Origin of the sequence: Vibrio kasasachensis, assembly GCF_050337565.1 — a bacterium.
GTDB classification, from domain to species: domain Bacteria; phylum Pseudomonadota; class Gammaproteobacteria; order Enterobacterales; family Vibrionaceae; genus Vibrio; species Vibrio kasasachensis.
Genome location: NZ_JAKJTB010000008.1, coordinates 1 through 57,671, shown reverse-complemented (window position 1 = coordinate 57,671; position 57,671 = coordinate 1). Strand labels below are relative to the sequence as shown.

General features: G+C 43.5%; 60 protein-coding genes, 2 tRNA genes and 1 rRNA gene (1 of these 63 running past the window's edge). 17 read left to right on the top strand and 46 right to left on the bottom strand.

The window, feature by feature from the left end:
• The 3 genes from pyrH to rpsB form a co-directional block, all read right to left on the bottom strand.
• A protein-coding gene (gene pyrH, locus L4C38_RS00580; RefSeq protein ID WP_428795590.1) for a UMP kinase crosses the window boundary here: on the bottom strand, window positions 1–554 show its 5' portion. 178 nt of this gene lie to the left of the window's left edge; 554 of the gene's 732 nt are visible here — the first part of the coding sequence; the start codon lies at window positions 552–554; its stop codon lies beyond the left edge, outside the window.
• Window positions 555–739: 185 nt separating this feature from the next.
• Complete coding sequence (gene tsf, locus L4C38_RS00575; protein ID WP_428795589.1) at window positions 740–1,585, bottom strand: translation elongation factor Ts; 846 nt, start codon at window positions 1,583–1,585, stop codon at window positions 740–742.
• 131 nt (window positions 1,586–1,716) lie between these two features.
• Entirely contained in the window at window positions 1,717–2,445 is a 729-nt protein-coding gene (rpsB, locus tag L4C38_RS00570; protein WP_428795588.1) for a 30S ribosomal protein S2, read from the bottom strand.
• A gap of 356 nt (window positions 2,446–2,801) precedes the next feature.
• Here rpsB and map point away from each other — a divergent pair, with 356 nt between their 5' ends.
• From map to L4C38_RS00555, 3 genes are all read left to right on the top strand, one after another.
• Complete coding sequence (gene map / locus L4C38_RS00565) at window positions 2,802–3,680, top strand: type I methionyl aminopeptidase (protein WP_428795587.1); 879 nt, start codon at window positions 2,802–2,804, stop codon at window positions 3,678–3,680.
• Between the two features lie 136 nt (window positions 3,681–3,816).
• Window positions 3,817–6,441, top strand: a complete 2,625-nt coding sequence (gene glnD / locus L4C38_RS00560; RefSeq protein WP_428795586.1) for a bifunctional uridylyltransferase/uridylyl-removing protein GlnD — start codon at window positions 3,817–3,819, stop codon at window positions 6,439–6,441.
• 127 nt (window positions 6,442–6,568) lie between these two features.
• Entirely contained in the window at window positions 6,569–6,952 is a 384-nt protein-coding gene (locus L4C38_RS00555; RefSeq protein WP_428795585.1) for a DUF3461 family protein, read from the top strand.
• A gap of 43 nt (window positions 6,953–6,995) precedes the next feature.
• Here L4C38_RS00555 and pgpA read toward each other — a convergent pair whose 3' ends face one another.
• The 15 genes from pgpA to vcdP form a co-directional block, all read right to left on the bottom strand.
• The gene (pgpA, locus tag L4C38_RS00550) at window positions 6,996–7,502 is read right to left on the bottom strand and encodes a phosphatidylglycerophosphatase A (RefSeq protein WP_428795584.1); all 507 of its coding nucleotides are present in this window, start codon (window positions 7,500–7,502) and stop codon (window positions 6,996–6,998) included.
• Window positions 7,503–7,511: 9 nt separating this feature from the next.
• On the bottom strand, window positions 7,512–8,483 hold the full coding sequence (gene thiL / locus L4C38_RS00545) for a thiamine-phosphate kinase (RefSeq protein WP_428796007.1): 972 nt from the start codon (window positions 8,481–8,483) through the stop codon (window positions 7,512–7,514).
• Between the two features lie 75 nt (window positions 8,484–8,558).
• Window positions 8,559–9,029, bottom strand: a complete 471-nt coding sequence (nusB, locus tag L4C38_RS00540) for a transcription antitermination factor NusB (RefSeq protein WP_428795583.1) — start codon at window positions 9,027–9,029, stop codon at window positions 8,559–8,561.
• Window positions 9,029–9,499 carry a 6,7-dimethyl-8-ribityllumazine synthase gene (ribH, locus tag L4C38_RS00535; protein WP_428795582.1) on the bottom strand — a complete coding sequence of 157 codons (471 nt, stop codon included), beginning with the start codon at window positions 9,497–9,499 and terminating at the stop codon, window positions 9,029–9,031. Before ribH ends, nusB begins: the two co-directional genes overlap by 1 nt.
• A gap of 150 nt (window positions 9,500–9,649) precedes the next feature.
• Window positions 9,650–10,759: a bifunctional 3,4-dihydroxy-2-butanone-4-phosphate synthase/GTP cyclohydrolase II gene (ribBA, locus tag L4C38_RS00530; RefSeq protein ID WP_428795581.1), complete on the bottom strand. Its 1,110-nt coding sequence runs from the start codon at window positions 10,757–10,759 to the stop codon at window positions 9,650–9,652.
• 36 nt (window positions 10,760–10,795) lie between these two features.
• The gene (locus L4C38_RS00525) at window positions 10,796–11,452 is read right to left on the bottom strand and encodes a riboflavin synthase (RefSeq protein ID WP_428795580.1); all 657 of its coding nucleotides are present in this window, start codon (window positions 11,450–11,452) and stop codon (window positions 10,796–10,798) included.
• Window positions 11,437–12,561 carry a bifunctional diaminohydroxyphosphoribosylaminopyrimidine deaminase/5-amino-6-(5-phosphoribosylamino)uracil reductase RibD gene (gene ribD, locus L4C38_RS00520; protein WP_428795579.1) on the bottom strand — a complete coding sequence of 375 codons (1,125 nt, stop codon included), beginning with the start codon at window positions 12,559–12,561 and terminating at the stop codon, window positions 11,437–11,439. The genes L4C38_RS00525 and ribD overlap by 16 nt, the downstream gene beginning before the upstream one ends.
• A gap of 12 nt (window positions 12,562–12,573) precedes the next feature.
• Window positions 12,574–13,023, bottom strand: coding sequence for a transcriptional regulator NrdR (nrdR, locus tag L4C38_RS00515; RefSeq protein ID WP_428795578.1), 450 nt, complete (start codon window positions 13,021–13,023; stop codon window positions 12,574–12,576).
• A 93-nt stretch (window positions 13,024–13,116) separates the two neighbouring features.
• Window positions 13,117–14,367 carry a glutamate-5-semialdehyde dehydrogenase gene (locus tag L4C38_RS00510; protein WP_428795577.1) on the bottom strand — a complete coding sequence of 417 codons (1,251 nt, stop codon included), beginning with the start codon at window positions 14,365–14,367 and terminating at the stop codon, window positions 13,117–13,119.
• Between the two features lie 23 nt (window positions 14,368–14,390).
• Window positions 14,391–15,530 (bottom strand): glutamate 5-kinase, encoded by a 1,140-nt coding sequence (proB, locus tag L4C38_RS00505; RefSeq protein WP_428795576.1) that lies wholly within the window; start codon window positions 15,528–15,530, stop codon window positions 14,391–14,393.
• A 119-nt stretch (window positions 15,531–15,649) separates the two neighbouring features.
• Window positions 15,650–16,039 (bottom strand): sigma factor-binding protein Crl, encoded by a 390-nt coding sequence (gene crl / locus L4C38_RS00500; RefSeq protein ID WP_428795575.1) that lies wholly within the window; start codon window positions 16,037–16,039, stop codon window positions 15,650–15,652.
• Window positions 16,040–16,122: 83 nt separating this feature from the next.
• Window positions 16,123–17,370, bottom strand: coding sequence for an esterase FrsA (gene frsA, locus L4C38_RS00495; RefSeq protein ID WP_428795574.1), 1,248 nt, complete (start codon window positions 17,368–17,370; stop codon window positions 16,123–16,125).
• Between the two features lie 157 nt (window positions 17,371–17,527).
• Window positions 17,528–17,992 carry a xanthine phosphoribosyltransferase Tet(34) gene (gene gpt, locus L4C38_RS00490; RefSeq protein WP_428795573.1) on the bottom strand — a complete coding sequence of 155 codons (465 nt, stop codon included), beginning with the start codon at window positions 17,990–17,992 and terminating at the stop codon, window positions 17,528–17,530.
• A gap of 252 nt (window positions 17,993–18,244) precedes the next feature.
• Window positions 18,245–19,534: an NCS2 family permease gene (locus L4C38_RS00485; RefSeq protein WP_428795572.1), complete on the bottom strand. Its 1,290-nt coding sequence runs from the start codon at window positions 19,532–19,534 to the stop codon at window positions 18,245–18,247.
• A 466-nt stretch (window positions 19,535–20,000) separates the two neighbouring features.
• The gene (gene vcdP, locus L4C38_RS21295) at window positions 20,001–20,087 is read right to left on the bottom strand and encodes a small protein VcdP (RefSeq protein WP_483409760.1); all 87 of its coding nucleotides are present in this window, start codon (window positions 20,085–20,087) and stop codon (window positions 20,001–20,003) included.
• 459 nt (window positions 20,088–20,546) lie between these two features.
• Here vcdP and L4C38_RS00480 point away from each other — a divergent pair, with 459 nt between their 5' ends.
• The 4 genes from L4C38_RS00480 to L4C38_RS00465 all read left to right on the top strand — a co-directional run bounded on the left by L4C38_RS00480 (window position 20,547) and on the right by L4C38_RS00465 (window position 24,823).
• Window positions 20,547–22,019, top strand: coding sequence for an aminoacyl-histidine dipeptidase (locus L4C38_RS00480; protein ID WP_428795571.1), 1,473 nt, complete (start codon window positions 20,547–20,549; stop codon window positions 22,017–22,019).
• Window positions 22,020–22,423: 404 nt separating this feature from the next.
• Window positions 22,424–22,867, top strand: coding sequence for an ATP-dependent zinc protease family protein (locus tag L4C38_RS00475; RefSeq protein ID WP_428795570.1), 444 nt, complete (start codon window positions 22,424–22,426; stop codon window positions 22,865–22,867).
• Window positions 22,867–23,772, top strand: a complete 906-nt coding sequence (gene rimK, locus L4C38_RS00470) for a 30S ribosomal protein S6--L-glutamate ligase (RefSeq protein WP_428795569.1) — start codon at window positions 22,867–22,869, stop codon at window positions 23,770–23,772. The genes L4C38_RS00475 and rimK overlap by 1 nt, the downstream gene beginning before the upstream one ends.
• Window positions 23,732–24,823 carry a succinylglutamate desuccinylase/aspartoacylase family protein gene (locus tag L4C38_RS00465; RefSeq protein WP_428795568.1) on the top strand — a complete coding sequence of 364 codons (1,092 nt, stop codon included), beginning with the start codon at window positions 23,732–23,734 and terminating at the stop codon, window positions 24,821–24,823. Before rimK ends, L4C38_RS00465 begins: the two co-directional genes overlap by 41 nt.
• A 62-nt stretch (window positions 24,824–24,885) precedes the next feature.
• Here L4C38_RS00465 and L4C38_RS00460 read toward each other — a convergent pair whose 3' ends face one another.
• From L4C38_RS00460 to dinB, 4 genes are all read right to left on the bottom strand, one after another.
• Window positions 24,886–26,247, bottom strand: coding sequence for a sodium-dependent transporter (locus L4C38_RS00460; RefSeq protein ID WP_428795567.1), 1,362 nt, complete (start codon window positions 26,245–26,247; stop codon window positions 24,886–24,888).
• Between the two features lie 193 nt (window positions 26,248–26,440).
• Entirely contained in the window at window positions 26,441–27,184 is a 744-nt protein-coding gene (locus tag L4C38_RS00455; RefSeq protein ID WP_428795566.1) for a YggN family protein, read from the bottom strand.
• Between the two features lie 62 nt (window positions 27,185–27,246).
• A complete protein-coding gene (locus L4C38_RS00450; protein ID WP_428795565.1) occupies window positions 27,247–27,726 on the bottom strand; it encodes a GreA/GreB family elongation factor in 480 nt (159 codons plus the stop codon).
• Window positions 27,727–27,772: 46 nt separating this feature from the next.
• Window positions 27,773–28,837 carry a DNA polymerase IV gene (dinB, locus tag L4C38_RS00445; RefSeq protein WP_428795564.1) on the bottom strand — a complete coding sequence of 355 codons (1,065 nt, stop codon included), beginning with the start codon at window positions 28,835–28,837 and terminating at the stop codon, window positions 27,773–27,775.
• A gap of 165 nt (window positions 28,838–29,002) precedes the next feature.
• On the opposite strand from dinB, the gene L4C38_RS00440 reads away from it, so the two are divergent.
• Window positions 29,003–30,217, top strand: coding sequence for a GGDEF domain-containing response regulator (locus L4C38_RS00440; RefSeq protein ID WP_428795563.1), 1,215 nt, complete (start codon window positions 29,003–29,005; stop codon window positions 30,215–30,217).
• Between the two features lie 61 nt (window positions 30,218–30,278).
• On the opposite strand, the gene nqrM is transcribed toward L4C38_RS00440, so the two are convergent.
• From nqrM to L4C38_RS00395, 9 genes are all read right to left on the bottom strand, one after another.
• Window positions 30,279–30,512: a (Na+)-NQR maturation NqrM gene (gene nqrM / locus L4C38_RS00435; RefSeq protein ID WP_428795562.1), complete on the bottom strand. Its 234-nt coding sequence runs from the start codon at window positions 30,510–30,512 to the stop codon at window positions 30,279–30,281.
• A gap of 22 nt (window positions 30,513–30,534) precedes the next feature.
• Window positions 30,535–31,539 (bottom strand): FAD:protein FMN transferase, encoded by a 1,005-nt coding sequence (locus tag L4C38_RS00430; RefSeq protein ID WP_428795561.1) that lies wholly within the window; start codon window positions 31,537–31,539, stop codon window positions 30,535–30,537.
• 272 nt (window positions 31,540–31,811) lie between these two features.
• Window positions 31,812–33,038: an NADH:ubiquinone reductase (Na(+)-transporting) subunit F gene (gene nqrF, locus L4C38_RS00425; protein WP_428795560.1), complete on the bottom strand. Its 1,227-nt coding sequence runs from the start codon at window positions 33,036–33,038 to the stop codon at window positions 31,812–31,814.
• Window positions 33,039–33,071: 33 nt separating this feature from the next.
• Window positions 33,072–33,668 (bottom strand): NADH:ubiquinone reductase (Na(+)-transporting) subunit E, encoded by a 597-nt coding sequence (nqrE, locus tag L4C38_RS00420; protein WP_428795559.1) that lies wholly within the window; start codon window positions 33,666–33,668, stop codon window positions 33,072–33,074.
• 7 nt (window positions 33,669–33,675) lie between these two features.
• Window positions 33,676–34,308, bottom strand: a complete 633-nt coding sequence (locus L4C38_RS00415; RefSeq protein WP_428795558.1) for an NADH:ubiquinone reductase (Na(+)-transporting) subunit D — start codon at window positions 34,306–34,308, stop codon at window positions 33,676–33,678.
• Window positions 34,308–35,093, bottom strand: a complete 786-nt coding sequence (locus tag L4C38_RS00410; protein ID WP_428795557.1) for a Na(+)-translocating NADH-quinone reductase subunit C — start codon at window positions 35,091–35,093, stop codon at window positions 34,308–34,310. Before L4C38_RS00410 ends, L4C38_RS00415 begins: the two co-directional genes overlap by 1 nt.
• Window positions 35,083–36,324, bottom strand: a complete 1,242-nt coding sequence (locus tag L4C38_RS00405) for an NADH:ubiquinone reductase (Na(+)-transporting) subunit B (protein ID WP_428795556.1) — start codon at window positions 36,322–36,324, stop codon at window positions 35,083–35,085. Before L4C38_RS00405 ends, L4C38_RS00410 begins: the two co-directional genes overlap by 11 nt.
• 3 nt (window positions 36,325–36,327) lie before the next feature.
• Entirely contained in the window at window positions 36,328–37,668 is a 1,341-nt protein-coding gene (locus tag L4C38_RS00400; RefSeq protein WP_428796006.1) for a Na(+)-translocating NADH-quinone reductase subunit A, read from the bottom strand.
• 427 nt (window positions 37,669–38,095) lie between these two features.
• Window positions 38,096–38,401: a BolA family protein gene (locus L4C38_RS00395; protein WP_428795555.1), complete on the bottom strand. Its 306-nt coding sequence runs from the start codon at window positions 38,399–38,401 to the stop codon at window positions 38,096–38,098.
• A 193-nt stretch (window positions 38,402–38,594) separates the two neighbouring features.
• Between L4C38_RS00395 and L4C38_RS00390 the strand changes: the two genes are divergently transcribed.
• From L4C38_RS00390 to csdA, 8 genes are all read left to right on the top strand, one after another.
• A complete protein-coding gene (locus tag L4C38_RS00390; RefSeq protein ID WP_428795554.1) occupies window positions 38,595–39,725 on the top strand; it encodes a methyltransferase in 1,131 nt (376 codons plus the stop codon).
• 56 nt (window positions 39,726–39,781) lie between these two features.
• Window positions 39,782–40,351 (top strand): YajG family lipoprotein, encoded by a 570-nt coding sequence (locus L4C38_RS00385; RefSeq protein WP_428795553.1) that lies wholly within the window; start codon window positions 39,782–39,784, stop codon window positions 40,349–40,351.
• Window positions 40,351–40,896 (top strand): peptidylprolyl isomerase, encoded by a 546-nt coding sequence (locus L4C38_RS00380; protein WP_428795552.1) that lies wholly within the window; start codon window positions 40,351–40,353, stop codon window positions 40,894–40,896. The genes L4C38_RS00385 and L4C38_RS00380 overlap by 1 nt, the downstream gene beginning before the upstream one ends.
• 80 nt (window positions 40,897–40,976) lie before the next feature.
• A complete protein-coding gene (locus tag L4C38_RS00375; protein WP_428795551.1) occupies window positions 40,977–42,329 on the top strand; it encodes an AmpG family muropeptide MFS transporter in 1,353 nt (450 codons plus the stop codon).
• Between the two features lie 527 nt (window positions 42,330–42,856).
• Window positions 42,857–43,642, top strand: coding sequence for an outer membrane protein OmpK (locus tag L4C38_RS00370; RefSeq protein WP_428795550.1), 786 nt, complete (start codon window positions 42,857–42,859; stop codon window positions 43,640–43,642).
• A 124-nt stretch (window positions 43,643–43,766) separates the two neighbouring features.
• Window positions 43,767–44,648 (top strand): 2-dehydropantoate 2-reductase, encoded by an 882-nt coding sequence (gene panE, locus L4C38_RS00365; RefSeq protein ID WP_428795549.1) that lies wholly within the window; start codon window positions 43,767–43,769, stop codon window positions 44,646–44,648.
• A gap of 3 nt (window positions 44,649–44,651) precedes the next feature.
• Window positions 44,652–45,251, top strand: coding sequence for a DJ-1 family glyoxalase III (locus tag L4C38_RS00360; protein ID WP_428795548.1), 600 nt, complete (start codon window positions 44,652–44,654; stop codon window positions 45,249–45,251).
• Window positions 45,251–46,462, top strand: coding sequence for a cysteine desulfurase CsdA (gene csdA, locus L4C38_RS00355; protein WP_428795547.1), 1,212 nt, complete (start codon window positions 45,251–45,253; stop codon window positions 46,460–46,462). Before L4C38_RS00360 ends, csdA begins: the two co-directional genes overlap by 1 nt.
• Window positions 46,463–46,525: 63 nt before the next feature.
• Here csdA and ndk read toward each other — a convergent pair whose 3' ends face one another.
• From ndk to trmJ, 11 genes are all read right to left on the bottom strand, one after another.
• Window positions 46,526–46,951 carry a nucleoside-diphosphate kinase gene (gene ndk, locus L4C38_RS00350; RefSeq protein WP_428795546.1) on the bottom strand — a complete coding sequence of 142 codons (426 nt, stop codon included), beginning with the start codon at window positions 46,949–46,951 and terminating at the stop codon, window positions 46,526–46,528.
• Between the two features lie 69 nt (window positions 46,952–47,020).
• Window positions 47,021–48,307: an aminopeptidase PepB gene (gene pepB, locus L4C38_RS00345; protein WP_428795545.1), complete on the bottom strand. Its 1,287-nt coding sequence runs from the start codon at window positions 48,305–48,307 to the stop codon at window positions 47,021–47,023.
• 153 nt (window positions 48,308–48,460) lie between these two features.
• Complete coding sequence (gene iscX, locus L4C38_RS00340; RefSeq protein WP_428795544.1) at window positions 48,461–48,655, bottom strand: Fe-S cluster assembly protein IscX; 195 nt, start codon at window positions 48,653–48,655, stop codon at window positions 48,461–48,463.
• Between the two features lie 147 nt (window positions 48,656–48,802).
• The gene (fdx, locus tag L4C38_RS00335; protein WP_182109322.1) at window positions 48,803–49,141 is read right to left on the bottom strand and encodes an ISC system 2Fe-2S type ferredoxin; all 339 of its coding nucleotides are present in this window, start codon (window positions 49,139–49,141) and stop codon (window positions 48,803–48,805) included.
• Window positions 49,142–49,152: 11 nt separating this feature from the next.
• Window positions 49,153–51,006 carry a Fe-S protein assembly chaperone HscA gene (gene hscA / locus L4C38_RS00330; RefSeq protein WP_428795543.1) on the bottom strand — a complete coding sequence of 618 codons (1,854 nt, stop codon included), beginning with the start codon at window positions 51,004–51,006 and terminating at the stop codon, window positions 49,153–49,155.
• A 20-nt stretch (window positions 51,007–51,026) separates the two neighbouring features.
• Window positions 51,027–51,542 carry a co-chaperone HscB gene (gene hscB / locus L4C38_RS00325; RefSeq protein WP_428795542.1) on the bottom strand — a complete coding sequence of 172 codons (516 nt, stop codon included), beginning with the start codon at window positions 51,540–51,542 and terminating at the stop codon, window positions 51,027–51,029.
• Window positions 51,543–51,601: 59 nt separating this feature from the next.
• Window positions 51,602–51,925: an iron-sulfur cluster assembly protein IscA gene (gene iscA / locus L4C38_RS00320; RefSeq protein ID WP_428795541.1), complete on the bottom strand. Its 324-nt coding sequence runs from the start codon at window positions 51,923–51,925 to the stop codon at window positions 51,602–51,604.
• A 66-nt stretch (window positions 51,926–51,991) separates the two neighbouring features.
• The gene (gene iscU / locus L4C38_RS00315) at window positions 51,992–52,372 is read right to left on the bottom strand and encodes a Fe-S cluster assembly scaffold IscU (protein ID WP_428795540.1); all 381 of its coding nucleotides are present in this window, start codon (window positions 52,370–52,372) and stop codon (window positions 51,992–51,994) included.
• A 48-nt stretch (window positions 52,373–52,420) separates the two neighbouring features.
• Window positions 52,421–53,635, bottom strand: coding sequence for an IscS subfamily cysteine desulfurase (locus L4C38_RS00310; RefSeq protein ID WP_428795539.1), 1,215 nt, complete (start codon window positions 53,633–53,635; stop codon window positions 52,421–52,423).
• 30 nt (window positions 53,636–53,665) lie between these two features.
• Complete coding sequence (gene iscR / locus L4C38_RS00305; RefSeq protein ID WP_428795538.1) at window positions 53,666–54,172, bottom strand: Fe-S cluster assembly transcriptional regulator IscR; 507 nt, start codon at window positions 54,170–54,172, stop codon at window positions 53,666–53,668.
• A 115-nt stretch (window positions 54,173–54,287) separates the two neighbouring features.
• Window positions 54,288–55,016, bottom strand: a complete 729-nt coding sequence (gene trmJ, locus L4C38_RS00300; protein ID WP_428795537.1) for a tRNA (cytosine(32)/uridine(32)-2'-O)-methyltransferase TrmJ — start codon at window positions 55,014–55,016, stop codon at window positions 54,288–54,290.
• Between the two features lie 177 nt (window positions 55,017–55,193).
• Here trmJ and suhB point away from each other — a divergent pair, with 177 nt between their 5' ends.
• A complete protein-coding gene (gene suhB / locus L4C38_RS00295) occupies window positions 55,194–55,997 on the top strand; it encodes an inositol-1-monophosphatase (RefSeq protein WP_428795536.1) in 804 nt (267 codons plus the stop codon).
• Window positions 55,998–56,054: 57 nt separating this feature from the next.
• Here the strand turns inward: suhB and L4C38_RS00290 are convergent, their stop codons facing one another.
• The 4 genes from L4C38_RS00290 to rrf all read right to left on the bottom strand — a co-directional run bounded on the left by L4C38_RS00290 (window position 56,055) and on the right by rrf (window position 57,475).
• Window positions 56,055–56,813, bottom strand: a complete 759-nt coding sequence (locus tag L4C38_RS00290; protein WP_428795535.1) for a YMGG-like glycine zipper-containing protein — start codon at window positions 56,811–56,813, stop codon at window positions 56,055–56,057.
• Between the two features lie 263 nt (window positions 56,814–57,076).
• A tRNA-Trp gene (locus L4C38_RS00285) sits at window positions 57,077–57,153 on the bottom strand.
• Window positions 57,154–57,188: 35 nt separating this feature from the next.
• A tRNA-Asp gene (locus L4C38_RS00280) sits at window positions 57,189–57,265 on the bottom strand.
• Window positions 57,266–57,359: 94 nt separating this feature from the next.
• Window positions 57,360–57,475, bottom strand: a 5S ribosomal RNA gene (rrf, locus tag L4C38_RS00275).
• Window positions 57,476–57,671 lie beyond the last annotated feature (196 nt).

Genomic DNA, 57,671 nt, shown 5'->3' with positions numbered 1-57,671 from the left:
TCATACAGCTCTGCGTCTGGGTTTGCTACAGGGTCTGCAGTAAATACACCATCAACTTTTGTCGCTTTTAGAACTACATCAGCTTCAATCTCAATACCGCGTAGACATGCTGCTGAATCAGTGGTAAAGAATGGGTTGCCAGTACCGGCTGAGAAGATCACTACACGACCTTGACGAAGTTCACGAATCGCATCAGCCCAGTTGTAATCATCACACACGCCTTTAAGTGGAATCGCAGACATTACGCGAGCATTTACGTAAGCACGATGCAGTGCGTCACGCATTGCTAGACCATTCATAACAGTCGCTAGCATGCCCATATGATCGCCCACTACTCGGTTCATGCCTGCTTCAGCAAGACCAGCACCGCGAAATAGGTTACCACCACCAATTACAACACCAACTTGAACACCTAGCTCTACCAGCTCTTTTACCTCTTGAGCCATACGCTCAAGAATCGCAGGATCAATACCAAAACCTTCTGAGCCTTGAAGAGCTTCGCCGCTCAATTTTAACAGGATACGTTGATACGCTGGTTTAGGGTTCGTAGTCATGGATTTTACCTTCCAAAAAGAGAGTTATGGATTAACAGTCATGAATCGATACTAAACTGATACAACGCTAATCTAATAGGTTGTTCCTCTGTCTAATATCTATTCATCACCATTAACACGTAGATTCTAGTCATAAAAAGACCGCAGCCATGGCTACGGTCTAATAATTCGCAGGTATCTAAGGATTAAGCCTTTTGTACCGCAGCTACTTCATCAGCAAAGCTCATTTCTGCAGCTTTCTCGATGCCTTCACCAACTTCTAGACGTACGAAGTTAACAACAGAAGCACCTTTCTCTTTTAGCATTTCGCCTACAGTTTTCTTAGGCTCCATGATGAAAGCTTGACCAGTTAGAGAGATTTCGCCCGTGAATTTCTTCATACGGCCAACAACCATTTTCTCTGCGATCTCTTGAGGTTTGCCTTCGTTCATAGCGATTTCAACTTGAACTTCTTTCTCTTTAGCAACAACTTCAGCAGGTACGTCTTCTGGGTTAACAAACTCAGGACGAGATGCAGCAACGTGCATTGCAACGTGCTTAAGAGTTTCAGCTTCGCCTTCACCAGCAACTACAACACCGATTTTCTCACCGTGACGGTAAGAAGCAATTGCAGTACCTTCAACGTATTGAACGCGACGGATGTTGATGTTTTCGCCGATTTTAGCAACTAGTGCAACGCGAGCATCTTCAAACTTAGCTTGTAGCTCTTCAACAGATGCTTTAGAAGCTAGTGCTTCTACTGCTACTTCTGCTGCAAATGCAGCGAAGCTAGCATCTTTTGCTACAAAGTCAGTTTGACAGTTAACTTCAAGAAGAGCAGCTACGCCGTTTTCTTCTTTAATGATGATTGCGCCTTCAGCTGCAACGTTACCAGCTTTTTTAGCTGCTTTCGCTGCACCAGATTTACGCATATTTTCAATTGCTAGTTCGATGTCAGCGTTTGCTTCTACAAGCGCTTTCTTACATTCCATCATGCCAGCGCTAGTGCGCTCGCGAAGTTCTTTAACTAGAGCAGCAGTTACGGTTGCCATTCTGTCTTCCTCGGTTGATTCGAAATAAGGTAAAAAACAGGGGCCTACATTGTCGGCCCCTGTTGATAACTATCACTTAATCCATACGACAATTTGGTTGCATATAGACCAAGTATGACTCGGAGCCGGAATTATTCAGCTTCTACGAAACCGTCTTTTTCAGCAGCTACTACAACGTCTTTGTTGCGACCTTCAGTTACAGCAGAAGCTGCAGCGTTTAGGTATAGCTGAACTGCGCGGATCGCGTCGTCGTTACCTGGGATGATGTAGTCTACGCCATCTGGGTTAGAGTTAGTATCTACCACAGCGTATACTGGAATACCTAGGTTGTTTGCTTCTTTAATCGCAATGTGTTCGTGATCAGCATCGATAACGAATAGAGCGTCAGGTAGACCACTCATGTTTTTGATACCACCAAGAGATTTCTCTAGCTTCTCCATTTCACGAGTACGCATTAGAGCTTCTTTCTTAGTTAGTTTATCAAAAGTACCGTCTTGAGCTTGCGCTTCAAGTTCTTTTAGACGCTTGATAGACTGACGAACAGTTTTGTAGTTTGTTAGCATGCCGCCTAACCAGCGGTTGTTAACATAGTACTGGTTGCTTGCGATTGCAGCTTCTTTAACAGCTTCAGATGCAGCGCGCTTAGTACCTACGAATAGAACTTTACCTTTCTTCTCGCCAACTTTAGCTAGTTCAGCTAGAGCGTCGTTGAACATTGGTACAGTTTGTTCTAGGTTGATGATATGAACGCGGTTACGAGCACCAAAGATGAATGGCTTCATTTTTGGGTTCCAGTAACGAGTTTGGTGACCGAAGTGAACACCAGCTTTAAGCATATCGCGCATTGATACAGTTGCCATTTTAAAATCCTCTATGGGGTTAGGCCTCCACACTTCCCATAACTCCGACCAAGCTTCTGCCCAGCACCCCGGAATATGTGACGAAATGTGTGTGATTTAAGAAAAAAGTTATTTGGAAGTCGTCAGCTTCGCCAACCAGCAATGCCAATTGAAGAGAACAGACGATGTTCCGGCGCGCTTTATATCATATTTTACCCTTAATTGGCTAGTTAAAATTCCTTCAGCGATATTAATTACAACTAATTATCCCCTCTTTCTCAATCGCTAAATAACACAAATACACATTCTCAGTTCTTCCTGTTAAAATACGTGTATTCGCACATTGTATGTGCCGTTGAATTAATAGAGAAAAGCCAATGTCAATCAAGATTAAAACGGCTGATGAAGTCGAACGTATGCGTATCGCAGGTAGCTTAGCTGCCGATATTCTGGAGATGATCGAACCTTATATTAAAGAAGGGGTAACAACAGACGAGCTAAACCAAGTCTGTCATGATTATGCTTTGGAGAAAGGCGCGTACTCTGCCCCACTCGATTACCATGGCTTTCCTAAATCAATCTGTACCTCTATCAACCACATCGTTTGTCATGGCATTCCGGCTCTTCAAGATGAACTTGGTAGCAATGGACAAATGAAACCAGCGGTATTGAAAGACGGTGACATCATCAACGTCGACATCACTGTCATTATTCCAGACGATGAAAATGCCGATCTCTCTACTCGCCCAGACGGTTATCACGGCGACACATCAAAAATGTTCTTTGTCGGTGATGTGACCCCTGCAGACAAACGCTTATGTATGGTGACTCAAGAAGCACTCTATGTTGGTATGCGAAAAATAAAGCCTGGGGCAACCGTTGGCGACATCGGTACCGCTATAGAGAAATACATCAAAGACAACAATAAGCACAATCCTCGTAATAAGTTCTCCATTGTAAAAGACTTCTGTGGTCACGGCATCGGTAACGAGTTCCATGAAGAGCCGCAAGTCGTTCATTATAGAAATAGTGATCGTCGTGTGTTGAAAGAGGGCATGTGCTTTACCATCGAACCGATGATTAACGCAGGTAAATTTGGCTGTACGGTAGATGCCCAAGATGATTGGACTGTTTACACAGGCGATGGCAAAAAATCAGCTCAGTATGAGCACACCATTGTGGTGACAAAAGACGGTTGTGAAGTGTTAACACTTCGTAGTGACGAATCTATCCCTCGTCTGATGACAAACGCTTAATTTTTCTATCCCCGCCCATGCGGGGATATTTTTTTGTCTCACTACCTTTGGTAAAGTGTGAACAATTAATTAATCACCCATAACGTCATCTTATGAAGAATCAGCAATATGGGTGGATAAAGCATGGATAGCCCTTATGCCTTTTCAATCGCCGCTCACATTCAGTGACGATCAAATCAACGTCAGTGAACTCAAATTACAATTGGAACAATTTGCCAATTATCAAAAACAAGAGTTTATCAACCACCACCCAGTTAGTGACTTAGTTCTGGGGCGTTCCGACTACACTGATTTGCTACTGACTCGCTTATGGCAGCACTATGGCTTTTCCAAACTGCCATACATCAGTTTAGTTGCTGTGGGTGGATACGGTCGAGGTGAGCTGCACCCACTTTCTGACATTGATATTTTAGTGGTATCAAAGAAAAGGCTACCTGATGCGTTGGGTGCCAAAGTGAGCCAGTTCATCACTCTACTTTGGGATTTGCGATTAGAAATCGGACATGCGGTACGAACCATTGAAGACTGCAGTGAAATAGGTCGCAGCGATTTAACGGTGGCGACTAATCTACAAGAATCCCGCTTACTTACTGGCTGCGAGGAAACCTTTCATCAACTAAAAATGCTGGTGCATTCTGAATCTTTCTGGCCGAGTGAAGTTTTCTACAAGGCGAAGGTACAAGAGCAGACCACACGACATGCTCGCTATCACGATACCACTTACAATTTAGAGCCGGACATTAAGTCAACACCAGGCGGTTTGCGAGACATCCATACCTTAAGCTGGGTCGCTCGTCGCCACTTTGGTGCGACTTCACTGTTTGAAATGAGTCGCTATGGATTTTTAACCGATGCCGAGTACCGAGAACTAGTCGAATGCCAAGAATTCTTGTGGCGAGTCCGCTTTGCACTACACATCGATTTAAAGCGCTATGATAACCGACTCACTTTTGCGCACCAACCGACAGTAGCTGAAACCTTAGGCTTTGTCGGTGAAGGGAATCGCGGCGTAGAAATGATGATGAAAGAGTTCTACCGTACACTTCGACGAGTTGCCGAACTCAATAAGATGCTGCTAAAACTCTTCGGACAGGCAATTCTAAATAATGGTGCAGAAAGCAAGGCACAAGTAATTAATGAAGATTTTCAGCGTCGAGGCAATTTGATTGAAGCGCGTAAACCCGCTCTATTTCAAGCTCGACCAGAAACCATACTTGATATGTTCTTGCATATCGCAAACGACTCCACCATCGAAGGGGTCTCTCCTCCAACATTACGACAGCTCAGAACTGCACGCAGACGTTTCAACCGTTTTTTGTACACGATACCGGAAGCACGAGAGAAATTTTTAGATCTATGCCGCCACCCAAATGCTCTACACAATGCATTTGGTTTAATGCATCGATTGGGCGTGCTATCAGCTTACTTACCACAATGGAGCCAAATTGTTGGGCAAATGCAATTTGATCTGTTCCATGTTTACACCGTCGATGAACATAGCATTAGGCTTCTAAAACATATCAACACTTTTAGCTACGCTAAAAACCACAGTAAACACCCAATATGTTGCGAAGTATATCCACGTGTTCAGAAGAAAGAACTGCTGATCATCGCAGCTATTTTCCATGATATTGGCAAAGGGCGCGGAGGCGACCACTCCGAGATTGGTGCAAAAGAAGCCTACACGTTTTGCCGTGAGCATGGGCTTTCCACGCCAGAAGCCAACTTAGTTTCTTGGCTGGTACGTCACCATCTTTTGATGTCTGTCACTGCTCAACGCCGTGATATTTATGATCCTGAAGTCATTACAGAGTTTGCCAAAAAAGTCCGTGATGAAGAATATCTCGAATACTTAGTTTGCTTAACTGTCGCGGATATCTGCGCCACCAACCCCGAATTATGGAACAGTTGGAAACGCACGCTTTTGGCCGAGCTCTTTTATTCGACCCAACGAGCTCTGCGCCGAGGGTTAGAAAATCCGGTAGATGTTCGTGAGCGCATTCGCCACAATCAACAATTAGCGTCAGCATTGCTGCGCAAAGAAGGCTTCAGCAGTCGTGAAATTGAAGTTATGTGGCAGCGTTTTAAAGCCGACTACTTTCTGCGCCACTCTCATAAACAGATTGCCTGGCATTGCTCCAATCTACTTCGCCACGACGATCCAACCAAGCCGTTGGTACTGATCAGTAAAAAACCAACTCGTGGCGGTACTGAGGTCTTTGTTTACAATAAAGACCAAAATGGCTTATTCGCTACGGTTGTTGCCGAATTAGATAGACGTAATTTTAACGTCCATGATGCTCAAGTCATGACAAGCAAAGATGGCTATGTGTTTGATACTTTTATGGTCTTAGATCAGAACGGTAATGCCATAGAAGAAAGTCGCCACAAAGCGGTAATTAAACATCTCATCCATGTATTGCAAGATGGGCGTCCAACCAAACTGCGCACGAGACGCACACCACGTAATTTGCAGCACTTTAAAGTCAAAACCAAAGTCGACTTTTTACCCAGTAAAAGTAAGAAGCGTACAACGATGGAGTTTGTCGCGCTCGACACACCGGGTTTACTGGCAACCGTAGGAGCAACATTTGCGGCGTTGAATATCAATTTGCATGCAGCGAAGATCACTACCATTGGCGAACGGGCGGAAGATTTTTTCATCATTACCGGCATGGATGGCAGTAAGCTCAGCGAAGAGGAAGAATTACAGCTACGTGATGCCTTAATAACCAATGTCTCAGAGCTGGCTCCAAATTGATCTTAACCACAATTTGAGAAAATTATAGATAGCTCAACTATATCGGTAGCAACTAGGCTGCTACATTGAAAGTGTTAAATTAAACCTGAATTCAGGCAATTAATAAATACGATTTATGAGGTAGCCTATGTTTCCACACTTAACGGGTCTAGGCATACAAGATCCCAAACAGATTGAGCGCTATTCTTTGCGTCAAGAAGCCCACAAAGACATTCTTAAGATCTATTTCCGCAAACAAAAAGGCGAGTTATTCGCTAAAAGCGTAAAGTATAAATACCCTCGGCAGATAAAAAATGTACTGGTCGATAGTGGTAGTCACCAATATAAAGAAGTCACTGAAATTAATCGTAATTTAACGTTGATCATTGATGAGCTAAACAAAATAACCAAACCGGAAAAATTAGCAGAAGTGGACGTAAAACAGAAAATACTGTCCGATTTACGTCATTTAGAAAAAGTTGTCTCGAGTAAAATTTCCGAGATCGAATCTGACCTAGAAAAACTAAAATAAATGTAAAAAGGCTTCCCAACGGAAGCCTTTACTATTTACAGCACTACACTAGCCAACCTGAAAACCAACCAACTAAATACAGCGAAACACCAGCCATAGCGCCGGCGACGATATCATCGATCATAATACCTAATCCACCATGCACACGTTTATCTAACCAGCCAATAGGCCAAGGCTTAACCATGTCAAAAAAACGAAATAAGACAAAACCAGTGAGCAGCCATTTCCAATCTGTCGTAGAAAGCTGAAATATAGGCACAACTGCCATGGTGATCCAAAATCCGGCAAATTCATCCCAAACAATCGAACCATGGTCATGAACCCCCATATCATCAGAAGTCACTTGGCAAATTTTCACACCAATAAGGCACGCAACCAATACCACCAGCAAATACCAACTAAGTGGCAACTGAACGAGCAGTAAATACAATGGTATCGATGCTAACGTACCCATAGTGCCAGGTACAATAGGAGATAACCCACTACCGAACCCAGTAGCTAATAAATGCCAAGGATTCTTTAAAGAAATCAAAGAGAGAGGATTCGTCATAATGCGGTCTTAATTACTTTTAAAATGATCATAGCCATTGAGTTGCCAAGTGATTGTTTGTCCATTTCTGGTTAAGGTCAGGTTGCCAGTACTGTTGATCTGACCAATACAGGTAACAGAACAGTCGATATCTTTTAACGCATGCGACAATGCCTCGCGTTTACCTTCCGGTACAGTAAAGCATAACTCGTACTCTTCACCACTGGTAAGCGCATATTGCAATGCTCGATCGCGACCAGCGACAAACTCGACAAGTTGTGAGGAGATCGGTAATTGTTCTACCTCTACCTTTGCGCCAACTTGAGAGCGCTTAAGTATGTGACCTAAATCAGAAATAACACCGTCGGAAATATCAATCGCAGCACTAGCAATGCCTCTCAAAGCTTCACCTACACAAACTCTTGGTGAAGAGAGATAATGCCGTTGCTCAAGTATTTGCGCCCAAGGTCTACCTGCTTGAGCTTGATCCAGAATAACATCCAAACCAGCTTTACTATCACCGATTGATCCCGTTACGTAGATCTCATCACCCACCTTTGCGCCTTCTCGCTTCAGAGCTTGTCCCTTAGGGACGAAACCTTGCACGGTCAAAGTCAAACTAAGTGGTCCCTTGGTCGTATCGCCACCGATAAGTTGAATGCCATACTGATCGGCAAGTTCGAAAAAACTATCGCAAAATGGAGCTAACCACGCTTCATCCACGAATGGCATGGTAAGTGCGAACGACACCCAAGCTGGTGTTGCACCCATTGCTGCAAGATCGCTGATGTTAGATGCTAATGCTTTGTGTGCCACCCAAGCAGGATTGGCATCGGGTAAAAAATGAGTACCCGAAACTAACGTGTCGGTACTAATGGCAATAGAGAAACCCGTTGGCGCTTCAACTAAAGCACAATCGTCACCAGCGGCTAACAACACATCGGTACGTTGAGTTTGTCGACCAACAAAGTATCTTTCGATTAGGTTAAATTCGCTAGACATAAAGAAGCAAAGTGATGGGGTTAAGCTGTAGTATATAAAAAAGGTCAGCATATGCTGACCTTTTTAGTTAAAAATCTATTTTTTCTTGCGTACGTGTGGTGCTGCTTTATCTAGCACACCATTGACGAACTTATGGCTATCTTCAGCTGCGAATACTTTTGCAAGTTCAATCGCTTCGTTGATAACCACTTTGTAAGGGACGTCTTCACGACGAGTCATCTCATACATTGCAAGACGCAATAACGCCAGCTCCATCAAATCCAAATCTTGCATTGGACGTGACGTGTATGGACGAATCTTACAATCTAGCTCCGTGTGACTTAGCGCAACACCTGTTAGAAGGTCACGGAAGTAAGCCACGTCTGTGTCTGGTGTAGAAAGTGCAGGCTCTGATGCATGATGTTCTTCTTCATCATATTTACCACCAGATAAAAACTGCTCTTCAATTGTGGCAACATTATCTTTAGTAATTTGCCAAGAGTAGATCGCTTGTAAAGCGAATCGACGTGCATTACGACGTGCGGCTGGTTTCACACTGGCCCCCATTAGGAATCGATTTCAGAAAGAACGTTAATCATCTCAAGTGCGCTCAGTGCAGCCTCTGCACCTTTATTACCAGCCTTGGTTCCTGCGCGCTCAATCGCTTGATCAATAGTATCAACAGTTAAGACACCAAATGCGACTGGAAGTGAAAACTCCATCGACACTTGTGCCAAACCTTTGTTGCATTCACTGCAAACATAGTCAAAGTGTGGTGTACCGCCACGGATAACTGTCCCTAAAGATACGATAGCATCGTACTTACCCGTTTTCGCTACGCGCTGAGCAACTAACGGTAATTCAACTGCACCAGGGCAACGAACTACAGTGATGTTGTCATCGCTCACTTGCCCATGACGCTTTAAAGTATCGATTGCACCAGACAATAGACTTTCGTTAATAAAACTGTTGAAACGAGATATAACGATAGCAATTTTTGCATTTGGCGCTGGGAAGCCACCCTCGATCACTTTCATAAGCTTTCCTTTAACTATATTCATCAAGTGAGAATCGCCGGATTCTAGCACAAAACTGTGAGCAATATCTAATAGGTTTTTATATATCGAAACCGAAACCGTGAGGCGTCTTAAACACCTCACTTAATTCATTGAAAATAAAAGATCTTATTACTCTGTTACATACTCAACAACGTTAAGACCAAAACCACCAAGTGCATGGTACCGCTTGTTGGTTGAAGAAAGTAAGCGCATGTTGTGTACGCCTAAATCCGCTAATATTTGCGAACCAACACCCACTCGACGTGATGTGCCTTGCTTCTTCGCCAATGTCGGTGCTTTACCTTGATCTTGCGCTTCAAACATTTTCACGCGGTGGATAAGCAAATCGGTAGGTTCTTCATTACCTAAAATAACCAACACACCACCATCTTTACCAATACGTTTCATTGCTTTATCTAAAGTCCAGCTGCGTTCGGCATTGCGGTCACTATGCAATAAATCAGTAAACGTATCTTGCAAATGAACACGCACAAGCGGCGCTTGTTCATCACTGATTTGTTTACAAAGAGCGTAATGCACTTGATTATCGATTGTGTCACGGTAAGTAACTAGGTTAAATTCACCAAATTCAGTCGGTAGCTTACATTCAGCCACGCGCTCAATGGTAGTTTCCGTGTTATTGCGATACTCAATCAGATCTGCAATCGTGCCGAGTTTAATTGCATGCTTTTCCGCAAATACTTCAAGATCAGGGCGGCGAGCCATTGTGCCGTCATCATTCAGAATTTCGACAATCACTGATGCGGGCTCTAAACCAGCCAAACGCGCTAAATCACAGCCAGCTTCTGTATGACCAGCTCGAGTGAGTACACCACCTTCCTGCGCTGCTAATGGGAAAATATGCCCAGGTTGAACCAAGTCCGCCGCTTTAGCGTTCGGCGCTACCGCCGCTTGTACTGTTCGGGCACGATCTGCTGCTGAGATACCTGTCGTGACACCTTCAGCCGCTTCAATTGATACTGTAAAATTAGTTGTGTATTGGGCATTGTTATCTTGCACCATTGGTGGCAAGCCTAATTCATCACAACGGCTTCGGGTCATGGTTAAACAGATCAATCCTCTGCCATAAGTTGCCATAAAGTTGATAGCCTCTGGCGTAATATGTTCCGCAGCCATGATTAGATCGCCTTCATTTTCACGATCTTCATCATCCATCAGGATGACCATCTTCCCTAAACGAATATCTTCAATAATTTCTTGAGGCGTGCTGATTGGCATCTTCTATTCCTATTCTGGCTGGTATCTTTCTCTGACTTAAGCAAAGCCATTTTGTTGTAAAAATTCCATTGTAAGACGTGACTCAGGGGCACTATCTTGCTGCTGACTAGTCAACAGGCGCTCCATATAGCGAGCCAATACATCCACTTCCAAGTTTACCTTTCGACCAACCTGAAAGTCTGCGATGGTTGTTTCTAAACTGGTGTGAGGGACAATCGTCAATTTGAAGGCATTTTTACGCAACGCGTTGACCGTCAGGCTGATACCATCAATCGTAATCGACCCTTTTTCAGCGACATACTTATTCAGCTCTGCGGGCATGGCGACCCAAAACTCAATTGAACGACCAACTTGGTTTCGCTCTACGATCTCACCGAGCCCGTCTACGTGCCCTGAAACAATGTGTCCCCCAAAGCGTGTAGTTGGCAGCATCGCTTTTTCAAGGTTAACCTTGTCACCCACTTGATAATGAGTAAATCCGGTTTTATGTAGTGTTTCTAATGAGAGATCGGCTGTATAGCTATCGCTGTTGTATTCAACGACTGTCAAACACACACCATTAGTGGCAATACTGTCACCCAGCTTTACATCCGACATATCTAATCGTTCACTACTGACAGTAACGCTGATATCTTCGCCTTTCGGCGTGATGGCAGTTAGCGTGCCAACTGCTTCTACTATTCCTGTAAACATTTTTCGTGTTCTTTATAGATAAGGGTGGCGATGATGCGAATATCCGGACCGACCTGCTTTAGCTCTTTAATATCAAGTTCAATAACTTGATCCATAGTAAGCAAACCTAACGCGCCGATAAGACCACGTCCGTCACTACCCATCAATTTGGGGGCAAGATACAATACTAGCTCATCAACTAAATTTTGTTGTACTAGCGAACTTGCTAAAGTGGCGCCCGCTTCAACCCAGATATGATTAATGTTGTGCTCAGTAGCCAAAGATTCAAGTGTTGTTGGCAGATCGATACGACCATCAATTGCCAAGCGTGGTGTAACTTCACATGAAGGAGAGACTCGTAACAACTTACCTTCAGTGCTAAATATTTTTAGATCTGCTGTCAGTTTGCTGTGGCGATCTAAGATGACTCTTGTCGGTTGACGAAGTTGTTGTTTGGCGTAATTCGCTTGAATAGAGCTTGGCAGCTCATCCCAGCGCACATTGAGTGACGCATTGTCATCAATAACTGTTTGGCTGGTAGAAAGAATAGCTCCGGCTTTGGCGCGCATTGCTTGCACATCTCGCCTTGCCTGAGGAGAAGTAATCCACTGGCTTTGCCCATTCGATAGCGCAGTTTGCCCGTCTAAGCTCGCTGCCATTTTAAGCTGTACAAAAGGACGACCGGTTTCCATTCGTTTAATAAACGCGAGATTTAACGCTCGAGCGTCCGCCTCTAAAAGCCCAACTTGAACCTCAATACCTGCATCACGCAGCATTTGAATGCCGCGTCCCGCGACTTGAGGGTTGGGATCTTGCATCGCGCAGATCACCTTTGCCACTTTGGCTTTAATCAAGCCTTCAGCGCAAGGGGGCGTACGTCCGTAATGTGAACAAGGCTCTAAAGTTACATAAGCCGTAGCACCAACAGCGCTTTCCCCTGCCATACGCAGAGCATGAACTTCCGCGTGCGGTTCACCTGCACGAAAATGAAAACCTTCACCAACAATTTGATCATCACGCACAATCACACAACCAACATTAGGATTGGGCGCCGTTGTATAGATGCCACCTTGTGCCAATTTGATCGCACGTCGCATCATTGCATGATCTTGTGACGTAAATTGAATCATTACTACACCCGACTAATCTTCCAGTCTTGCGATCTCTTCGCCAAACTCTCGAATATCTTCAAAGCTACGGTAAACCGAAGCAAAGCGAATGTAAGCAACTTTATCAAGATCTTTGAGTTGCTCCATCACCAAGTTCCCCACCATTTCACTTGGCACTTCACGCTCACCTGTGGCGCGAAGCTTCGATTTAATCATGCTAATCGCAAGTTCAACCGCGTCCGCGCTAACTGGGCGTTTTTCCAATGCTCGTTGCAAACCACCCGCCATCTTATCTTCATTAAATGGTTCGCGGTTGCCATTGGATTTAATCACGCGAGGCATTACTAGCTCAGCGGTTTCGAACGTCGTAAAACGCTCGCTACATGCCAGACACTGTCTGCGACGGCGCACTTGATGACCATCGGCCACTAATCGAGAATCGATAACTTTTGTATCCGTCTCAGAGCAAAAAGGACAATGCATAATACCTCCATATCAATGCCCGTAGTGTAGCGGAATTGACAACTTGAAGAAAAGAAAAAGGGGCGAACACGCCCCTTTTTACACGAATATCTATTAACTACGCGATAAGTAGTTCGCTTTACCTACCCACTTATAACTAGTGAGCTCTTCTAAACCCATAGGTCCACGTGCATGCAGCTTCTGTGTGGATACCGCCACCTCAGCACCTAAACCAAACTGTGCGCCGTCAGTAAAACGAGTGGATGCATTCACATAAACCGCAGCAGATCCTACTGAGTTAATAAAACGTTCAGAACTTTCTAAGCTATTGGTCATGATAGCATCTGAATGACTCGCATTATGAACACGCATGTGGTCAATAGCTTCAACTACATCCGCTACGACTTTCACGCCTAATGTGTAGCTTAACCATTCGGTGTCGAAATCACCGTCCACGGCGTCACGCAACTCTACAGCATTGTTCAGTAATGCTTTGGCTTTCGGCTCTGCAACAAGCACAACTTGACCATTCAAACGATCAGCCAGCATTGGCAAGAACTCAACAGCCACCTTCTCATGCACGAGCAATGTATCAAGTGAGTTACACGCTGAAGGACGTTGAGCTTTGGCATTTTCGACCACATCAAGAGACTTTGCTAAATCAGCACTTTCATCAACAAAAATATGGCTAATACCAAACCCACCGATGATCACTGGGATTGTGCTGTTCTCTTTACACATTTTGTGCAAACCAGCACCACCGCGGGGAATGATCATATCCACATAATCATCCAGCTTAAGCAGTTGAGAAACTAACTCACGATCCGGTTTCTCAATATATTGAACCGATGCAGCAGGTAAATCCGCTTTCGCCAGCGCAATTTGAATAACCTTCACCAGTTCCATATTAGAGAAGAATGTCTCTTTACCACCACGAAGAATACTCGCATTACCCGTTTTGAGGCATAGCGCAGCAATATCAATGGTCACGTTAGGACGAGCTTCATAAATTACGCCCACAACGCCAAGTGGCACACGGCGACGTGAAAGTGACATGCCGTTTTCCAGCACTTTGCTGTCAATCTCACTGCCGACAGGATCATTTAAGTTAATCACATTGCGTACATCATTAGCGATGCCTTCAAGGCGCGACTCGTTGAGCATTAAACGATCTAGCAGAGACTCTGTTAAACCCGCTTGACGACCAAGCTCAAGATCTTTTTCATTAGCCGCAAGGATGTCTTTCGCATTCGCTTCAAGTTCATCGGCAATAATTGCCAATGCTTGGTTTTTCTGCGCAGTGGAGGCTGTCGCCAATGCGAAAGCAGCTTCTTTTGCCGCTTTACCCATAATAATTAATTCCACGTCACTTCCTTAATAATTCGTTGTTATTCTTGGATTACAACCATATCATCGCGATGCAACACTTCGGCACCGTAGTCGTAACCTAAAATCGAGAGGATGTCTTTGCTATGCTTACCAAGGATTTTGGTCACATCAACGCTAGAATAAGCGGAAATACCACGAGCAATTAACTTACCGCCTTGGTTGTTAATACGCACTACATCACCTCGAGAAAACTCACCGCTCACTTTCAGCACACCTTTCGCAAGTAGGCTGCTACCTTTACCGATGACAGCGTTTACCGCGCCATCATCAATAAGCATATCACCAGAGGCAGCAGGACCAGCTAGAATCCAACGCTTGCGATTTTCCAATGCTTCATTACATGGTAAGAAGCGAGTTCCTTGTGGCTCAGTGCTTAAAGAGTCAAAAATCACATCCGGCGCGCTACCTGCGGCAATGATCACCTCAATGCCAGCACGACGAGCGATATCGGCCGCCTGTAGTTTGGTTGCCATGCCACCAGTGCCTAACGCCGTACCACTACCACCCGCAATTTTACGCAGGGTGTCATCGATGGTTTTTACTTCTTTAATAAGCTCAGCTTGCGGGTCTTTACGTGGATCAGCCGTAAACAGACCTTTTTGATCGGTTAAAAGTAATAGTTTATCCGCGCCGCATAGAATTCCGACCAAAGCCGACAAATTGTCGTTGTCACCCACTTTGATTTCATTGGTTGCTACCGCGTCGTTTTCATTCACAACAGGGATAATATCGTGTTCCACCAACGCATTAATCGTGTCACGTGCATTGAGAAAACGCTCACGATCGTCGAGATCGGCACGCGTTAGCAACATTTGACCGATCTTAATACCATAAATGGCAAACAAAGATTCCCAAGTTTGAATCAACTGACTTTGCCCTACCGCAGCAAGCAATTGCTTACTTGCCATTGAATTGGGCAGTGCGGGGTAACCTAGATGCTCACGCCCTGCTGCAATAGCACCAGACGATACGATAACCACTGAGTGGCCTAGTTTTTTGAGCTCTGCACACTGACGTACCAACTCCACCATATGAGCACGGTTTAGTTGTAGCGTACCGCCAGTTAGTACACTGGTACCAAGTTTTACAACCACAGTCTGAGGTTGCATCACTTTTCCGCATTGTTGATTCGTTGTCATAATAGATTAAATTAATAAAAACAAGGTCTGATGTTTTATCAATCACAGCGGGATTTAACAAGCAGAAAAGGCGCTATTACGCACCTTTTTTATTAGTCGATGAAGATTATCAATGCCAACTAGACAAATTCAACCGATTCATCATGCAGACCAACTTCAATTCCATACTCATTCTCTAACATAGTAAGTAAGGATTGATGAAAGCTATTTTGAATACGATTAACATCAGCCACGGCTTTTTTAGGCAGGGACTCTCCCACCCATTGACCCTGACTGTTGTATTTACCAATCCGATAACGAGCAGCAAATTGATTATCTTGCTGTTCAAGCTCTAGCCACCAGCCCCAAAACTCACGTTCTTCTGGAGATTTTTTGTCATTGACACAGACACCTAAGCAATCAAATAGATAAAAACCTTCTTTACTTTGCGATTCTCTAAGATAAGGACCTAACGCCCTCAAACTCGTTAACAAGCGAAAATGAGTCGGAATTTTCGTCACTTTTGACATATTGACTCTCCATATTTTTAGTTATCTTTAAGCCTAATTAGTTATTAGGCTTAACATTACTGTTAACTAAATTCATATAGATGTCATCTCATTAACTCATCTTCTAGCCATTTGATCGCCAAATCGAGGGATTGCTCATATCCTTGTGTAATAGTCTTGGAACTAATTTTCTTCGCCTTTCCATAGTCGCTAAATAGTGCCACCAGTTGATTATCACTTAAAGGTGAAACCGGATCACCTTCTAGGCTCAGTGCTAATATTGGCACACGTGTTTTTCGACTGGTTAATATGCCTTGGGTTTTTAAAGACCAGGCACGCATTTGAGCGGCAAGACTATTAATGTCGACGACTTCTTTTCCTATACGAGTAGCCAGTAAGTCCAAATACATTTTCGACATTTTTTTCAGTTTTTCAGGTGATGACAGAATATCGTGGATCGGTGCGCCTAGTGATACACAAGCTTTGATTTTGGTTTGTTCCATAAAAGACAATCGCACTAAAGCATTACCACCAAAACGAAAGCCGATTAACCCAACACGATAGTGGTCAACCCATGGAATCCGCGGTAATTCGTTGAGCACGGCTTGATGGATACAAGATGTATCCTCTGTTAGAGACCAATGACCTGATTGACCAATAGAGGGCATATCGACCGTGAGCATCGCGATATCTTTCTTTGCCAGATAATCACGAAACAGCCGCCACATATCACTTTGCAATGTCTCTAATCCAGCACTCACCATCACGACCGGTTGTTGCTTTTCGGTGCTAGTGAGGTGCAAATGGGCGACAATTTTCTTGCCCTTATAAGGCACTTCAATACGCTTAACGATAAACTGCGTTTTCTTGGTCGCCTCGTGGTAGGCTTTTGATGCCAACACTTGAGCTTGCTGCGCAAGATTGTCATTTTTCAAATGTGGGTAGCCAGCAATACTGAAACAAAGTGATGCATTAAACAACTCCTCGGCCCCCGGATCCCCGTCAAGCTCATGACCACGTTTTTGATGCGACATACCGAGCTTAGTCCACTCGTAAGCCCAGTTCCCGCTGTGATAACCCATAACCGTATCCAACCACTGCTCATGAGTTCGAGAGTGCGATGACCCTGCAATTCGGGACAACACCTCTTCCATCTCAATCGGGTCAATACCCTGCCAAATCCACTGCAAGCGATGCAAGTTGCGATACCAGCTATTATTCGCCTTTTCCCGCATCTCATCTAAGAGAACACTATTGGTTGGCATATAACGAGTTAACTCAGAAGTCTCTCTAGCTTGTTTGTGTTTTACAAACAAAGTTTCTGAGAGGTTTTTATTATTTGTTTCTGACATATTGGCACCTAACTATGACATCTGTGAGCATAATAAACCTATTCTCTCACCGAGAATAAGGCAATTAGTGACAAGATAACGTCTATTCATAGTAGTTAAAAAACAGGCTAGGTAAAAAAAATGACCCTTTCAGGTCATTTTACGAATTTTGTAAACTTTATTTTTGCTTACGATTGACTGGTTCAATGTATTGAACACTAGTATCCCAAGGCTGCTCAATCCATGTATCTTGAGCAATATCGACCACATAATCGTCAAGTAATAAAGCGCCAGACGGCTTTGCACAAACTGCAATCAGTTTGGCCTTCGGATACATTTCACGCAATTTACGTGCAGTATCACCACTGTCTACTAGGTCTTCTATGATTAAGTACCCTTCGCCATCACCTTCAGGTGCTTTAAGTACACTCATGTCGCGCTGATGATCATGGTCATAGCTAGAGATACAAATTGTATCAACATAACGAATGCCAAGTTCACGCGCAAGAATAGCGCCTGGAACTAGACCACCACGACTTACTGCCCAAATACCTTTCCATTGTTCAGCTGGCATCTGTTTTTCAGCAAGCTGACGGCAGTAGTTCTGCATGTTGTCCCAAGTAATAACGAATTTTTTACTCATTGTAATAACCTAATAATTTAAAGTTCTGCATCCCCTAATTTGCAAATGGTGCTCTCATGCAAAAAACAGCAGAGTGCGGACAGCTAAATGGGGACAAGCTGCGCAAACGATTATTCTACCCAAACAGCCTTATAATACCAATGGGGAATTTCCTCTAACAAAAAAAAAGCCATAGCAGTGTGATCTACTATGGCTTTTGCGATTTCACTGGAGAATGCACCAAGTCACTATCTACTTGGCACATTATCGTACTTAAGCGAATAAATATTTGAGTATAAAGACAGCAGATAGAACCCAAACACTAATAGAAACTTCGCGCCCTTTACCACTTAACAACTTAATTGCCGAGTAAGAAATAAAACCCAAGGCAATACCTTCAGCAATAGAGTAAGTCAAAGGCATCAACAAGCAAGTCACGACAACTGGCGCAGCTTCAGTTAGATCACGCCAGTCGATACTCACAAGACCCGACATCATCAAAATAGCAACATAGAACAGCGCGCCAGCGGTTGCATAGGCAGGGATCATGCCAGCTAATGGGGCAAAGAAAAGAGCCAGTATAAACAACACACCAACAACAACAGCAGTTAAGCCAGTACGACCACCAGCGGCTACGCCTGCTGTTGATTCAACAAAAGATGTCGTGCTTGATGTTCCCAGCACAGCACCTACCGATGTCGCCGTAGAATCTGCCAACAACGCCTTACTCAAACGCGGTAGTTTTCCATCTTCTTTAATTAAATTCGCTTTTGTTGCAACGCCGACCAAGGTTCCAGCCGTATCAAATAAATCAACAAATAAGAATGCAAATACAACGGAAATCATGCCCACTTCGAATACATCAGCAATGTTCATTTGCATTAATGTTGGAGCAATACTTGGTGGTGTTGACATTAACCCCCCCCACTGAACGTCACCTAATAGGAGACCAATTGTGGTAATAATCAAGATTGCGATCATTACCGCGCCGCGCACGCCACGGTACACCAAACCAATCGTCAAAAAGAAGCCAAGGGCTGCAAGTGCTGGCTTAAGGCTCGTAATATCGCCACGGCTCACCAACGTTGCTGGGTTATCAACTACGATACCGGCATTCTGTAAACCGATGAAAGCTAGGAATAGACCAATACCCGCAGAGATACCTGTACGAAGGGACATTGGAATTGAATTAATGATCCATTCACGAACCTTGAAGATACTCAACGCCATAAATAGCAAACCAGAAATGAACACGGCGCCGAGTGCCACTTGCCATGTATGTCCCATGCCCAATACAACACCATAAGTGAAGAAAGCGTTTAATCCCATACCAGGAGCAAGGGCGATTGGGTAGTTTGCCACAAAGCCCATAATGAAACAGCCAATCGCAGCGGCTAAACAGGTCGCCACAAAAACGGCACCCTTATCCATACCAGCATCAGCAAGCATCGCTGGGTTGACAAAAATGATGTAAGCCATCGTTAAGAAGGTAGTCACACCGGCGATGATCTCAGTTTTGACATTGGTGTCATTCTCGCTGAGTTTGAACAGTTTCTCGAACATTGTCGAATCCTATAAAATTTAAAGTAAACGTTTGCGTAATCGATTGGCTGGGATTATAAAGTTATCAAATAACAAATTCCAGATAGAATTATCACTCTAATTAATATTTTTCTTTATAAAGTCACTCTATAAACAGAAATAACGACCACAAACACCTGTGTTCACCTTATTTTTCATAAAGTAATCGCAACTTACTTAGCATGAAATATTTGATGATATTTTGAACCATGTTGTAAAATTTCAGCGTTGAACTAGGTGAAAATGGCACGTGTAATAGGAAGATATATTGAGGCTACGCAGTATTGGGCATATTTGACGAGAAACAACAGGCTTTAAGATTTAATGAGGGGATAAAAAAACGCCACTCAAAGTGAGTGGCGGTTGAATCATTGCAGCTAAAATAGTTAGCTGTAAAAAAATTCCAATAATAGGGGTCGAACAAAACTGTTTAATAACAAGCTAAGAACTAGTAGCCAAAGCTGGTTGGGTATACAAAATTACTAGTATAAACAGAGCTGTTTATCCAGAACATTGCACTTGGTAAACCTTTCATGCTATCACCTTAAATCAATGCATTAAAAACAAACGTTGATTTCTCAGTTCCTTGGAGGCGATAAATCGGACTCATCCTTTGAGCGTTTTTTCTTCAACTTGTGAAGTTGGTTACAAATATACCCTAAAGAAAAAAAATTACAATGCATTTGATGATAAAACTCGCAAAAAAATCGCAAACTTGATTTATATCAATTTATTTGTGTAATAAAATTACAACAAAAGGTGCCTACAACAAAAAACAAACATCTTCAGTGAAAACGATTGCCTATCAGGTTTTTAGCAAAATTAACGCATTTTCATCCGACAAATGATAAAAGCTATCATCGCTCTACTCTCTTTCTTATGAGAGTGATATGCTAGCTTCCTCTAATTTGTAGCCCAGCTCTAGTATTTCATCCCGCACTTAGTGGTTATACCTGCAACATGATCTGGTCTTAAGTAATATAAGGAGTCATCCGTGTCTGAGTTCCATTCTGAAATCAGCGAGTTATCGCCAACTCCACTTTGGCAGTTCTTCGATAAAATTTGTTCTATTGCCCATCCTTCTAAGCATGAAGAAGCGTTAGCGCAATACATTGTAAACTGGGCTCAAGAACAAGGTTTAGATGTTCGCCGTGATCCAACTGGCAATGTATTTATCAAAAAACCAGCCACATCAGGAATGGAAAACAAAAAAGGCGTCGTTCTTCAAGCACACATTGACATGGTGCCGCAGAAGAATGAAGACACACAACATGACTTCACTACCGATGCAATCCAACCGTACATCGACGGCGAATGGGTAACAGCGAAAGGCACAACGCTTGGTGCTGATAACGGCATCGGCATGGCTTCATGCCTAGCTGTTCTTGCATCAAATGACATCAAGCACGGTCCTATCGAAGTATTACTGACCATTGATGAAGAAGCCGGGATGACGGGAGCGTTTGGCCTTGAAGCTGGCTGGTTAGAAGGTGAAATCCTACTCAACACTGACTCAGAGCAAGAAGGCGAAGTCTACATGGGTTGCGCAGGCGGTATTGATGGCGAACTGACGCTAACAATAGAACGCGAAGCGATCCCGACAGGTTACACTACACGCCAACTTGTATTGAAAGGTCTAAAAGGCGGACACTCGGGTTGTGACATTAACACTGGTCGAGGTAATGCAAACAAGCTACTTGCTCGCTTCCTCGCTAGCCATGCGCAAGAACTCGATATTCGCTTAATTGAATTCCGTGGCGGTAGCCTGCGCAATGCGATTCCTCGTGAAGCATTTGTTACGATTGCGATACCTGCTGACAATGAAGCAAAACTCGCTGATCTTTTCGAATTCTATACTGAAGTTTTACGAGCTGAACTCGGTCGTGTTGAAACTGACATCGTTACCTTCAACCAAGTAGCAGAAACAGAAGCAGAAATATTTTCTTTAGTGTCACAGCAGCGTTTTATCGCTACTTTGAATGCGCTGCCAAATGGTGTCATTCGCATGAGTGATGATATTCAAGGTGTCGTGGAAACATCTCTAAACGTGGGCGTGATAACCACTGAAGAAGATAAAGTGACCATACTTTGCTTGATCCGTTCCCTTATCGATTCAGGACGTCACCTAGTTGAAAGTACTTTGAGCTCAATCGTCGAACTGGCAGGCGCCGAAATCAAATTTAGTGGTGGATATCCAGGCTGGAAACCCGATGCAGATTCGGAAATCATGCAAGTATTTCGTGATATGTATAATGATGTCTACGGTCACAAACCTAACATAATGGTTATCCATGCTGGTCTTGAATGTGGTCTATTTAAAGAACCTTACCCTAAGATGGACATGGTCTCATTTGGTCCTACGATTAAATTTCCACACTCACCAGATGAGAAAGTTGAGATCAGCACGGTCGCACTGTTCTGGGAGCAAATGGTTGCGCTACTAGAACGCATTCCTGACAAAGCGTAATTTAAACTTTTCCATTAGTAAAAGTAATCCAAAAAGCCAGCTAGCATTAGCTGGTTTTTTTGCTGCGGTTAATAAAAATAATTTATCGTTACGATTGTTTATTTTCGTTAGTCACAAATAAATCAGGTTGTTAAAGTCGCCCCCCTTGAAGCGTCTTTGGGCAAACCACCTTGCCTTCTTCAAGGCATAACACCGTGTTGTTATGTTGGGAGCACGCCATCCTGGGGTGTCTTATTTCTCTCATGTACTAATCTGTATTAGTTAGTTGTTCTCAAGTATGCACTTTGAGATATGAGTTATTGGCTTCGATGATAAATTGAGCTAACTCAAACTACGCTCTTTGCATGCTTGCCAAAGAGCCACACCTACATTATTAGTATCAACTAAAAAACTGAATGACTGCGATGAAGAAAGAAAAACTACTTGTAGGTTGGTGTGAAACACTAAGCCTACCTGGTTTGGGTATTGATAGAATTAACGCAAAAATCGATACTGGCGCCAGAACATCTTGCTTACACGCGTTTAAAGTAGAGAGCTTCACCAAGGAAGATACATTGTGGGTGCGTTTTTGGTTGCATCCAATCCAACATAACACGGAAGTTGAAATTGTTTGTGAAGCAAAAGTGAAGGACCAACGTGTTGTTCGAGACTCTGGGGGTCATGAAGAACAACGCTTTGTCATTGAAACCGAAATGAGCCTAGGTGGACAAACCTGGCCAATCGAAATCACTTTAAACAATCGTGAAAATATGGCATTTCGTATGCTACTTGGCCGCACAGCGATGCACGACCGCATCCAAGTCGACCCTGTTGAATCGTTTTTAATCCCGTTAGAGGAAAATAAATAATGAGAATTGGTATTCTGTCACGCAACGCGAATCTATATTCATCTCGTCGTCTGATCGAAGCTTGTGAGGCTCGTGGCCATGAAGTGAAAGTCGTTGATGCTCTACGCTGTTACATGAATATCAATTCTAAAAAGCCAGAGATCCACTTCAAAGGCGAAGAGCTCTCTGGCTATGATGCGATTATCCCTCGCATCGGCGCATCCGTAACATTCTACGGTACCGCTGTATTGCGTCAGTTTGAAATGATGGGTGTATATCCAGTCAACGAATCCGTTGCGATTACTCGTTCTCGTGACAAACTTCGTTCAATGCAGCTTTTGTCTCGTAAAGGCATCGGCATGCCAATTACTGGTTTTGCAAGTAAGCCTGATGATGTTAAAGACCTTCTAGAAATGGTTGGTGGTGCGCCTGTAGTAATCAAATTACTTGAAGGCACTCAAGGTATCGGTGTTGTGCTAGCGGAAACGCGTAAAGCAGCAGAAAGTGTTGTGGAAGCCTTTATGGGCTTAAAAGCTAACATCATGGTACAAGAGTTCATTAAAGAAGCTGGCGGTGCAGATATCCGCTGTTTCGTTCTTGGTGATAAAGTGATTGCCGCTATGAAACGTCAAGGTGCCGAGGGCGAGTTCCGCTCTAATCTACACCGTGGTGGTAGTGCATCCCTGATTAAAATCACACCTGAAGAGCGTCGTACTGCAGTTGCCGCTGCAAAAATAATGGGACTAAATGTAGCTGGGGTCGATCTTCTTCGTTCAGACCGTGGTCCATTAGTCATGGAAGTGAACTCATCTCCAGGTCTTGAAGGTATTGAGGCCGCTACTGGTAAAGACATTGCTGGAATGATTGTCGACTTTATTGAAAAAAATGCGGCAAGTAAAAGGACTAAAACTCGTGGCAAAGGCTAAAAAGAATCGTGCTTTTGAATTTCTCGGTGAGACTGTCCAACCGGGCGAACGAAAGGTCATTAAGTTAGAAGCGGCTAAGCTTTATACTCATTCACCTTTATCGATTCCAGTCGAAATCATCAATGGTAAGTTGGAAGGACCGACATTGATGGTAAATGCAGCAATCCATGGCGATGAGCTTAACGGCGTTGAAATTGTGCGCCAGTTAATCAACACCATTGATGCCAGTAAACTGAAAGGTACCCTTATCGCGGTACCTATCGTAAACGTATTTGGTTTTATTCATAAATCTCGTTACCTACCAGACCGCCGTGACTTAAACCGTTGCTTTCCTGGTAGTGAGAAAGGCTCGCTGGCATCTCGCATGGCGCATACCTTTTTCTCTCAAGTAGCAAAAGACTGTGATTACATCTTAGATCTTCACACTGGTGCAATTCATCGCACTAATTTGCCTCAAATTCGAGCGGATTTAAGTAACCCAGAGACGCTAAGAATAGCCCAAGCGTTTGCTACTCCAGTAACCATTGACGCCCCTCTACGTGATGGGTCACTACGCAGTGAAGCTGAGCGCTTAGGCATTCCAGTACTGACTTATGAAGCAGGTGAAGCATTACGTTTTGAGCCAATCTGTATTAGTGCTGGTTACTACGGTGTTCAGCGAGTAATGCAAGCAATTGGCATGCTACGAGCTGATCGTAAAAAGCTACCAACGACTGTGATTGCTAAATCGACCAGTTGGTTGAGAGCTGAAAGTGACGGTATCTTACGTACGGTTGTAACTCTGGGTGACAAAGTCGAGAAAAACCAGGTTTTGGCATACATCAATGCGCCACTTGGCCACGGTGAAATCGAACTGAAAGCACGCAAAGGCGGCATCGTCATTGGTCAGCAAACGCTGCCATTAGTCAATGAAGGTGATGCTGTATTCCACTTAGCTTACTTTGCAGGCGATGACGATGAAGTCGAGCAAGTGGTCGAAGATTTTATTGAGGACTTTGTGGATGCAGATGTCGAATTCCTAACCACTGGTTCAATCAATACCCCATCTTAACTACTTGTAGTTAAGATGAAAAAAGCCCGCTGTTGCGGGCTTTTTTGTACCTAAAGAGTAACTTAACCAAATGACGCCCATATCACAGTTGCGACCAGAATAGGACATACAAACTTCACATACGCAGGCCACAACTTACCAAACCAGCCTTGTGTGAACTCAGGGCAACCTTGCTCCAATTCTTTGATTTTCGCATTTCGGCTCCATACCCAACCACCAAATAAGCAAAACAGTAGAGCAGCGATTGGTTGCAAATATTGCGTTGCCACCGTGGCGACCAGACCAAACATAGCACCAAAGTTAAACACAATCACCACACTCAATAGTGCAATTAAACCACCAAGAACCCAGCTTGTTGAGCCGCGCTTGGTGTTTAAACGCTCACTGACCAAAGATACAGGACATTCCAGCATTGAAATCGACGACGTCAAAGCTGCAATAGTCAATAGTAAGAAAAATGCTATAGCAAAAAGCTGCCCGAGCAAACCTAAACTATCAAACATTAGGGGTAATACGGTAAACACAAGCGTGTCTGAGCTTAACAAAGATCCGTCTTCTGCGTAGATTTGTACGCCTTTTTGCATCGCTACAAACATCGCGGGCATCACGACTAAGCCCGCCATAAATGCTACTGCAGTATCGACCAAGGTCACGCTCATTGCCATTTTAGGCAAATTCTCTTTTTTACTTAAATAAGATCCGTAGATCAGCATCGAGCAACCACCAATAGTTAAGGAGAAAAAACCTTGCCCCATTGCTGCTAAGATCAACTTACGATCAAATACCTTCTCGAAATCAGGCACAAGGTAATGTTTTAGCCCTTCCACTGCTCCCGATTGCGTCATGATATAAACAAACAACAACGCAAATAACACAAACAATGCTGGCATTAATCGTGTTGACCATTTTTCAATACCTTGTTTAACGCCGCCTTGCACAATGAGAATAGTGAGAACATAAAAAACGAGAGTACCAAATAAGTTGCGCTCAACACTGAACCCTTTAAACCATGCGGTAACCGTTTCAAAACCAAATACATCGGTTATTGCACCCAGCATAAAGCAAATTAACCAGCCGCCAACAATACTATAAAACGCTAATACAGCACTTGGCACACTTAAGCCTATCCAACCAACAATGCCACCCAAAAACTTACCTACTGGGCTCGGTGTTAGTGAGCGCATGCTATCAACAGGGTTCGCTTGACCGTAGCGACCTATCGACATTTCCACCACCAGCATGGGGAATGCCACGATAAGGATCATGATCAAATAAACTAACAAAAATGCACCGCCACCATTACTGGCGGCTTGGGTTGGGAAACCCCAAATGTTGCCAAGACCAACAGCTGCACCAGCAGCGGCTAATACAAAGCCAAGTCGTGAACCAAAATGCTCACGATTAGAAGAAGTTGCTTGTGTCATACTACCCACAAAAATACCAATGAACTAGTGTGCTAGTACATTATAGTGAGACGTTATCCAACGCAATACTCAGTAGTGAATTATTCCTGATATCAATCAACAAACTAAGCATTCAAACTGTAAATAATTCAATACATAAATTCAGTAGATATAAAAAAGGGCACCATATGGCGCCCGTCTCTAGTGCTAGATATCAAATAGCAAAGGTTTGATAATCCTTTAACTGAGGGATCTTTTTCAATACATCCTGCTCTTGCTCCGCTATGTCATCTAATGATTCACATAAATCTTGAGCTTGCTGCTCGGCTTGTTTCGTGTGCTCAGCCATACGTTGTGCAATTCTTGCCTTTAGTTCATACATGCTTTCAGACAACTCAGTTAAGTTCAGCCCATCATCCTGTTGCATCTTTTCAGATAGCACTACCATTGCATTGCCCATGAATTCAGTGGTGAAAATTTCTTTCGCTTTGGCGAAATCATCTGTCCACGATTGCGTCATTTCGGCAAAGCTTTGTGCAGGTAAAATCAAATCACCATCTTTATAATAACGTGACTCAACATCGGCGTAGAACTCTTGGACCGATTTTTTAACATCATCAAATGCATTGGGAGCATCAAGGCTTTGGGCTATATCGTCAATTACTTCATTGGCAAGCGCGACACTATCATCCGCAATCTGTTTCGCTTTGGGCAGGTAATCATTCATTTTCTGGCGATAGGCTTTTATGGATGCTTGTTGCTCAGCGTCTAACGCTATTTTCTCGCCGTGAATAAATAAGTTATTGTCACCATCAACCTTTGCTGTGTCGCCATCGGCTTGAGTGATTTCGATCTGTTCACCATTTAAAGTAAGTTGATTTTTCAGGTCTATACGGCACTGAGCAGCATAGCTGCCCGCACTCACGAGGATAAGAGACAAGGTTAACAGTTGCTTCATGGTGCCCACTCAATTAGGTGTTGTATCTTTATTTACTATAACATCAATATTATCGATGCATGTTAGCGTACCGTCACGACTTGGTAGGCGATTGATTTATCGGCAAGAACGAGCAATACATCATCACCTTCATATTTACCTTTCAATAATCTACCTAGCGGTGACTGAGTCGTAAGCAAGTAAACGGGGTTATTTTGGTAAGCTACCTCTAATCCACCAGCACAGGGGGCGATAAAAAAACGCTTTATCGACTCCTGTCCATCTTCCAGTTCGATGTAAGCGCCCACAGCAATCGCTTGTTCGTTAAAACTTCGTACTTTTAAGTTACGAAGTAAATTCAATTCATTCTCACATTCTTGCACACGTATCGCTTGTCCATGCGCTAAATAAGAAGCCTCTAACGCTAAGGTGTCATACTTATGCTCAGGGACGGTTTCTTCGTCAGTAGCGGCATCAATAGCGCGCTGAGTAGCAGTAACTGCAATGGCAAGTTTGACTTCTAATGCCGAGACGATGGCACGAATAATTAATTGTTTATCCATTTTTAATTCGAGTATTTAGACGACGCGCTGAGGATACCACAGACGATTAGAAGAAGCTTAATTGCTTAGTTTGCAGTTCAGGTTTCAACATAACGCTTAATCCTAACAAACGGATTTCGCGCCCATCTTGACGCTGCAAAACATCACTCAGTAGCTGGCGAAAATCATTTAATTCAAGCTGTGGGTGAATATGTTCTATCGTTGTGAGCTGAAAGTCGGCAAACTTTAGTTTAATTCCTTGTTTAAGAACTGTTTTATCTGGGCTAACTTTCATGAGACGTCGTTCGAGCTCTGGAAATAATGTTTCTTCAATCACTTGCCAACACTGCTGGTAACTGGAAATATTCTGGCTAAAAGTATGTTCAACACCGACTGACTTACGCTCTCTTTCTACAACAATTTCACGATCATCGATGCCATGACTGCGCTTCCACAGAGATTCACCTTGGCGACCAAACCGGCGCAACAAGTCTAGATGATCAGCTTTTTTAATGTCTTCACACAAGTAGAAACCAGCTTGATGCAGTTTCTCTAAGCTAACTTTACCCACTCCCGGAATTTTTTCCAATGGTAGTTTATCAACCACTTGCTGAACTTGATCAGGGGTAATAACAAACTGTCCGTTGGGCTTATTAATGTCAGAAGCAACTTTTGCTAAGAATTTGATCGGAGCGACACCGGCCGAAGCCGTCAAGTTGAGCTCATTAAATATATCGCGACGAATCGCTTCGGCAATTAATGTAGCAGAGCCATGAAAGGCTGTTGCATGTGTTACATCAAGATAAGCTTCATCCAAAGAGAGTGGCTCTACAATCGCTGTGTAACGCTCAAAGATGACACGAATTTGACGGGAAACTTGTTTATACACATCCATTCGTCCACGAACGACAAGCAAATTGGTACAGAGCTGCAATGCTCTTGCGGTAGGCATGGCGCTACGAACACCAAACTTGCGCGCTTCATAATTACAGGTGCTAATGACACCGCGTTGCTTTTCACTACCACCAACCGCGAGGGGTCTACCACGGTATTGTGGAAAGTCGCGCATTTCTACAGCTGCAAAAAAACAATCCATATCTACATGAATAATTTTTCTTACCTGCTCCGACATTATTTGACACCAATATACTGGTTAAAAACACAGTATAATTTATATCCAACGCAAAGGAAATAATTTCTAACCAACCGATGTACCATTTATCAACCTTGCTAATAGCCCACTCAGTTATAAATCTTTACTATTTGCCTCAATAATTAGACAGCTATTGGAAGCAGCGTGAATAGAAAAATTTTGGTGGTTGAAGATAGCCTCACTTTTCGCAATTATTTAGAGCAGCTATTGAGTCAGGCGGGATACCAGGTCTTCTGCGCAAAGGACATGGTCGAGGCAAAAGTCGTATTTTCAAACGAACCAGAGCTGCTCTGCTGCGTACTCGACTATTGTCTACCGGATGGACAGAATGGTGAAATAATTGAGTTAGCGCTTACTTACCAACACAAGACAATCATTCTTACGGCACTATTTAATCCTGAACTCAGAGAGCAAATGCTCGCAAAAGGAGTGGTCGATTACCTACTAAAAGACAGTACAGCTTCCGTATCGTACATATTGCCTCTTATCCAGCGTCTAGAAAAAAACCAACATCATAAATGCTTAGTGGTTGATGACTCTCAAACCGTTCGTAATCACGTTGTCCAGCTTCTCGAACATCAGTATATCTCGACAGCACAAGCGGAAAATGGGGTTGATGCGCTCGCTCAACTGCAAAATGATCCCGCCATCACTTTCGTTATAACTGATCATGATATGCCAAAAAAAGATGGTGTCTCAATGATTCGGGAAATACGACAAAGCTGGGATCGCAAGCGACTGGCAATATTGGGGTTATCCGCCACTGACGACCCAACCCTCACGGCGCAGTTTCTAAAAGCTGGTGCCAATGATTTTTTGAATAAACCATTTCATCCTGAAGAGTTCTATTGTCGCGTACACCAGATACTTGATATGAAAGAAGCGACCAATGAGTTATATCGTATGGCAAATCAAGATTCCCTTACTGGATTATGGAATCGTCGCTACCTATTCAATCAAACTTGTAGTGGCTGCCAAGTGCGCAATATCGCCATGTTAGACATTGATCACTTTAAACAAGTCAATGACACCTATGGTCATGATGGTGGCGACACGGCTTTGGTCACCATCGCTAAAATACTGCGTCTCTATTTTCCGGAAGATATAGTCGCCCGCTTCGGTGGTGAAGAGTTTTGCATTCAAGCCTGCGGAACATTTACTGACTTTGCAGCTCGTTTAGATAAACTACGCCAACGAATTGCGAACACTACTATAACTCACAAAAACACGCCAATTAACGTCACGATAAGCATTGGTGTTGCTTGTGCACAGACCACTCTAGAGCAACAAATCAAGTTAGCCGACGACAGACTATATCAAGCCAAAGAAAATGGGCGAAACCGCGTTGTGTTTGATTAGGCTAGCAACAAAAAGCAAAAACCGGCATTCGCCGGTTTTTTATATTGGTAGTAAACACCTATTATGCGATGCGATCTTTTTCCCATGCCGCAAGTTTCTCTGCTCTGATAGCCGCACGTGCTTCGCGCTTTTTACGTGCGTCACATGGCTCTGGACAGTTACAGACTTTTTCAATGCCTACAGCTCCAAGCCCGCCACAACTTCCTTTCACCACTTTCTTTTGGAAGATGTAACCAACAGCCATCGCAGCAATCACAGCAATGAAAACCCCAAATGTGATCAAAAATGTATTCATAATGATGTGCTCACTTAGCTCGTTATTTATCAATGAATGGCTTATAAGCTTCCGAAGCCAATTCTTTAAATCCATCGTCTGTCTTCACGATCATAAAAACAGGAATATTATTTTCATTGGCGATTTTCATACCGCGCTCTTCACCTAACACCATTAAGCCTGTTGCCAAGCCATCCGCTGTCATTGAAGATTTATCTAATACGGTTACCGATACCACTTTGTGGTTGATTGGCTTGCCCGTTTGCGGATCGATGATATGTGAGTATCGCACACCATCGCTCTCAAAGTAATTACGGTAGTCACCACTTGTTGCAATGGCCATATCACCTGGTTCAATGATCTCTTGAATGCTGCGCTCATCTACTGTTGGCTTTTCAATCGCGATACGCCAAGCAATACCTTCACGATTAAGCCCCTTTAGACGCATCTCACCACCGACTTCTACCATATAATTTTTGATGCCTTCCGCTTGCAAATAGTCAGCAACAACGTCAACGCCCCACCCTTTTGCGATGGTCGACAAATCGACATAAAGATTGGGAATATCTTTACGCAACTTATTCCCCACTATTGATAAATGGTGAATCCCCACATTGGCTTTACGTTCAGCAAGTTCTTCATCACTTGGTACTACGTCAGGGCGAGCCTCTGGGCCAAAGCCCCATAAATTTACAAGAGGACCTACAGTCACATCCAATGCACCAAGAGTAAGACCGTTTAAGCGCATTGCTTCTTTCACTACCGTCGCCGTTTGTGTAGACACTTCAAACGATTCATTAGTCTGATGCTGATTGAAACGACTTAACTCAGAGTCTTTACGGTAGGTAGACATCTGATCGTTTACTTCTTCGAGTAAACGATCAATCTCGGTTTGTAACACTTGAGGATCTAAGATCCCCTCCTGTCCGATATATTTAATATTATAAGTCGTCCCCATTGTAGGACCACTTAAATGAATCTGCTCCACTGGCTTTTCACAACCAGCCAATACCAACAGAGAAGCAAAGACAACAAGCCACTTTTTCACTTGTTTATTCCTATCTCATTAAAGAAAACATAAGAAAGCTATCGCTTAAGACAACTAGCGCTATTCATCAGCTCTCTTATATTCACTAAGACCATAAAATTATGGCTGACCCTAGAGTCAGCCATCTTATACATCTTTGGTGAAATACTAATTTCAACTCATTGATGTGTTAGCAAGGCAGCCAATCAATCCTTTCCTAGGAGCATAGATAGCTATGTAACTAAGGAGGATTTATGCAGCTAACACCGCTAGCGCGTCAATGAGGCAGAAATTTAGCCACCGAAGTCATCTAGAAGGATATTCTCATCTTCTACACCAAGATCTTTCAGCAAACCAATAACAGCTGCATTCATCATCGGTGGACCACACATGTAGTATTCACAATCTTCTGGCGCTTCATGATCACGCAGATAGTTTTCAAAAAGAACATTATGAATGAAGCCTGTGTAACCATCCCAGTTATCTTCTGGAAGAGGATCAGACAATGCACAGTGCCATACGAAATTTTCATTTTCTGCTGCTAGACCGTCGAAATCTTCTACATAGAACATTTCACGCTTAGAACGAGCACCATACCAGAAAGACATCTTACGCTTAGAGCCTAAACGCTTTAACTGATCGAAAATGTGTGAACGCATTGGAGCCATACCAGCACCACCACCAACGAATACCATTTCGTTGTCAGTGTCTTTCGCAAAGAACTCACCAAATGGACCAGAAATAGTACACTTGTCGCCTTCTTTTAAAGACCAGATGAACGAAGACATGATGCCTGGCGCTACTTCTGGATTATTTGGCGGTGGAGTCGCAATACGAACGTTCAGCATAATAATGCCGTGCTCATCTGGGTAGTTCGCCATGGAGTACGCACGAATTGTCTCTTCTGAAACTTTAGACTCGTAACGGAACAAGTTGAACTTTTCCCAATCTTCACGATATTCCTGAGGAACATCATAATCTGCGTATTTGATGTGGTGAGCAGGCGCTTCAATCTGGATGTAACCACCAGCACGGAAAGGTACTGATTCGCCATCTGGAATTTGCAGCTTAAGCTCTTTGATGAATGTTGCTTTGTTATCGTTAGAGATAACCGAACATTCCCACTTTTTAACACCGAAGATTTCTTCTGGAAGCTCGATATCCATGTCAGTTTTCACTGCCACTTGACACGCTAAACGTTCACCTTCACGAGCTTCACCTTTAGTAATGTGATCAAGCTCAGTTGGCAAAATATCGCCACCGCCAGATTTAACTTTAACGCGACACTGACCACATGAGCCACCGCCACCACAAGCAGAAGATACAAATACACCTGCACCCGAAAGTGCTGATAGTAGCTTACTGCCTGGTTGTGTAACGATCGCTTTATCAGCATCACCGTTCACAGAAATTGTAATGTCACCTGTTGGTACTAGTTTAGATTTAGCGAAAAGAATCACTAAAACTAGCGCTAGTATAATCAGGGTAAACATTACTACACCAAAAATAATAGTAGACATTAACTATCCCTTATTTGCTGCGGTTTACCCGACTTACAGTTGAACACCAGAGAAAGACATAAAGCCTAACGCCATTAAACCTACCGTGATAAATGTGATACCTAAACCACGTAGACCAGGAGGAACGTCAGAGTACTTCATCTTCTCTCGTATACCTGCAAGAGCGACGATAGCAAGCATCCAGCCCACACCTGAACCAAACCCATAAACAACAGATTCAGCAAAGTTGTAGTCACGTTGTACCATGAAAGATACACCACCGAAAATTGCACAGTTTACTGTGATCAACGGTAGGAAGATGCCTAGTGCGTTGTACAGAGGTGGGAAGAAACGGTCTAAAACCATCTCTAATATCTGTACAAGTGCAGCGATTACACCAATAAAGGTGATGAAGTTTAGGAAGCTAAGGTCTACGCCCTCAACTAACGCATTGTCTCTCAGTACAAGGTTGTACACTAAGTTGTTTACTGGTACTGCGATAGTCAGTACAACTACAACCGCAACACCTAGACCGAAAGAAGTCTTAACTTTCTTAGATACTGCAAGGAAAGTACACATACCTAGGAAGAAAGACAGTGCCATGTTCTCGATGAAAATCGATTTAACTAACAGACTGATGTAATGTTCCATGACGTCCTTACTCCTTCGCTTCTACTTGTTCTGGTTTCAGAATGCGGATTACCCAGATTAGGAAGCCGATCAGGAAGAATGCAGATGGTGCAAGTAACATCAAGCCGTTAGGCTGGTACCAACCACCATTGCTTACTAGTGGTAAAACTTCCATACCGAACAATTTGCCTGAGCCGAATAATTCGCGGAAGAAACCAACAGTAATTAGAACGAAACCATAACCAAGACCATTACCAATACCATCAATAAATGACGGGAATGGAGCGGACTTCATCGCGAACGCTTCAGCACGACCCATTACAATACAGTTAGTAATGATAAGACCTACGAATACTGATAGCTGCTTAGAGATATCGTATAGGTAAGCTTTCAATACTTGGTCAACTACAATTACTAAAGAAGCGATGATCGCCATCTGAACGATGATACGTACGCTGTTAGGTATGTGGTTACGGATTAGAGATACAGAGAAGTTAGACAAAGCAGTTACAAACGTTACTGCAAGCGTCATAACAAACGCAGTTTCTAGTTTTGTTGTTACTGCAAGAGCAGAACAAACACCAAGCACCTGTAGAGCGATCGGGTTGTTATCCAACACCGGTGCCATAATGCTCTTTTTAATATTTTGTGCGCTAGACATTAGTTCAGCCCTCCATCACGAACTTTTGCTAGGAAAGGACCAAAGCCCATATCACCTAACCAGAAGTCGAATGTACCCTGAACACCGTTACCGGTTAGCGTTGCGCCTGAAAGGCCATCAACACCGTGCTCAGAACCTGCTGGTGCACCACCTTTAACAACCTTGATTGCTGGTTTGTGGTTTTCGTCAAATAGCTTCTTGCCAACGAACTGATCACGCCATGCTGGGTTTTCAACTTCACCACCAAGCCCAGGAGTTTCACCTTGCTCGTAGTAAGTGATACCCGCAACCGTATTGCCGTCAGTTTCAACAGCAATGAAAGCGTACATCATTGACCATAAACCTGTACCGTGTACGGGAATGATCACTTTAGTCACTTCATTACCAACTGTTACTAGGTATACGATACCGACATCAGCACGACGAATGATCTTCGCTTTGTCTTGATCGGCAGTCAGTTTGATTGAGTGTGCAGGCTCTTTCGACGCTTTACGTTGGTCATAATTTACCGCAGTAAGACCACTTTCAGTCTTCTCAATAAACTCACCTGTTTTGAAATCGACTAAACGAGGCTCGATATATTGTGCAAATAGCTCAGGTATATTTTTACCATCGGCTTCAATACCTGCAACTTCAACGATTTTAGATTGCTTATCCAGAATCGCATTTGCTTTTTGTTTGTCGCGTAGAACAACTGCCGCTGTTGATACGATGATTGAGCACACTAAGCTCAATGCGATAACAACAAACAGCGTTTTTTTAATGCTATCGTTATTACTTGCCATAGCGTGCTAGTCTCCGCTTAATGTTCTTCTCAATAACCACGTGGTCGAACAGAGGTGCAAACAGGTTCGCGAATAGAATCGCCAGCATCATACCCTCAGGATAAGCTGGGTTAACCACTCGAATCATCACACACATTGCACCAATTAAGATGCCGTACCACCACTTACCGCCGTTGGTAAATGAAGCGGATACAGGGTCTGTCGCCATGAAGAACATACCAAACGCAAAACCACCCAGAACTAGGTGCCAGTGCCAAGGCATATTAAACATTGGGTTAGTATCTGAACCGATTACGTTGAATAGGGTTGCTACCACGATCATACCGATCATTGTACCGGCGATAATGCGCCAAGACGCAATTCGCATGTAAACGATCATAGCGGCACCAATCATCAGTGCTAGTGTTGATACTTCACCAATTGAACCTGGGATATTACCGATGAACGCGTCCATCCAAGTAATATTCGCACCAGTTACATTGTTAATCAGCGCACCACTACCGCCATGAGCCCATTGGCTCAAAGCCGTCGCACCAGAGAAACCGTCAGCCGCCGTCCAAACAACATCACCTGAAATTTGAGCAGGGTATGCGAAGAACAAGAACGCACGACCAGCGAGTGCTGGGTTAAGGAAGTTACGACCAGTACCACCAAAAATTTCCTTAGCAACAACAACACCGAAGGTAATACCTAGCGCTGCTTGCCATAAAGGTAATGTTGGTGGAACAATTAATGCGAATAGAATGGAAGTAACAAAGAAGCCTTCGTTTACTTCATGCTTACGCACCATACAAAACAGCACTTCCCAAAAACCACCCACAATAAATACTGTGGCATAAATTGGTAGGAAATATGTCGCACCTAAGAGCATCTTACTGCCAACACCTGCATCGGCAGCAATAACACCGCCTAGCATTTCAGTTAGCCAATAGTGCCAGTTACCGGCAACGACTGCCGCTAGTTGTTCACCAGCGTACATGTGGTTAAGTGCTGAGATAGCTTGACCACCCGCGTTATACATACCCCAGAACACTGCTGGGAATACCGCGAACCAAACCATGATCATGATACGTTTCAAGTCAACGCTATCACGAACGTGCGAGCTTTTCTTAGTCACTAGACCAGGGGTGTAGAAAAGTGTTGCTGCTGCTTCGTAAAGCGCAAACCACTTCTCATGTTTACCACCTGGTTCAAAATGATGCTCGATATCCTCAAGGAATTTTTTAAGCATGGATTACCCTTCCTTTACAATGGTATCTAGGCATTCACGCAGCAATTCGCCGTATTCGTATTTGCCAGGACATACAAAGGTACACAATGCTAAATCTTCTTCATCTAGCTCAAGAGCACCCAACGCTTGTGCGCTGTCTGTGTCACCTGCACATAGATCACGAAGTAGCAATGTCGGTTCCATATCAAGTGGCATTACGCGCTCGTAATTACCGATTGGAACCATTGCACGATCACTACCGTTCGTCGTAGTTGTCATGTTAAACAACTGACCTTTGAAGATGTGACCAAGGAAAGATTTTGTCACTGAGAATTTGTTCTTACCAGGCACAGCCCAGCCGAACAGTTCCTTCTCACGACCTTCTCGTAATACGGAAACTTGCTGATGGTAACGACCTAGATATGCGTGTGGACCTGTAGCATGAGTACCAGTAAGTACCGAACCAGAAATCACACGAACCTCACCTGGCATTAACTCGTTATCAGTCAACTCGTCTAAGCTTGCACCAATAATAGTGCGAACCAAGCGTGGTTTGTTGACAACAGGACCAGCTAAAGAGATCACACGATCTACATATAACTCACCAGTTAAGAACAACTTACCAAACGCAATAACGTCTTGATAGTTAATGCTCCACGCGACACTTTCTGCATTCACTGGATAGAGAAAATGCATATGTGTACCTGCAAGACCTGCAGGGTGGGGACCATCAAAAACGTGTTCTTCTACATTTGACTGAGAAGAGCGAGGAAGACTAGAGCCAGATTTACAAACGTAAACCTTGCCTTCAGTTAGGGCTGAAAGGACGTCAAGACCAGCGATAAATGCTTCTTCTTGTTCGTTGATAATCAACTCAGGCTGCGCTGCGAGTGGATTGGTATCCATTGCAGTAACAAAAATAGCCTTGGTAGAAGACGCAACAGCTGGAACCTTGCTAAACGGACGAGTACGCAAAGCAGTCCAAAGACCGGATTCAATAAGCTGAGTTCTGACCGTTTCACGATCTAAACTTGCTATTTGAGCCGCTTCAAACTTTTCGAATGTTACCTGTTCGTCACCTGCAGCTTCAATCACAACAGATTGAAGTACACGTTTCGCACCACGGTTAACTTCGACTACTTTACCGCTAATTGGAGAAGTAAATTTCACCCCAAGATTCTTTTTATCTTCAAAAAGAACTTGAGCTTTTTTCACTTCATCACCTACGCGGACATGCATAGTAGGACGCATGCCGACGTACTCTTCGCCAAGCAAGGCGACTTTCTTGATGGATTTACCATCATTAATCACCTGGGTAGGAGTTCCTGCGATAGGAAGGTCCAGACCCTTCTTTATTGTAATCATACGCACTTGCACTACTTTATCGGGAAAAAGATTCTTTAAATTGCGTAACTTTTAGACACGACATCAGTGTCCGGTCTCGGTGTTGGTATTCACCAAAATCGCAACATTCCATTAAACTTCTCGTCACATATAATAAGCGAGATTTATCAGGGGCGATAGTCTATCATCAATTTGGAATATGATGCCATGACCAATGGTGTGTATAGTGCGATTAATTGTTAGGATTTGAGTTTAAAAGGTTAAAGAATAGTCATAATTTTGACCTGTAGCACATCCTTAAAAGAGCCGAACCACCTTCTTTACTATTGATAATTAACATAATGAAACAAATTTTGTTAATTTGTAGCAATTCTATTTTTGTATCCACATTGTTAACAGGTGTATTTGAAGGGGCCATAAAAAACAGCTTTCGTTGCTTTTAATTGCTCTATTTTTTACCACCCAAACACATGGGGCTAAGCGGAGCTTTTTGTTGTTCACTCCACTCTTCTGGTGTGTACGTATGAATAGCTAAAGCATGTATATGATGGGCTAATTCATCTGCCAATGCTTGATTGATCATGCGATGCCTTGCCAACAAACGTAGCCCTTTAAATTGTTCGCTCACCACTATCACTTTAAAGTGGCTTTCTGAACCTGGAGCCACATTATGCTTAAAGCTCTCATTGATAACATCTAGATGTACTGGCGAGAGTTGTAGGTGTAATTTGGTCTGTATCGTCTCTTCAATCATTGTATTTCACCGCGCACTATTAACTACATTACTGATTATTATCAACGTATATACCCAAGTGACTTCAAGATGCAGGATTCAAAGGTCACTTGGGTATGATAGTATTCTCACCATTAAATCTAAAGGTTTTAGTTTTCACTTTAGCCGTCATCTGCGACAATTTCACTTAATCAAAACAGCAAGCGTTCCATTTATGAAATCTGAGCTCACCCTCTTCGACCGAACCTTAACTCTCTTACGCTATCCCGTTCGAAACAACGAAACCTTGCAAGCATGGGACGCTGGCGATGAGTACTTAATTAGCCATGTTGAAGAATTCCGATTGCCTGAACAACAAAACATTCTTGTTCTCAATGATAATTTTGGCGCTCTCTCTTGTTGGTTTTCAGAGAAACACCATGTAACTACGGTGAATGATTCTTATATTGCTCAGCAGGCTACACAGCAAAATTTACAACGCAATCATTGCAACCCCGTGACTTTCGCCACCAGCTTGGATGCGCTACCTAACAATGTTGATTTAGTTGTGATGCAAATTCCACGTAATAATCGTTACTTGGTTTGGCAATTGACACAACTACGTAAGTCGCTATCAGCCGATATTCCTGTGATCGCGGTTAACAAAGCGAAAGACATCCATTCTTCCACCCTAAAGTTGTTTGAAAAACATTTGGGTCAAACAAACACTTCATTGGCTTGGAAGAAGCACCGGTTAGTCTTTAGTTTTGCCAACACTAATCAGCCCACAGAGATTGAGCAATTTAGCGAATGGACGGTGGATGAACACAAGATAACGCTAAAGAACCTAGCGAACGTATATTCCGGAGACGGTTTAGACCAAGGCGCGCGATTTATGCTTGAACACCTTCCAAATGGTGACAAACATTCCAAAGCGATCGACCTAGGTTGTGGTAACGGTGTACTGTCGGTCAAATTGGCACAGCTCAATCCAACCATGGCGATTACCTGCGTGGATGAGAGTTTTATGGCAGTAGAATCTGCCAAGCAAAATTTACTCGGCAATCTGGAGGCTGATAGAGATTTTGAATTCATCGCCAACAACTGTTTAGATGGCTTTAACAGTGGTGATTATGATTTAGTCATATGCAATCCTCCGTTCCACCAGCAACAAACCGTCACAGACCATATCGCATGGCAAATGTTCTGTGATGCAAAGCATGTTCTAGACAACGGTGGGCAATTATTTGTTATCGGCAATCGCCACCTCGGATACGATGTGAAGCTTAAGCGTCTCTTTGGTAAGTCAAATGTCACCTTAGTCGCTGCAAATAAAAAATTTGTGATTTTACAAGCAACTAAGTAGTCATCTATTATCCATTTAAACTTAAGCCTTTCAGCAAATTAGAAAAGGAAATGACAATGAGAAAACTGGTTCTAGCCGCATCAATAGCATTACTAACTGCTTGTTCTGCGCCTCAGCAAGAACAACTTAACTTCTCACCACGTGCAGAGTTAAGCAATAGCAACATCGTCAATGGCAGTACATTCTCGCTAACCAGTAAAGATGTACGTTCGGCTCAATATATCGCTCTTGTCGACAGCGGTCGTTCAAACATCGAACCAATCCATTCTAAGCAAAATGTACGTATTACGCTTGAAAATGCATTACTAGAGCAGTTTCAATCGCAAGGGTTCCGCAGTTCAGTGAACAGCGAAAACTCGATCGTACTAGAAGTGCAAGAACTGTTAGTTTCCATTAAACACTCTGTAATGGAAAATGAGATGAATGCTAAGGTAGTCATTGAGCTCACAACAGAAACACCCCAAGGCAAACTGGTAAAAGTCTACACAGGTACAGCTGAACGCAATGGTGCACTTAGTGCTTCAAACCATGAAATTGAACTTGTTCTGAATGACGTAGCAAACCTAGTACTGCGTGAAATTGCTAACGACCGCGAACTGCAAAGCTACATGCAGGAGCGCTTCTAATGTGGAAATACGCTATTGCGTGCGCTGCCCTAGTTTCTAGCATTGCTTTCGCCGGACCGAAAGTTGAAATGGAAACCAATTTGGGTTCATTTGTTATTGAACTCAATGAGCAACAAGCACCAATTACCGTTGCAAACTTTCTAAAATATGTGAAAGATAACAGCTATAAAGGCACACAATTCCATCGTGTGATACCTGGATTCATGGCTCAAGGCGGTGGTTTTGACGCAAGCATGAACCGTGCTGCTACATATGCGCCAATAAAAAATGAAGCAAGCAATGGTTTAAAAAACATGACAGCAACCATTGCAATGGCACGCACCAATGATCCCCATTCGGCAACGCGTCAGTTTTTTATTAACTTAGCAGACAACGACTTCTTAAACTTTGCATCTCAATCTCCTGGCTACACTGTATTTGGTGAGGTAGTACAAGGTTTTGATGTTGTTCGCGAGATGGCTAAAAAGCCAACACATTCTGTTGCTCGTTACCGCGATGTCCCAGTCGAACCGATAGTTATCGAGAAAGTCACCTTAATCGATTAACCTAATTGGCTCTCATCATACTGAGAGCCTTTTTACTTCGTGCTCCCATTAACCGCTAAAGAAACACACAAGGACTCGTTATGGCGAACGCTTCTCTATCATGGGTAGAAACAGCACGCAGTTACCTTGATAAACGCTTGCTATGGGTTTTTATGCTCGGCTGTTCTAGCGGGTTTCCCTGGGTCCTGATCGGCTCCAACATGTCTGGTTGGTTGAAAGATGCTGGTTTAACTCGTTCTGCAATAGGCTATTTTGGCAGTGTCTTTGCTGTTTATGCCATTAATTTTCTGTGGGCACCTTTAGTTGACCGCGTTAAGTTACCGCTACTGAACCATTATTTAGGACAGCGACGTAGTTGGATATTCCTGTGCCAGTCTATCGTGTTAGTGTGTACATTTGTTATTGCGGGCGTTGACCCAGCAAAAAGCTTAATGCTCACTTCTATGCTGGCACTGTGCATCGCAATAGCATCATCAACACAAGATATTGCCATTGATGCTTACCGTATCGATACCTTCCCGAAATCTGATTCATCCAAGCTTCCGCAAGCCTCCGCTATGGCCGTGATTGGTTGGTGGACAGGATACTCGTTGCCGGGCTATCTCGCCTTTGTCAACGCAGACAGTATTGGTTGGAACGGCGTTTACTATGGAATGACCGCTATTGTCGGTTTATTGATGCTGTTCACTTTGCTCGTTGGCGAACCTAAAACACAAAGAGAAGCCCTACAAGAAAAAGCCGAACAACGCCATAATCAGGTGGTAGGTAATCGAGTCATTGCTTGGTTAACCGTGACAGTTTTAGAACCTTTCATAGATTTCTTTAAACGCAGTGGTTTCAAGGTTGCACTGACTTTGCTGCTATTTGTGTTCCTATTTAAGATAGGCGAAGCGTTCTTAGGACGAATGTCGATTCCTTTCTATAAAGATATCGGCTTTAGTAACGAGCAAATTGGATATTACTCCAAACTAATTGGATGGGGGCTAACCATTCTGTTCACTTTGCTTGGTAGTATGGTCAACGTTAAATTTGGTATCGTGCGCGGACTTATGATTGGCGGTACTGCGATGGCTGCAAGTAACTTGATGTTTGCTTGGATTGCCAAAGTTGGACCAAATGAAACCTTATTTCTCGCGACCTTAGTGGTTGATAACTTTACCTCGGCATTCTCCACTGTCGCTTTTGTTTCATTCCTAACCATGGTCACAGGGCAAGCCTTCTCTGCTACCCAATATGCACTTCTAGCCTCATTAGGTAATTTGGGGCGAACGACCCTAGCCTCCTTTAGCGGCGAACTGGTCGATTTCTTAGATGATTGGTCGATGTTCTTTGTCCTAACTGCCTTCATGGTCATTCCAAGTTTGATCATGCTGTATTCTCTACGCCACTACTTTACCGACATGCTTAATCGAGCTAGTAAAGAGCAAAGTTAACACGACATCTTGAATAACGAATACCGGTATATCTAATACAATCAAGGTCGCGCAAGCGACCTTGATTGTGGATACTAAATTTTTACCAAACAAGTCAAAAGAGACATTTCTAAAATTTGCATGCCACTAAGTAAATCTCCCCCCTCAGACAAAGCCTCTAGTAGAAAAAAGCATTATTTTAGACATGATGCTCCCTATATTTTCAACTCCAGAATTTTTACGAAGTCTTACAAAGCATCGATCATTTACGCTTTATGTTGATTATTTGATCTACACTTTATTTTTTGTTAAGCGTTTGCGTAATCGATACCTACAACATAAATCATGAAAAAAAATGAAAGCTGGCTAACTCGGTGATGCTTTAATGCGCAAATGTGATTTATATCTCAATATATTTGCATTTTTGCAACACTTACCACTTTAAGTTGCGACAAATATCAATATTATCCCCAGCGCAAACCAAGCACAGCAACAGTTGTGCAACACAATTATAAGCATCAAATTTTACACAAGAAGAGAGTTCACCTATGCGTAAATCACTTTTAGCTCTTGGCGTAGTAGCAGCCGTGGCAGCAGTACCTGCACAAGCGGAATACTTATTTGGATTTGGTAGTGTCTACCTAGATTACCAAAAATGGGGACAAGGTCTCGGGAACGATGACTCTAACTTTGGTCAAACAATCTCTGATCGTGACCAAGCTGTAATCGGTATCGAAGGCGGTGCAGTTTTTGATTGGGGTCAAATTTATGGTTTCTACGATTACGAAGGCGTGGATCGTGCGGGTGATGACCGTGGTGCCTCTCTAAAAGGTACTATCCACTACAATCTTACTGAATCTGGCGTAAGTCTTTATGCACAGGTGTACAACACAGACAAAGACAAAAACCCAGTATTGCACGAGCAAAACCGTGTTGTTGGTCTTGGTTACACCGGTCTTAATGGCGACGGTTGGGGCTTCACTCCGTTTATCGGTTTCCACCAAGTAAATACTGAAGGCGGTATCAGTGGCAGCAACGGCGGTATGGCTGGTTATGTGGGTTACTACAATACCGACATCGCAGGTCAAAACTTCACCTTCTCAACGTGGAATGAATTAGAATTTGCGCGTAATGATGAGTATGCAGACGTACAAAGTACTGAATTTGCATCAGGTGTTGATTCTGAAAGCTGGGGTCTAAACGGTAGCCTTAATGCGATGTGGAACGTAACCGATAACATCTCTACCGGTGTCCTTTATCGCTACACAGTGAACAAACTTGCACGTCGTGATTACCAAGACATCATCATCTACCGTGTACAATACAACTTCTAATTTGACTCATTAGCCTATATTGAGATTAGTATATTGCGTAAAAGGCACCGTTTGGTGCCTTTTTTATTTGCTTTCCACTGCTATCACATTATCCTCTGGGCAACGTTGTTAGTTGGTTAACTCTATGAATATTGCGATTGTTGGTCCGGGTGCGATAGGTTCACTCTGGGCAAGTTACTTAACCGATGCTGGACATCAAGTTAACCTCTGGAGTCGTCAGCCAGATGCTGAATTAACGATTCAACGAGATCAAACCGCCCAGCAAAGCTTATTGAACAATAATACTCAAGCGCTGCAGCACTCTGATGTCATCCTCGTCACGCTAAAAGCACCAAGCGTGCAAACGGTTTTAACTGCCATCGCTCAGCACATTCATCGAGACTCAATCATTGTACTAATGCACAATGGAATGGGAACAGCAGAAGGTGTCAACGCACTGTTTCCACAAAACCCACTGCTGTTAGCAACGACCACGCATGGTGCCTATCGCCCGACCCCAAGCCAAGTGCGGCATACAGGCAAAGGGCAAACTCTCTTGGGTGCGTTCAATTCGCAAGGTGAACAATGCCAGTTTCTAGTCGATGTATTTAATCATGCGTTAGCTGAAGTCACTTGGCATGACAAAATAAACCAAGCGTTGTGGAATAAACTCGCCATCAACTGTGCGATCAATCCGCTGACAGCAATCCACCAAATACCCAATGGTGCGTTGGTCGAGCAGAAATTCCAACATCAGATAGAATCTATCATCAAAGAAGTAAGCTTAGTAATGCAGGCTGAAAAGGTTGATATGGATATCTGTTCCCTGCAGAAAACAGTCGAACGTGTAATTAGCGCCACTAGCAGTAATTACTCATCAATGGAGCAAGATATTGCTCATCAACGCCAAAGCGAGATAGACTTTATTACGGGGTATGTTCTTGATCGAGCCGCAACGCACAATATTGATGTACCTAGTAATCAATCGCTTTACCAAGCGATTAAGAAAATCGAACAAAGCTGGTAAATTATGAAGAAGAAAGTACTCGTTCCAATAGCCACTGGCACTGAAGAAATGGAAGCCGTTACCATTATCGATATCATGGTACGTGCAGGCTATGATGTCGTCGTGGCAAGCGCTGACTTTTCGGGACAACTAACCATGAAAGCCTCTCGTGGTATCACGCTTACAGCTGATTGTCGTATCGTCGATGTGGCTGACGACGAGTTTGACGCCATCATACTACCCGGTGGGTTGGGTGGGGCTGAAGTCTTTCGTGATAGCCCTGTACTCGTCGAAATTGTTCGCCAACAAATGTATGAAGGCAAACTCGTTGCGGCGATTTGCGCTTCTCCTGCATTGGTTCTTGCGCACCACAATCTTTATCCTGATGCCTTGATGACTTGCCACCCTAGCTTTGAAAGCCACATCTCTCAAAAAAATTGGCGAGTAAAACGAGTAACATTCGATATAACAAGTAATCTGCTCACCAGCCAAGGTCCGGGCACTGCTCTAGAATTTGCTATGGAAATCATTATTCATTTATCTGGCAAAGCACACGCTTGGTCGGTCGCTGAACCGATGGTGACCATACCAACACTCCATTACCATGAGATAGGAAAGGCATAATGTTAGATATTGCGTCTATCCGAAGCCAATTTCCTGCCCTAAATCAGCAGGTAAACCAACAAGCTTTAGTTTACTTGGACAGTGCTGCGACCACCCAAAAGCCACAAATTGTTATTAATGCGATCAGCCAATACTACAGTGCGCAAAACGCCAATGTTCATCGTGGTAGTCACAGTTTAACGGCGCACGCGACCAACCAATTCGAAGCCGCACGTTGTTCCATTGCCAAGTTTATTCACGCAAGCAGCGAAAGAGAAATCGTCTGGACACGAGGAGCAACGGAAGCCCTCAACCTGATCGCACAAACTTATGCTCGCAGCACTCTCCAAGCCGGTGATGAAATTCTCATCGGCGAAATGGAACATCACGCTAATATCGTCCCTTGGCAAATTGTGGCCGAGCAAACTGGCGCAAAAATCGTGAAAGTAGCGATGACAACAGAATGCCAGCTCGATCTTACCGCCTTTAAACGGAACTTGAATAACAAAACAAAAATTGTCGCCTTAGCTCACACCACTAACGTTACTGGCACACGGCAACCGATCGAAAGTATGATTGAACTTGCCCATAACCAAGGAGCGGTAGTCGTTATCGATGCAGCTCAAGGTATTGTGCATGAAAAAATCGATGTTCAATCGCTGAATGCTGACTTTTTGGTTTTTTCAGGACATAAGATTTTTGCCCCTGCAGGTATTGGAGTGCTATATGGCAAGCTTGCTTTGCTAGAAGCTATGCCTCCATGGCATGGTGGTGGCAAGATGGTGGAAAAGGTCTCCTTTTCTGGTACAACTTACAGCCAATTGCCAGGCAAGTTTGAAGCTGGTACACCTAATGTTGCAGGTGCTATTGCCCTTTCTAAAGCAATAGATTGGTACACTCAGTTTGATGCTGACCAAGTGGCGACACATATTCATCATTTGGTTGAAAAAACCTACCAAGCACTTTGCCAATTTGAAGATGTTAATGTGATCGGCTATCAACCTGAGGCATCGGTACTTTCGTTCACTGTCGATGGTGTTCATCATCAAGATCTTGCAACGCTGCTCGACCAGCAAGGTATTGCTGTTCGTTCCGGTCATCATTGTGCGCATCCATTCATGGATGCCCTTGGCATTAGCGGAACAGTCCGCATTTCTTTTGCACTCTACAACAATGACCAAGATGTCGAGCGAGTTCTCGCCGCAATTGAGAAGAGTCTAGACATGTTGTAACCAATACTTAGATGTAAAAAGAGCCTCACTAGAGGCTCTTTTTCTTAATAAGCTTGTCGATAATTATCGAGGGCAGATCTCTGACTCAGGGAAGAAAAAGGCAATTTCTCGTTCAGCCGATGTCGGGCTATCAGAACCGTGTACTGAGTTGTAACGCAAACTAAGTGCGTAATCCGCACGAATAGTACCGCACGCCGCTTCTTCTGGGTTGGTCTTACCCATAAGCTCACGATAACGGCAGATCGCATCTTCGCCTTCTAGCACTTGAACCATAATAGGTCCTGAAGTCATGAATTCCTTCAATGCTGGGAAAAAAGGTTTTCCTTCATGCTCAGCATAGAAGCCACTCGCTTGTTCTTCGTTAAGATGAACCATCTTCGCCGCAATAACACTTAAACCAGCTTTCTCAATACGATTATAAACTTCGCCAATTAAGTTACGTTTTACCGCATCAGGCTTAACAATCGAAAACGTTCTTTCTAGAGCCATAAGGTTTCCTTCTACTTCTCTTTTTAATTATCAAATTGCAGTCTAACGGCTGCTAAGATTGTTGTGTTTTTATTGTACTAAAATGCGAGCTAGAGTTCGTACACCCATACCGGTCGCACCCGCTGACAATTTTTCACTTGGTGATTTTCGATATGTACCAGCGCAGTCAAAGTGCAACCAGCCTTTCTTATAATCATCCACAAAGAAAGACAGAAATGCAGCGGCGGTGCTTGCGCCAGGACTAAAGTCGCCAGAGCCAATATTAGAGAGATCAGCAAAATGTGATGGCAACATTCCGCGGTGGAAATCAGCGATAGGCAAAGGCCACAAGCCTTCTTTCTCTTCGCGTGCAGACGTTAGCGCTTGATGCGACAATTCTTCATCAAAACTCATTAATGCATGGTAATCATTACCCAATGCAAATTTAGCGGCACCCGTTAACGTAGCACAATCAATAATTAGTTCTGGGTTTTGCTCGCTCGCATACAAAAGACCATCAGCAAGGACTAGGCGCCCCTCGGCATCGGTATTCATAATTTCTACCGTCTTACCATTCTTGTAAGTAATGATATCGCCAAGCTTTAGAGCACGACCTGAAATCATATTCTCCGCACAACAAAGGATCAATTTAACACGCTTGTTCAAACCGCGCATGATAGCTAAGCCTAAGCCACCGGTAATGGTAGCAGCACCACCCATGTCGGCTTTCATTGCCGTCATAAAATCAGAAGGTTTAATGCTGTAACCGCCGGAATCAAAGGTAATCCCCTTACCAACCAAACACGCATACACTGGCGCGTTTTCATCACCCGTTGGGTTAAAATCAAGCTGAAGCATTGCTGATGTGCGCTCTGAACCACGCCCTACCGCATAAATTCCAGCCCAACCATCAGTGATAAGGTCTTTATCTTTAACGATACGAGTCGTAACCGAGCCTTCCGGTGCGACTGAGCGAATAAACTCTGCAGCCATAGTAGCAAGTTGGCGAGGAGCCACTTCTTCAGCTGATTTATTGATGATCTCACAAGTGAAATCTGTCGCTTTTATACGCGCTTCAAGTTCGGTTTGATCCGCCTCTCCAAGAGGTGACCAACTCAACTCGGTACTGTTTTTAGGCTCGCGGAAACCTTGATGGAAAGCCCAAACACTTTCGAGATCCCAACCTTCACCAGCTAACACAGCATTCTTAATGCCTTGCGTGACGAATCTACGTGCGGTTCTTTGAATGACACCAAGATCGTGTCCTTCACCTTGATGGATATGCGCGCCCTGTTCTGAAAACGAGACGATCGCCTTTTCACCCCAAACAGGTGCAGCTTCAACTTGGGTTAAAAATACCGACATCTTTGTAGACATGATTTCTCCTTGTCTGAATCTTTAGCATTGCCTGCTATCTACCGCTGTGATGTTAGCATTTTGCTAGCTAAAAATGTCAATTGGATAAAAAAACGGGCCAAAAGGCCCGCTTATTTAAATAAAAACTGTTAACTGTACGATGTTTTCTAGGCGTTAATCAGCCTCATCCATCCAACAAAGAATGACAGCTTCAAGTATCTTTTCGTTTGAGTGATTGGGCTCATCTTCAAAATCTTCAAGCTCAAGAATCCATTGATGCAAATCGGTAAAACGAACAGTTTTTGGATCCATATCAGGAAACTTTTCGCAAAGCTCAATCGCTATATCACGTGAATCAGTCCATTTCATTGCTCTTCTTCCTTTAAAGAATCTATTGTTAGTATTACTTAAGATAGTTAGATTTACAGCTCAGCACCATAGTTCAAGCTCTGTGAGCATGAGATTAGAACTTAAAAAGCAGTTAACGGCTCTGTACGTTAAACTATAAGAAGCAAATTAATGATCTTCTGACGCGTGGTTAAGCGTATATTTTGGGATCTCTACAACAAGATCTTCATTAGCAACGCATGCTTGGCAACCAAGACGAGATTCAGGTTCCAATCCCCATGCTTTATCGAGCATATCATCTTCTAATTCGTCACTCTCATTTAGAGAATCAAAACCTTCACGAACAATCACGTGACAAGTGGTGCACGCGCAAGATTTCTCACACGCATGTTCAATACCAATGCCATTTTTTAGCGCGACATCAAGTACAGTTTCACCTGGTTGAGCTTCTAATACTGCACCTTCAGGGCATAGGTCTTCATGAGGTAACACGATAATTTTAGGCATAACTTCTACTCTTAAATATCATCGACAGATTGACCTGACAACGCAGCTCGAATCGACTTATCCATACGACGTGACGCAAACTCTTGGCTTGCTTTATCCGTCTGTTTAATTCCAAACTCGATTGCATCAGCATCATCGCTATTACGCAATCCAATCAGGGTTTCAATTGCTTTTAGAAGTACTTGATTCTCTTGCTCTGACAGTAATTCATCACCATCCATTTTCATCGCAGCAATCAAACCTTCAATGACACGATCCGCTTCTACACGTTGTTCCGCCAACGCTCTAGACTGCATATCTTGCTTGGCGAAAGTCATTGAATCTCTTAGCATATTAGCCACTTCATCGTCGCTCAAACCATACGATGGTTTGACCTGGATTTCAGATTGAATGCCAGTACTCTTTTCCAATGCAGTGACCGAGAGCAAACCATCTGCATCAACTTGGTAGGTCACACGAACATGCGCTGCACCCGCTGCCATTGGTGGAATGCCTTTCAATGAAAAGCGCGCCAATGATCGGCAGTCATCTACCAACTCACGCTCACCTTGCACAATATGAACACTCATTGCCGTTTGACCATCTTTAAAAGTGGTAAACTCTTGCGCTCGAGCGACTGGTATTGTGGTGTTACGTGGAATAATTTTCTCGATCAAACCACCCATAGTTTCAATACCAAGGGAGAGAGGAATCACATCCAACAATAGCATCTCTGAGTCAGGCTTATTGCCAACCAAGATATCCGCTTGGATCCCAGCACCAATCGCAACCACTTCATCTGGGTTAATATCGGTCAATGGCATGCGCTCAAAGAAGTCACCTACCATTTCGCGTACCAGCAAGGTTCGCGTAGAGCCACCCACCATAACAACTTGGTTGATTTCATCTAATTCAACATCAGCGTCTTTCAACGCACGACGGCATGACATTAGTGTTTTCTTTACTAACGGACGAATCAGTGCTTCGAATTCTTCTCGAGTCACTATTCCTTGCCAGCCTAGAACATCAACTTCAACGTTATTGTGCTCAGAAAATGCTTGTTTTGTTTTTTGCGCGACATTAAGTAACGTACGATGTTGCTCTGCGGTTAGAGCTGTATCAAGCGTCGATTTTTCTAGTAAGAAATCCGCTAGCAGGTGGTCAAAATCATCACCACCTAGAGCTGAGTCTCCGCCAGTTGCTAATACCTCAAACACCCCTTTAGACAGGCGCAAAATTGAAATATCAAACGTACCGCCGCCGAGATCATATACTGCGATAACGCCTTCTTGATCTGAATCTAAACCATAGGCAATCGCCGCCGCAGTAGGTTCATTTAACAAACGTAATACGTGTAAACCCGCAAGTTTGGCTGCATCTTTAGTTCCAGCACGCTGAGCATCATCAAAATATGCAGGCACAGTTATAACAACACCAGCTAACTCACCACCTAGGGTTTGTTCCGCGCGAGATTTGAGTGTACCTAGAATATCAGCAGATACTTCAATCGGGTTCTTATCGCCTGCCGAGGTATGCAAAATAGGTAAACCATTCTCACTCGTTTTAATTTGGTATGGCAAAGATGGGTAGCGTTGTTTGATGTCTTCTAATGAACGTCCAATCAGACGCTTAACGGAAATAATAGTGTTCGAAGGATCAAGCTCAGCGCGCTCTAATGCTTCATACCCCACTTTTTTGCCGTCACTCGTATAATGAACAACAGAAGGAAGAATACGTCGCCCTTGCTCATCATCCAACGGAGTAACACTACCGCTGCGAACGGAAGCAACTAATGAATTAGTTGTACCTAAATCAATACCAGCGGCGAGTTTATGTTCATGAGGTGCCGAACTCTCACCCGGCTCTGCAATTTGAAGTAATGCCATTGTTAATCCTTGCGCTTGAGTTAACCGAGTAGTCTATCTTCAACTAACTCAATTTCATTTTTTAGTTTGGCAATAAATTTAAGCTTACGAACGCAATCAGCAGCTTGCGCCCATTCAGCCTGATTGAGATCTTCTTCTACCAATGCCAAGTGCTGCTTATACATTTTGGATACTTTCGCATCAAACTCACAAAGAGCCAACTCAGGATCTGAATAGCTGGGAATATCCTCAAGCTCTTCTCGCAGTTCCATTTGCTCCATTAGGAACATAGGATCTTGCATTGTTTGCTGCTCGGCATGAATCTCTATGCCATTTTCTGATAGTAGGTATTCAGCACGAGAAATAGGGTGCTTAAGCACTTGATAAGCATCATTGATTTGTGCCGCTTTCTGAACCGACATTAAACGATCGCGCTCGGAGGAGGAGGCAAATTTGTCTGGATGAAAGCGTTTTTGTAGTTCGCGGAATTGAGAAGAAAGAAGGCCACCATCCAGTTGAAACTGAATTGGTAGCCCAAACAATTCAAAGTGATTCATTAAAAACCTGACCCTTGATAAAGTTTCTCCCACCCTTATCTCAAGCAGGAGAACAAGAACTAAACGTTAAAGCTTTCACCACAGCCACATTCGCTTTTCGCGTTTGGGTTGTTAAATTCGAAACCTTCATTCAAACCCTGCTTAACGTAATCAAGCTCTGTACCGTCTAGGTACGCTAGGCTTTTCGGATCAATAATTACGGAAACGCCTTTGTGTTTGAACACTTCATCATCTTCGTTTAATTCGTCAACAAACTCTAGTACATAAGCCATACCAGAACAGCCTGTCGTTTTAACTCCGAGACGTAAACCGACTCCCTTCCCTCTATTTTCTAGGAAAGCACCTACACGGCTTGCTGCTGAATCTGTTAGTGTGATGGCCATACTGCACCCTGAACTGTGTTATACCAATCTAATGGGAGCACGGCTCCCATCGGTCTCATTTCGATTTTACAGATGTTTTTTCTTATAGTCAGCAACTGCTGCTTTGATTGCATCTTCTGCGAGGATAGAACAGTGAACTTTAACTGGAGGTAGCTCTAGTTCTTCTGCAATCTCAGCATTTTTAATTGCCGCAGCTTCATCAATCGACTTACCTTTAACCCACTCTGTTACCAGTGAGCTAGACGCAATCGCGCTACCACAGCCATAAGTTTTAAACTTCGCGTCTTCGATAATACCTTCTGGCGTTACTTTAATTTGAAGTTTCATTACATCACCACAAGCCGGAGCACCAACCATGCCGCTACCTACTGATGGATCTTCTTTATCGAAAGAACCGACGTTACGTGGGTTCTCATAATGATCAATTACTTTTTCGCTATATGCCATAATTATTTACCTCGAATCCTCTACACATCAACAGGGAAAATTAAACGTTTAGTGGTGTGCCCACTCAACTGTGCTTAAATCAACCCCTTCCTTGTACATATCCCATAGAGGAGACATGTCACGTAGCTTAATTACCGCTACGCGGATTTGCTCAATTGCGAAGTCCACTTCTTCTTCTTTCGTGAAACGACCGAATGAGAATCGAACCGAACTGTGTGCTAACTCGTCATTTAGACCAAGCGCTCGCAGTACATAAGAAGGCTCTAGGCTAGCAGAAGTACATGCACTACCCGATGAAACTGCTAGGTCTTTTAAAGACATAAGCAAAGACTCACCTTCTACAAATGCAAAACTGATGTTTAAGTTGTGTGGCACGCGCTGATCTAAATCGCCATTCACCGTTACCGCTTCTAAATCCTTCACGCCATTTAACAAGCGATTACGAAGACTCATTGCGTGATCATAATCTTTCTGCATATCATCTTTGGCGATACGGAAAGCTTCACCCATACCAACAATTTGGTGAGTAGCTAACGTACCAGAACGGAAGCCACGCTCATGACCGCCACCGTGCATTTGCGCTTCTAGACGAATACGAGGCTTACGGCGAACGTATAATGCACCAATACCTTTTGGGCCATAAATTTTATGAGCTGAAAGTGAAATCAGATCAACTTTTAACTGCTGAACATCAATCGGTAATTTGCCCGCGGATTGAGCTGCATCAACATGGAACACAACTTTACGTTCACGGCAAAGCTCACCGATAGCGGCAATATCTTGGATCACGCCAATTTCGTTGTTCACATGCATTATAGATACCAGTACCGTATCTTCACGCATTGCTGCTTCAAGCTTAGTAAGGTCAATAATACCGTTTGATTCTGGTTCAAGGTAAGTCACTTCAAAGCCTTCACGCTCAAGTTGACGGCATGGATCTAAAACGGCTTTGTGTTCCGTTTTACAAGTGATTACATGCTTACCTTTCTTTGCGTAAAAACGCGCAGCGCCCTTGATCGCAAGGTTATCCGACTCAGTCGCACCTGAAGTAAATACGATTTCACGTGGGTCTGCATTTAACAGGTCAGCTATTTGCTCTCGAGCATTGTCGACGGCCTCTTCGGCTTGCCAACCGTAACGATGCGAACGTGACGCTGGGTTACCAAACGTACCATCCATCGTCATGTACTGAACCATCTTTTCAGCCACTCTCTGATCTACTGGGCAAGTTGCTGAATAATCAAGATAAATCGGCAGTTTCATTCTTTACTCCAATGTAACATTGCAGACCGCTTAAGAGCGGACATTTAATCCCACGGCGGCACCAAATGCAGTGCGATTAGCGAGGCCATGGTTCACCGCAAGGTCTATGTCTTGTCGGTCTGAAATCTCTATCACTTCGTTATCTTTCATCAACTCACCAAGAGTGATGTTGTTTAGGAAGTCACTAATACGCGAGCTTAGATCGCGCCACAATGTGTGTGTTAGGCAACGAGTTCCACCTTGGCAATTTCCTTTGCCACTACATTTTGTTGCATCTACAGACTCATCAACAGCCGCAATAACGGTACCTATTGCAATTGCGTGTGCATCAGCACCCAAGCGATAACCACCGCCTGGACCACGAACACTAGAAACTAACCCAGCCTTGCGTAGCTTAGAAAACAACTGCTCTAAGTAAGAAAGCGAAATACCTTGTCGCTCTGAGATGTCTGCTAACGGCACAGGGCTCTGCTGTGAGTGTAAAGCCACATCTAGCATAGCTGTAACCGCGTACCTTCCCTTAGATGTAAGTCTCATATCGCACCATATCCACATCGTTCATATGGTATGAAGTTTTTCATACCTGACTAAATTGGTCAAGTATTTATTTGAGTAAAATAGTCAGGTATTTAACCCTTAAATCTGTAATAGATTAGCGACTGCCTATTTTCTTCTCTACAGCGGTCAAGACACCACGCAACGTATTAAGTTCTTGGAGTTCTGGGCGAGCACGGCTAAATAGGCGTCTTAACTTACTCATCACCTTATTTGGTTGGTCTGCAGAAATGAATTGGGTATCAATCATGACTTTTTCAAGGTGTTCGAAAAACATTTCGAGCTCTTCGTGACGAGGATAAGTTTGTTCATCCTGTGGCGCAAACTGTTGCTTTTGAGCATCCAAAAATGCGACTCGAATTTCGTAGGCTATCGTCTGAACAGCCATCGCCAAATTTAATGAGCTATACTCTGGATTTGCTGGTATGCATACGTGGTAATGACAAGCTTGCAGCTCATCATTAGTAAGGCCAATACGCTCACGACCAAATACGATTGCGACTTGGCTTTCTTGTCCTTCATGGGCACATTTTTCACCGCATTCTCTCGGTTCAAGCATTGGCCAATCAAGCGTACGTGAACGAGCACTTGAACCCACAACTAGAGAACAATCTTTTACGGCTTCTTCTAAGGTTGCGACTACTTGAGCATTAAGTGCGATATCACTCGCTCCGGCAGCCAATGCAATTGCTTGACCGTCCACTTCACACTCAGGCGCTACTAATACCATATTGCTCAACCCCATTACCTTCATGGCACGGGCTGCTGAACCAATATTTCCTGAATGAGATGTACCAACAAGAACAACTTTGACGTTGTTGAGCATGAGCAATTACCTATCCGATATAAAGTCGCGAGATATTATCACATTGCAGAAAAAAATGGTTAAAGTGATTCATATATGCTTGTCAATAGTGCAACAATTAACCACTTCCATTTGCGTTGTATTCTGTTATACTTCGCGGCGTTTTTCTGTTCTTTAACATCCGTTGGGAAACCCTGTATGCATCCAATGCTTAATATCGCTATTCGTGCGGCACGAAAAGCTGGCAATCATATTGCTAAATCACAAGAAAATATTGAGAAGATCGAAATCACTCAAAAAGGCACGTACGACTTTGTTACTAACGTAGACAAAGAAGCAGAAGCACTGATCATTGACACTATCAAAGCTTCTTATCCTGACCACTGCATCATCGCTGAAGAAAATGGCGTTATCGATGGCAGAGATCAAGAAGTACAATGGATCATCGACCCACTGGATGGCAACGCTAACTTTATCAAAGGTCTACCACACTTCTGTATTTCTATTGCAGTTCGCTTTAGAGGCAAAACCGAAGTTGCTTGTGTATACGACCCAATGCAAAACGAGTTATTCACTGCACAACGCGGTGGTGGTGCTCAGCTAAATAACGCACGTATTCGCGTTAAACAACTAAAAGACATGCAAGGTACTGTTCTAGCAACAGGTTTCCCATACAAACAAAAACAGCACTCTGAATCTTACTTTAAGATCCTTTCTGCTCTATTTGTTGACTGCGCTGACTTCCGACGCACGGGTTCTCCAGCTCTTGACTTATGTTATGTAGCAGCTGGTCGTGTTGATGGTTACTTCGAACTTGGTCTAAAACCATGGGATATAGCAGCTGGTGAGCTTATCGCTCGTGAAGCTGGTGCTATCGTTACAGACTTTGCCGGCGGAACTGAGTACATGAAATCAGGTAACGTTGTTGCTTCAAGTGCACGTGGTGTAAAAGGTATTCTTAAGCACATCCGTGAGAACGGTAATGCTGGTATGCTTAAATAATAGCAGCCGTCACAGCTGATTATAAAAGCCTCGCTCATAGAGCGGGGCTTTTTCATTTTAACTAATCCGAGTAAATCGATAGGTTTGCAACTTCTGCTCTCTCCCTTCTATATGCGCATAAATGTCGAGTAACCAAACCTGATCACCTATAAAGATTAACTCCAAGCGCACGTCTGATGTTGGAATATCCGTATATATAACATCACTAATATTGGTCGGGTAGAAAGATACTCTATTGTTATTCTCACCAGCTTCGCCAACGAAGCCCATTGAAACACCTTTTGCTTGGTTATCGACTTGCATTTGATACCCTGCCCCCTCGCCATAACTAAATGATGCTTTTAGCTTAAGCCCCTGCTCATTGGTAATACTAATATCAGCACTAGAAAGTGACGCGAGTGATCCCTTAGCGATAATTTCACTGTGGTCGATCGTTACAATATGGTTCTGAATGCTAACATTCCACTCACCAATAAAGTTTTCTAGTTGTTGCCAACTACTGCTCTTCTCAACAACTTGCTCGCTATCTATACTCGTTAATGCATCATTACGGCTATCATGGCGAATATTCCCTCGATTATTATGCAGATCCTGACTTGCACCAGCAACTCCACCGGCAACTCCGCCAGCAATTGCGCCTTTTACCGCCAAATCGGATTCGCCAGTCAAAGCGCCCATCGTTAACCCCAGCAAAGCTCCCCCTACCGCTCCTTGTTTAGTTGCCGCGTTGGGATCATCTTCTCCTGGAGTTACACATCCTGCGAGAAAAAAAACCGATATAAGTGATGATAGAACCAGCTTTGTATTGAATTTCATTGAGCACCTCACATATTGACTGCCTATATGGTAATCAATCACTGTCAAGAGAACTTCAGTCTATGTCAGGGGATTTTCAGAGTGGAATATAGAGGTGTTTCGAAGTGTTAATCGACTTAGTGGAATGATTCGAACTCCCAACACGCGCTATTGCGTATCAGGGGAATCAGTTGCTCTACCAATTCGCTGCTCTGTTAAATCACAAGACAACGACAAAATACAGATGTAAAAAAGCCCCAGCATTTCTGCTGAGGCTCAGTATATGGCAGGGGTGGAGAGATTCGAACTCCCAACACGCGGATTTGGAATCCGCTGCTCTGCCAATTGGAGCTACACCCCTGTCGTATTTTAAAGACTTAACTTTGTCTGAATAGATGGCGGAGTGGACGGGACTCGAACCCGCGACCCCCGGCGTGACAGGCCGGTATTCTAACCAACTGAACTACCACTCCGCAGCGGTATCTCTTACTAAATAAAGTCTTATGGTTAGATTGCTTTATCTAGTTTTGCCTTTAGATTTTTTAAAATCTAAAAACAAGTAATCAAGCCTGGCGATGTCCTACTCTCACATGGGGAGACCCCACACTACCATCGGCGCTACTGCGTTTCACTTCTGAGTTCGGCATGGAATCAGGTGGGTCCGCAACGCTATGGTCGCCAAGCAAATTCTTACTTTACTTTCAGTTTTGAAAACTGAAGGCAAAAAATCTGGAAAGCTGGTTTCTCTAAAATAGAGAGTAAAGTTCTATTACACATTCAATGTTCTTGCATTGAGTCCACAAAACCCCTTGGGTGTTGTATGGTTAAGCCTCACGGGCAATTAGTACAGGTTAGCTCAATGCCTCGCAGCACTTATTA

Bases quoted from the DNA above. Each gene is read 5' to 3' on its own strand.
- L4C38_RS00400 (WP_428796006.1), bottom strand. From the start codon at position 37,668: ATGATTACAATAAAGAAGGGTCTGGACCTTCCTATCGCAGGAACTCCT.
- nusB (WP_428795583.1), bottom strand. From the start codon at position 9,029: ATGGGGGCCAGTGTGAAACCAGCCGCACGTCGTAATGCACGTCGATTC.
- L4C38_RS00465 (WP_428795568.1), top strand. From the start codon at position 23,732: ATGCGGCAAGTAAAAGGACTAAAACTCGTGGCAAAGGCTAAAAAGAAT.
- L4C38_RS00390 (WP_428795554.1), top strand. From the start codon at position 38,595: ATGAAATCTGAGCTCACCCTCTTCGACCGAACCTTAACTCTCTTACGC.
- L4C38_RS00460 (WP_428795567.1), bottom strand. From the start codon at position 26,247: ATGACACAAGCAACTTCTTCTAATCGTGAGCATTTTGGTTCACGACTT.
- pepB (WP_428795545.1), bottom strand. From the start codon at position 48,307: ATGTCTACAAAGATGTCGGTATTTTTAACCCAAGTTGAAGCTGCACCT.
- map (WP_428795587.1), top strand. From the start codon at position 2,802: ATGTCAATCAAGATTAAAACGGCTGATGAAGTCGAACGTATGCGTATC.
- nqrE (WP_428795559.1), bottom strand. From the start codon at position 33,668: ATGGAACATTACATCAGTCTGTTAGTTAAATCGATTTTCATCGAGAAC.
- crl (WP_428795575.1), bottom strand. From the start codon at position 16,039: ATGTCAAAAGTGACGAAAATTCCGACTCATTTTCGCTTGTTAACGAGT.
- L4C38_RS00370 (WP_428795550.1), top strand. From the start codon at position 42,857: ATGCGTAAATCACTTTTAGCTCTTGGCGTAGTAGCAGCCGTGGCAGCA.
- L4C38_RS00395 (WP_428795555.1), bottom strand. From the start codon at position 38,401: ATGATTGAAGAGACGATACAGACCAAATTACACCTACAACTCTCGCCA.
- fdx (WP_182109322.1), bottom strand. From the start codon at position 49,141: ATGCCTAAAATTATCGTGTTACCTCATGAAGACCTATGCCCTGAAGGT.
- suhB (WP_428795536.1), top strand. From the start codon at position 55,194: ATGCATCCAATGCTTAATATCGCTATTCGTGCGGCACGAAAAGCTGGC.
- tsf (WP_428795589.1), bottom strand. From the start codon at position 1,585: ATGGCAACCGTAACTGCTGCTCTAGTTAAAGAACTTCGCGAGCGCACT.
- iscR (WP_428795538.1), bottom strand. From the start codon at position 54,172: ATGAGACTTACATCTAAGGGAAGGTACGCGGTTACAGCTATGCTAGAT.
- L4C38_RS00475 (WP_428795570.1), top strand. From the start codon at position 22,424: ATGAAGAAAGAAAAACTACTTGTAGGTTGGTGTGAAACACTAAGCCTA.
- L4C38_RS00380 (WP_428795552.1), top strand. From the start codon at position 40,351: ATGTGGAAATACGCTATTGCGTGCGCTGCCCTAGTTTCTAGCATTGCT.
- L4C38_RS00360 (WP_428795548.1), top strand. From the start codon at position 44,652: ATGAAGAAGAAAGTACTCGTTCCAATAGCCACTGGCACTGAAGAAATG.
- nqrM (WP_428795562.1), bottom strand. From the start codon at position 30,512: ATGAATACATTTTTGATCACATTTGGGGTTTTCATTGCTGTGATTGCT.
- panE (WP_428795549.1), top strand. From the start codon at position 43,767: ATGAATATTGCGATTGTTGGTCCGGGTGCGATAGGTTCACTCTGGGCA.
- L4C38_RS00290 (WP_428795535.1), bottom strand. From the start codon at position 56,813: ATGAAATTCAATACAAAGCTGGTTCTATCATCACTTATATCGGTTTTT.
- iscU (WP_428795540.1), bottom strand. From the start codon at position 52,372: ATGGCATATAGCGAAAAAGTAATTGATCATTATGAGAACCCACGTAAC.
- dinB (WP_428795564.1), bottom strand. From the start codon at position 28,837: ATGTCGGAGCAGGTAAGAAAAATTATTCATGTAGATATGGATTGTTTT.
- L4C38_RS00455 (WP_428795566.1), bottom strand. From the start codon at position 27,184: ATGAAGCAACTGTTAACCTTGTCTCTTATCCTCGTGAGTGCGGGCAGC.
- proB (WP_428795576.1), bottom strand. From the start codon at position 15,530: ATGACAACGAATCAACAATGCGGAAAAGTGATGCAACCTCAGACTGTG.
- iscX (WP_428795544.1), bottom strand. From the start codon at position 48,655: ATGAAATGGACTGATTCACGTGATATAGCGATTGAGCTTTGCGAAAAG.
- pgpA (WP_428795584.1), bottom strand. From the start codon at position 7,502: ATGACGAATCCTCTCTCTTTGATTTCTTTAAAGAATCCTTGGCATTTA.
- glnD (WP_428795586.1), top strand. From the start codon at position 3,817: ATGCCTTTTCAATCGCCGCTCACATTCAGTGACGATCAAATCAACGTC.
- rimK (WP_428795569.1), top strand. From the start codon at position 22,867: ATGAGAATTGGTATTCTGTCACGCAACGCGAATCTATATTCATCTCGT.
- thiL (WP_428796007.1), bottom strand. From the start codon at position 8,483: ATGTCTAGCGAATTTAACCTAATCGAAAGATACTTTGTTGGTCGACAA.
- L4C38_RS00310 (WP_428795539.1), bottom strand. From the start codon at position 53,635: ATGAAACTGCCGATTTATCTTGATTATTCAGCAACTTGCCCAGTAGAT.
- ribD (WP_428795579.1), bottom strand. From the start codon at position 12,561: ATGATTCAATTTACGTCACAAGATCATGCAATGATGCGACGTGCGATC.
- L4C38_RS00405 (WP_428795556.1), bottom strand. From the start codon at position 36,324: ATGCTTAAAAAATTCCTTGAGGATATCGAGCATCATTTTGAACCAGGT.
- L4C38_RS00410 (WP_428795557.1), bottom strand. From the start codon at position 35,093: ATGGCAAGTAATAACGATAGCATTAAAAAAACGCTGTTTGTTGTTATC.
- gpt (WP_428795573.1), bottom strand. From the start codon at position 17,992: ATGAGTAAAAAATTCGTTATTACTTGGGACAACATGCAGAACTACTGC.
- rpsB (WP_428795588.1), bottom strand. From the start codon at position 2,445: ATGGCAACTGTATCAATGCGCGATATGCTTAAAGCTGGTGTTCACTTC.
- L4C38_RS00485 (WP_428795572.1), bottom strand. From the start codon at position 19,534: ATGTTCGAGAAACTGTTCAAACTCAGCGAGAATGACACCAATGTCAAA.
- csdA (WP_428795547.1), top strand. From the start codon at position 45,251: ATGTTAGATATTGCGTCTATCCGAAGCCAATTTCCTGCCCTAAATCAG.
- L4C38_RS00415 (WP_428795558.1), bottom strand. From the start codon at position 34,308: ATGTCTAGCGCACAAAATATTAAAAAGAGCATTATGGCACCGGTGTTG.
- L4C38_RS00450 (WP_428795565.1), bottom strand. From the start codon at position 27,726: ATGGATAAACAATTAATTATTCGTGCCATCGTCTCGGCATTAGAAGTC.
- L4C38_RS00525 (WP_428795580.1), bottom strand. From the start codon at position 11,452: ATGTTTACAGGAATAGTAGAAGCAGTTGGCACGCTAACTGCCATCACG.
- hscB (WP_428795542.1), bottom strand. From the start codon at position 51,542: ATGAATCACTTTGAATTGTTTGGGCTACCAATTCAGTTTCAACTGGAT.
- vcdP (WP_483409760.1), bottom strand. From the start codon at position 20,087: ATGAAAGGTTTACCAAGTGCAATGTTCTGGATAAACAGCTCTGTTTAT.
- trmJ (WP_428795537.1), bottom strand. From the start codon at position 55,016: ATGCTCAACAACGTCAAAGTTGTTCTTGTTGGTACATCTCATTCAGGA.
- ribBA (WP_428795581.1), bottom strand. From the start codon at position 10,759: ATGCCAATCAGCACGCCTCAAGAAATTATTGAAGATATTCGTTTAGGG.
- L4C38_RS00385 (WP_428795553.1), top strand. From the start codon at position 39,782: ATGAGAAAACTGGTTCTAGCCGCATCAATAGCATTACTAACTGCTTGT.
- nrdR (WP_428795578.1), bottom strand. From the start codon at position 13,023: ATGCATTGTCCTTTTTGCTCTGAGACGGATACAAAAGTTATCGATTCT.
- L4C38_RS00555 (WP_428795585.1), top strand. From the start codon at position 6,569: ATGTTTCCACACTTAACGGGTCTAGGCATACAAGATCCCAAACAGATT.
- ndk (WP_428795546.1), bottom strand. From the start codon at position 46,951: ATGGCTCTAGAAAGAACGTTTTCGATTGTTAAGCCTGATGCGGTAAAA.
- nqrF (WP_428795560.1), bottom strand. From the start codon at position 33,038: ATGTCTACTATTATTTTTGGTGTAGTAATGTTTACCCTGATTATACTA.
- L4C38_RS00375 (WP_428795551.1), top strand. From the start codon at position 40,977: ATGGCGAACGCTTCTCTATCATGGGTAGAAACAGCACGCAGTTACCTT.
- iscA (WP_428795541.1), bottom strand. From the start codon at position 51,925: ATGGCCATCACACTAACAGATTCAGCAGCAAGCCGTGTAGGTGCTTTC.
- frsA (WP_428795574.1), bottom strand. From the start codon at position 17,370: ATGTCAGAAACAAATAATAAAAACCTCTCAGAAACTTTGTTTGTAAAA.
- hscA (WP_428795543.1), bottom strand. From the start codon at position 51,006: ATGGCATTACTTCAAATTGCAGAGCCGGGTGAGAGTTCGGCACCTCAT.
- ribH (WP_428795582.1), bottom strand. From the start codon at position 9,499: ATGAAAGTGATCGAGGGTGGCTTCCCAGCGCCAAATGCAAAAATTGCT.